General features: G+C 61.0%; 50 protein-coding genes and 1 pseudogene (1 of these 51 running past the window's edge). 16 read left to right on the forward strand and 35 right to left on the reverse strand.

What is annotated here, in order from left to right:
- The 6 genes from AC3WP7_RS26255 to rplU all read right to left on the reverse strand — a co-directional run.
- On the reverse strand, positions 1-176 hold the start of the coding sequence (locus AC3WP7_RS26255) for a glutathione peroxidase (RefSeq protein WP_071489177.1). Its footprint begins 307 nt before the window's first position; only the first 176 of its 483 coding nucleotides appear in the window; the start codon lies at positions 174-176; its stop codon lies off the left edge, out of view.
- 101 nt (positions 177-277) lie between these two features.
- Positions 278-742 (reverse strand): CreA family protein, encoded by a 465-nt coding sequence (locus tag AC3WP7_RS26260; protein ID WP_015885841.1) that lies wholly within the window; start codon positions 740-742, stop codon positions 278-280.
- Positions 743-757: 15 nt separating this feature from the next.
- Entirely contained in the window at positions 758-1,876 is a 1,119-nt protein-coding gene (gene proB / locus AC3WP7_RS26265) for a glutamate 5-kinase (protein ID WP_003176047.1), read from the reverse strand.
- Positions 1,877-1,987: 111 nt separating this feature from the next.
- Positions 1,988-3,211 (reverse strand): Obg family GTPase CgtA, encoded by a 1,224-nt coding sequence (cgtA, locus tag AC3WP7_RS26270; protein WP_010206489.1) that lies wholly within the window; start codon positions 3,209-3,211, stop codon positions 1,988-1,990.
- Between the two features lie 193 nt (positions 3,212-3,404).
- Entirely contained in the window at positions 3,405-3,662 is a 258-nt protein-coding gene (gene rpmA / locus AC3WP7_RS26275) for a 50S ribosomal protein L27 (protein ID WP_003176049.1), read from the reverse strand.
- A gap of 34 nt (positions 3,663-3,696) precedes the next feature.
- Entirely contained in the window at positions 3,697-4,011 is a 315-nt protein-coding gene (gene rplU, locus AC3WP7_RS26280) for a 50S ribosomal protein L21 (protein ID WP_007950961.1), read from the reverse strand.
- Positions 4,012-4,250: 239 nt separating this feature from the next.
- Between rplU and AC3WP7_RS26285 the strand changes: the two genes are divergently transcribed.
- From AC3WP7_RS26285 to AC3WP7_RS26295, 3 genes are all read left to right on the forward strand, one after another.
- Positions 4,251-5,219 carry a polyprenyl synthetase family protein gene (locus AC3WP7_RS26285; protein ID WP_058425717.1) on the forward strand — a complete coding sequence of 323 codons (969 nt, stop codon included), beginning with the start codon at positions 4,251-4,253 and terminating at the stop codon, positions 5,217-5,219.
- 114 nt (positions 5,220-5,333) lie between these two features.
- Positions 5,334-5,675: a zinc ribbon domain-containing protein YjdM gene (locus AC3WP7_RS26290; RefSeq protein WP_024077373.1), complete on the forward strand. Its 342-nt coding sequence runs from the start codon at positions 5,334-5,336 to the stop codon at positions 5,673-5,675.
- 161 nt (positions 5,676-5,836) lie between these two features.
- A complete protein-coding gene (locus AC3WP7_RS26295) occupies positions 5,837-6,094 on the forward strand; it encodes a PA4570 family protein (RefSeq protein WP_056858344.1) in 258 nt (85 codons plus the stop codon).
- Between the two features lie 60 nt (positions 6,095-6,154).
- Here the strand turns inward: AC3WP7_RS26295 and bamJ are convergent, their stop codons facing one another.
- Positions 6,155-6,772: a BamJ family beta-barrel-assembly machinery protein gene (bamJ, locus tag AC3WP7_RS26300; protein ID WP_003176055.1), complete on the reverse strand. Its 618-nt coding sequence runs from the start codon at positions 6,770-6,772 to the stop codon at positions 6,155-6,157.
- Between the two features lie 400 nt (positions 6,773-7,172).
- Here bamJ and AC3WP7_RS26305 point away from each other — a divergent pair.
- Both AC3WP7_RS26305 and AC3WP7_RS26310 read left to right on the forward strand, forming a co-directional pair.
- A pseudogene (locus tag AC3WP7_RS26305) lies at positions 7,173-8,102 on the forward strand (methyl-accepting chemotaxis protein); the annotation flags it as partial.
- The gene (locus AC3WP7_RS26310; RefSeq protein WP_370636473.1) at positions 8,094-8,957 is read left to right on the forward strand and encodes a methyl-accepting chemotaxis protein; all 864 of its coding nucleotides are present in this window, start codon (positions 8,094-8,096) and stop codon (positions 8,955-8,957) included. The pseudogene AC3WP7_RS26305 and the gene AC3WP7_RS26310, both read left to right, overlap by 9 nt.
- 326 nt (positions 8,958-9,283) lie before the next feature.
- Here AC3WP7_RS26310 and AC3WP7_RS26315 read toward each other — a convergent pair whose 3' ends face one another.
- Genes AC3WP7_RS26315 through AC3WP7_RS26330 form a run of 4 tightly spaced genes read right to left on the reverse strand, consistent with a single transcriptional unit; the run spans position 9,284 to position 13,369 of the window.
- Complete coding sequence (locus AC3WP7_RS26315; RefSeq protein WP_058425714.1) at positions 9,284-9,652, reverse strand: glyoxalase superfamily protein; 369 nt, start codon at positions 9,650-9,652, stop codon at positions 9,284-9,286.
- A 29-nt stretch (positions 9,653-9,681) separates the two neighbouring features.
- A complete protein-coding gene (locus tag AC3WP7_RS26320) occupies positions 9,682-11,145 on the reverse strand; it encodes an N-acyl-D-amino-acid deacylase family protein (RefSeq protein ID WP_102592555.1) in 1,464 nt (487 codons plus the stop codon).
- Position 11,146: 1 nt separating this feature from the next.
- Positions 11,147-12,007 (reverse strand): MurR/RpiR family transcriptional regulator, encoded by an 861-nt coding sequence (locus tag AC3WP7_RS26325; protein ID WP_071489172.1) that lies wholly within the window; start codon positions 12,005-12,007, stop codon positions 11,147-11,149.
- A 12-nt stretch (positions 12,008-12,019) separates the two neighbouring features.
- Complete coding sequence (locus AC3WP7_RS26330) at positions 12,020-13,369, reverse strand: GntT/GntP/DsdX family permease (RefSeq protein WP_256579956.1); 1,350 nt, start codon at positions 13,367-13,369, stop codon at positions 12,020-12,022.
- A 247-nt stretch (positions 13,370-13,616) separates the two neighbouring features.
- On the opposite strand from AC3WP7_RS26330, the gene AC3WP7_RS26335 reads away from it, so the two are divergent.
- Positions 13,617-13,997: a lysozyme inhibitor LprI family protein gene (locus AC3WP7_RS26335; protein ID WP_071489170.1), complete on the forward strand. Its 381-nt coding sequence runs from the start codon at positions 13,617-13,619 to the stop codon at positions 13,995-13,997.
- Positions 13,998-14,001: 4 nt separating this feature from the next.
- Here AC3WP7_RS26335 and AC3WP7_RS26340 read toward each other — a convergent pair whose 3' ends face one another.
- The 5 genes from AC3WP7_RS26340 to AC3WP7_RS26360 form a co-directional block, all read right to left on the reverse strand.
- Positions 14,002-15,447 carry a SulP family inorganic anion transporter gene (locus AC3WP7_RS26340; protein WP_093128265.1) on the reverse strand — a complete coding sequence of 482 codons (1,446 nt, stop codon included), beginning with the start codon at positions 15,445-15,447 and terminating at the stop codon, positions 14,002-14,004.
- A gap of 195 nt (positions 15,448-15,642) precedes the next feature.
- Positions 15,643-16,536: an NAD-dependent epimerase/dehydratase family protein gene (locus tag AC3WP7_RS26345; protein ID WP_102592553.1), complete on the reverse strand. Its 894-nt coding sequence runs from the start codon at positions 16,534-16,536 to the stop codon at positions 15,643-15,645.
- Between the two features lie 103 nt (positions 16,537-16,639).
- Complete coding sequence (locus AC3WP7_RS26350) at positions 16,640-17,536, reverse strand: LysR family transcriptional regulator (RefSeq protein ID WP_092249402.1); 897 nt, start codon at positions 17,534-17,536, stop codon at positions 16,640-16,642.
- A gap of 30 nt (positions 17,537-17,566) precedes the next feature.
- Entirely contained in the window at positions 17,567-18,157 is a 591-nt protein-coding gene (gene mdaB, locus AC3WP7_RS26355) for an NADPH:quinone oxidoreductase MdaB (RefSeq protein ID WP_071489166.1), read from the reverse strand.
- Between the two features lie 120 nt (positions 18,158-18,277).
- A complete protein-coding gene (locus AC3WP7_RS26360) occupies positions 18,278-19,042 on the reverse strand; it encodes a sulfite exporter TauE/SafE family protein (RefSeq protein WP_102592552.1) in 765 nt (254 codons plus the stop codon).
- Between the two features lie 82 nt (positions 19,043-19,124).
- On the opposite strand from AC3WP7_RS26360, the gene AC3WP7_RS26365 reads away from it, so the two are divergent.
- Entirely contained in the window at positions 19,125-20,015 is an 891-nt protein-coding gene (locus AC3WP7_RS26365) for a LysR family transcriptional regulator (RefSeq protein ID WP_093128257.1), read from the forward strand.
- On the opposite strand, the gene AC3WP7_RS26370 is transcribed toward AC3WP7_RS26365, so the two are convergent.
- The gene (locus tag AC3WP7_RS26370; RefSeq protein WP_102592551.1) at positions 19,961-21,367 is read right to left on the reverse strand and encodes an amino acid permease; all 1,407 of its coding nucleotides are present in this window, start codon (positions 21,365-21,367) and stop codon (positions 19,961-19,963) included. The genes AC3WP7_RS26365 and AC3WP7_RS26370 overlap by 55 nt on opposite strands.
- 105 nt (positions 21,368-21,472) lie before the next feature.
- Positions 21,473-22,723, reverse strand: coding sequence for a kynureninase (gene kynU / locus AC3WP7_RS26375; RefSeq protein WP_102592550.1), 1,251 nt, complete (start codon positions 22,721-22,723; stop codon positions 21,473-21,475).
- 144 nt (positions 22,724-22,867) lie between these two features.
- Between kynU and AC3WP7_RS26380 the strand changes: the two genes are divergently transcribed.
- Entirely contained in the window at positions 22,868-23,341 is a 474-nt protein-coding gene (locus AC3WP7_RS26380; RefSeq protein ID WP_003176072.1) for an Lrp/AsnC family transcriptional regulator, read from the forward strand.
- 122 nt (positions 23,342-23,463) lie between these two features.
- Here AC3WP7_RS26380 and catA read toward each other — a convergent pair whose 3' ends face one another.
- Genes catA through AC3WP7_RS26395 form a run of 3 tightly spaced genes read right to left on the reverse strand, consistent with a single transcriptional unit; the run spans position 23,464 to position 25,865 of the window.
- The gene (gene catA, locus AC3WP7_RS26385) at positions 23,464-24,393 is read right to left on the reverse strand and encodes a catechol 1,2-dioxygenase (RefSeq protein WP_102592549.1); all 930 of its coding nucleotides are present in this window, start codon (positions 24,391-24,393) and stop codon (positions 23,464-23,466) included.
- A gap of 41 nt (positions 24,394-24,434) precedes the next feature.
- Positions 24,435-24,725 (reverse strand): muconolactone Delta-isomerase, encoded by a 291-nt coding sequence (gene catC, locus AC3WP7_RS26390; RefSeq protein WP_071489159.1) that lies wholly within the window; start codon positions 24,723-24,725, stop codon positions 24,435-24,437.
- Positions 24,726-24,737: 12 nt separating this feature from the next.
- The gene (locus AC3WP7_RS26395) at positions 24,738-25,865 is read right to left on the reverse strand and encodes a muconate cycloisomerase family protein (protein ID WP_093513846.1); all 1,128 of its coding nucleotides are present in this window, start codon (positions 25,863-25,865) and stop codon (positions 24,738-24,740) included.
- 114 nt (positions 25,866-25,979) lie between these two features.
- Here AC3WP7_RS26395 and AC3WP7_RS26400 point away from each other — a divergent pair, with 114 nt between their 5' ends.
- Positions 25,980-26,855 carry a LysR family transcriptional regulator gene (locus AC3WP7_RS26400; protein WP_102592548.1) on the forward strand — a complete coding sequence of 292 codons (876 nt, stop codon included), beginning with the start codon at positions 25,980-25,982 and terminating at the stop codon, positions 26,853-26,855.
- Positions 26,856-26,987: 132 nt separating this feature from the next.
- Here the strand turns inward: AC3WP7_RS26400 and AC3WP7_RS26405 are convergent, their stop codons facing one another.
- Positions 26,988-27,968, reverse strand: coding sequence for an AraC family transcriptional regulator (locus AC3WP7_RS26405; RefSeq protein ID WP_071489157.1), 981 nt, complete (start codon positions 27,966-27,968; stop codon positions 26,988-26,990).
- Between the two features lie 312 nt (positions 27,969-28,280).
- On the opposite strand from AC3WP7_RS26405, the gene antA reads away from it, so the two are divergent.
- The 4 genes from antA (at position 28,281) to AC3WP7_RS26425 (ending at position 32,862) form a co-directional block, all read left to right on the forward strand.
- Positions 28,281-29,672 (forward strand): anthranilate 1,2-dioxygenase large subunit, encoded by a 1,392-nt coding sequence (gene antA, locus AC3WP7_RS26410; RefSeq protein ID WP_102592547.1) that lies wholly within the window; start codon positions 28,281-28,283, stop codon positions 29,670-29,672.
- Complete coding sequence (gene antB / locus AC3WP7_RS26415; protein WP_092249435.1) at positions 29,672-30,163, forward strand: anthranilate 1,2-dioxygenase small subunit; 492 nt, start codon at positions 29,672-29,674, stop codon at positions 30,161-30,163. The genes antA and antB overlap by 1 nt, the downstream gene beginning before the upstream one ends.
- A gap of 216 nt (positions 30,164-30,379) precedes the next feature.
- The gene (gene antC, locus AC3WP7_RS26420; RefSeq protein WP_102592546.1) at positions 30,380-31,387 is read left to right on the forward strand and encodes an anthranilate 1,2-dioxygenase electron transfer component AntC; all 1,008 of its coding nucleotides are present in this window, start codon (positions 30,380-30,382) and stop codon (positions 31,385-31,387) included.
- Between the two features lie 71 nt (positions 31,388-31,458).
- Complete coding sequence (locus AC3WP7_RS26425; protein WP_071489153.1) at positions 31,459-32,862, forward strand: amino acid permease; 1,404 nt, start codon at positions 31,459-31,461, stop codon at positions 32,860-32,862.
- Positions 32,863-32,959: 97 nt separating this feature from the next.
- Here AC3WP7_RS26425 and kynA read toward each other — a convergent pair whose 3' ends face one another.
- Both kynA and kynB read right to left on the reverse strand, forming a co-directional pair.
- Positions 32,960-33,817 (reverse strand): tryptophan 2,3-dioxygenase, encoded by an 858-nt coding sequence (gene kynA / locus AC3WP7_RS26430; protein ID WP_102592545.1) that lies wholly within the window; start codon positions 33,815-33,817, stop codon positions 32,960-32,962.
- Positions 33,814-34,464, reverse strand: a complete 651-nt coding sequence (kynB, locus tag AC3WP7_RS26435) for an arylformamidase (protein ID WP_093513843.1) — start codon at positions 34,462-34,464, stop codon at positions 33,814-33,816. Before kynB ends, kynA begins: the two co-directional genes overlap by 4 nt.
- 375 nt (positions 34,465-34,839) lie before the next feature.
- Here kynB and AC3WP7_RS26440 point away from each other — a divergent pair, with 375 nt between their 5' ends.
- Positions 34,840-35,184: a cupin domain-containing protein gene (locus tag AC3WP7_RS26440; protein WP_010206533.1), complete on the forward strand. Its 345-nt coding sequence runs from the start codon at positions 34,840-34,842 to the stop codon at positions 35,182-35,184.
- Positions 35,185-35,232: 48 nt separating this feature from the next.
- Here AC3WP7_RS26440 and mmsB read toward each other — a convergent pair whose 3' ends face one another.
- The gene (gene mmsB, locus AC3WP7_RS26445) at positions 35,233-36,120 is read right to left on the reverse strand and encodes a 3-hydroxyisobutyrate dehydrogenase (protein WP_102592544.1); all 888 of its coding nucleotides are present in this window, start codon (positions 36,118-36,120) and stop codon (positions 35,233-35,235) included.
- A 15-nt stretch (positions 36,121-36,135) separates the two neighbouring features.
- Entirely contained in the window at positions 36,136-37,653 is a 1,518-nt protein-coding gene (locus AC3WP7_RS26450) for a CoA-acylating methylmalonate-semialdehyde dehydrogenase (RefSeq protein WP_102592543.1), read from the reverse strand.
- Between the two features lie 129 nt (positions 37,654-37,782).
- Between AC3WP7_RS26450 and AC3WP7_RS26455 the strand changes: the two genes are divergently transcribed.
- Both AC3WP7_RS26455 and AC3WP7_RS26460 read left to right on the forward strand, forming a co-directional pair.
- Positions 37,783-38,730 (forward strand): LysR family transcriptional regulator, encoded by a 948-nt coding sequence (locus tag AC3WP7_RS26455; protein WP_092249456.1) that lies wholly within the window; start codon positions 37,783-37,785, stop codon positions 38,728-38,730.
- A gap of 316 nt (positions 38,731-39,046) precedes the next feature.
- Positions 39,047-39,337: a DUF3077 domain-containing protein gene (locus AC3WP7_RS26460; protein WP_025859400.1), complete on the forward strand. Its 291-nt coding sequence runs from the start codon at positions 39,047-39,049 to the stop codon at positions 39,335-39,337.
- A gap of 45 nt (positions 39,338-39,382) precedes the next feature.
- On the opposite strand, the gene AC3WP7_RS26465 is transcribed toward AC3WP7_RS26460, so the two are convergent.
- From AC3WP7_RS26465 to recC, 9 genes are all read right to left on the reverse strand, one after another.
- On the reverse strand, positions 39,383-40,330 hold the full coding sequence (locus tag AC3WP7_RS26465; protein ID WP_102592542.1) for a LysR substrate-binding domain-containing protein: 948 nt from the start codon (positions 40,328-40,330) through the stop codon (positions 39,383-39,385).
- Complete coding sequence (locus AC3WP7_RS26470; RefSeq protein WP_092249461.1) at positions 40,330-41,178, reverse strand: EamA family transporter; 849 nt, start codon at positions 41,176-41,178, stop codon at positions 40,330-40,332. The genes AC3WP7_RS26465 and AC3WP7_RS26470 overlap by 1 nt, the downstream gene beginning before the upstream one ends.
- Positions 41,179-41,548: 370 nt before the next feature.
- The gene (locus AC3WP7_RS26475) at positions 41,549-42,178 is read right to left on the reverse strand and encodes a TauD/TfdA family dioxygenase (RefSeq protein ID WP_256579955.1); all 630 of its coding nucleotides are present in this window, start codon (positions 42,176-42,178) and stop codon (positions 41,549-41,551) included.
- A 288-nt stretch (positions 42,179-42,466) separates the two neighbouring features.
- Positions 42,467-42,958, reverse strand: a complete 492-nt coding sequence (gene yfiB / locus AC3WP7_RS26480) for an outer membrane lipoprotein YfiB (RefSeq protein ID WP_172963344.1) — start codon at positions 42,956-42,958, stop codon at positions 42,467-42,469.
- Between the two features lie 4 nt (positions 42,959-42,962).
- On the reverse strand, positions 42,963-44,225 hold the full coding sequence (dgcN, locus tag AC3WP7_RS26485; protein ID WP_071489143.1) for a diguanylate cyclase DgcN/YfiN: 1,263 nt from the start codon (positions 44,223-44,225) through the stop codon (positions 42,963-42,965).
- Positions 44,222-44,797: a regulatory sequestration protein YfiR gene (yfiR, locus tag AC3WP7_RS26490; RefSeq protein WP_071489142.1), complete on the reverse strand. Its 576-nt coding sequence runs from the start codon at positions 44,795-44,797 to the stop codon at positions 44,222-44,224. The genes dgcN and yfiR overlap by 4 nt, the downstream gene beginning before the upstream one ends.
- Before the next feature lie 142 nt (positions 44,798-44,939).
- Positions 44,940-47,009: an exodeoxyribonuclease V subunit alpha gene (recD, locus tag AC3WP7_RS26495; RefSeq protein ID WP_102592541.1), complete on the reverse strand. Its 2,070-nt coding sequence runs from the start codon at positions 47,007-47,009 to the stop codon at positions 44,940-44,942.
- Positions 47,006-50,680 carry an exodeoxyribonuclease V subunit beta gene (gene recB / locus AC3WP7_RS26500; RefSeq protein WP_102592540.1) on the reverse strand — a complete coding sequence of 1,225 codons (3,675 nt, stop codon included), beginning with the start codon at positions 50,678-50,680 and terminating at the stop codon, positions 47,006-47,008. Before recB ends, recD begins: the two co-directional genes overlap by 4 nt.
- Positions 50,677-54,129, reverse strand: a complete 3,453-nt coding sequence (gene recC / locus AC3WP7_RS26505) for an exodeoxyribonuclease V subunit gamma (protein WP_102592539.1) — start codon at positions 54,127-54,129, stop codon at positions 50,677-50,679. The genes recB and recC overlap by 4 nt, the downstream gene beginning before the upstream one ends.
- Positions 54,130-54,289: the final 160 nt, after the last annotated feature.

Raw genomic sequence — 54,289 nt, forward strand, 5'->3', positions numbered from 1 at the left:
ACGGTAAACCCCTGGTCCTTGTATTGCTGGTAGAGGTTTTCCAGTGCCGCATATTGCGGGGTCAAACCACATTTGGAGGCCACGTTGACCACCAGCACCACTTGCCCCTTGAAGGGCGCCAGCGGCAGCTCTTGTCCGTCCAAAGCTTTGAGTTTCAGGTCGTGGAAAGCACTCATGACGAACTCCAGATATCCCATGTTCTTCACATTGCGGCGCTTCGAGATTACAGCCCGCAAGCCTGCAATCATAGACGCCGATTGCAAAACTCGCCTGCAGGTTACTGAGCGGTCGGCCAGGGCAAAATCGGAATCGCCGTCACGGCGTTCTGCGGGCTGCCTTCGATCAGGCGGTCGCTGTAGACCAGGTACACCAGAGTGTTGCGCTTCTTGTCGAGGAAGCGCACCACCTGCATGGTCTTGAACACCAGGGAAGTGCGCTCCTTGAACACTTCGTCGCCGTCCTTGAGCTCGCCCTTGAAGCGGATCGGCCCCACCTGGCGGCAGGCGATCGAGGCTTCGGCGCGATCTTCGGCCAGGCCCAGGCCGCCTTTCACGCCGCCGGTCTTGGCACGGGACAGGTAGCAGGTCACGCCGTCGACCTTGGGGTCGTCAAAGGCTTCGACGACGATCCGGTCGTTGGGCCCGACAAACTTGAACACCGTCGACACCTGGCCGATTTCCTCGGCCGAGGCCAGCAACGGCATGGCCAGCAGCAGGCCGAGCAATCCCTTCATGACACGCATGGTGTATTCCTTTGGTTAAACCAGGATCAGGTTATCGCGGTGAACCAGTTCCGGTTCGGCCATGTAACCCAAGAGTCCGACAATCGCATCGGAGGATTGTCCAATAATTTTCTGGGCTTCCAGCGCGCTGTAGTTGGCCAGGCCCCGGGCGATCTCGCGACCGTCCGGCGCGACGCACACCACCATCTCGCCACGGCGGAAGCTGCCCTGCACCAACTTGACGCCCACCGGCAGCAGGCTCTTGTTGCCTTGGGACAGCGCCGACACAGCGCCATCGTCCAGCACCAGGGTGCCACGGGTTTGCAGATGACCGGCCAGCCACTGTTTGCGCGCCGCGAGCATGCCGCGTTCCGGCGACAGCAGCGTCCCGATGCGCTCACCGGCCTTGAGGCGATCCAGCACACGTTCGATGCGCCCACCGACGATGATGGTGTGCGCACCGGAACGTGCCGCCAGGCGTGCAGCCCGCAGCTTGGTCTGCATGCCGCCACGGCCCAGGGCGCCGCCAACGCTGCCGGCCACGGCGTCCAGCGCCGGATCATCGGCACGGGCTTCGTAGATCAACTGGGCGTCGGGGTTGTTACGCGGGTCGGCGTCGAACATGCCGTCGCGGTCGGTGAGGATCACCAAAAGGTCGGCTTCCACCAGGTTGGCCACCAGGGCGGCCAGGGTGTCATTGTCGCCGAAGCGGATTTCGTCGGTGACCACCGTGTCGTTCTCGTTGATCACTGGGATGACCTTGAGCTCCACCAGCGCGCGCAGGGTGCTGCGGGCATTGAGGTAGCGCTTGCGGTCGGACAGGTCGTCGTGGGTCAGCAGGATCTGCGCCGTATGGCGACCGTGCTCGGCAAAGCTGGATTCCCAGGCTTGCACCAGGCCCATCTGGCCGATGGCGGCGGCGGCTTGCAGTTCGTGCATCGCGCTGGGTCGCGCGGTCCAGCCGAGGCGGCTCATCCCGGCGGCAACCGCCCCGGACGACACCAGCACCAACTCTACGCCGGCCTCATGCAAGGCCACCATCTGCTCGACCCAGACGCTCATGGCCGCGCGATCCAGCCCCTTGCCATCCGCCGTCAGCAACGCACTGCCGATCTTTACGACCCAGCGCTGCGCACCTGTCACTTTGCTCCGCATCATCTTCAACCTTAGATTGAGGGCTGCGCGACCCAGCGCGGCCCATAACGTTAAACCCGGATACTAAAACGCCGCTCTATAAGGAGCGGCGTTCAAGTTTATCGCAACGAATCAGTCGCGCACGTAAATGATTTCAGGACCGTCTTCATCATCCACGTCTTCTTCGTCCCAATCGTCGTCGCCGATGTCATGGACCGACTTCACGCCGCTGCGGCGCAGGGCACGCTGGTCGTCCAGAGCCTGCAGCTGAGCACGTGCCTCGTCTTCGATGCGCTGGTCGAGTTCGGCCAGCTCTGCCTTGAATACCGGGTCGGCCGCCAGGCGGTCGGCACGGTCTTCGAGATAACGCATGATGTCGCGAGTCAGGCGCTCGGTGCCTTCTTTGGCAATGGCCGAGATCACGTAGACCGGACCTTCCCACTCCAGGCGATCGACGATTTCCTTGACGCGCTCTTCGTGCTCTTCTTCGAGAATCTGGTCGCACTTGTTCAGCACCAGCCAACGATCACGCTCGGCCAGGGACGGGCTGAACTTGGTCAGTTCGCTGACGATCACTTCGGCGGCGTCCGGTGCACTGGTGTCATCCAGCGGCGCCATGTCCACGAGGTGCAACAGCAAACGGGTACGCGACAAGTGCTTGAGGAAGCGGATGCCCAGGCCTGCGCCATCGGAGGCACCTTCGATCAGACCGGGAATGTCGGCGATCACGAAGCTTTTCCAACGGTCGACGCTGACCACGCCCAGGTTCGGCACCAGAGTGGTGAACGGGTAGTCGGCGACTTTCGGCTTGGCGGCCGAGACCGAACGGATGAAGGTACTTTTACCGGCGTTCGGCAGGCCAAGCAGGCCCACGTCGGCGAGCACCTTCATTTCCAGCTTGAGGTCACGCTGCTCGCCCGGCTTGCCTGGCGTGGTCTGGCGCGGTGCACGGTTGGTACTGGACTTGAATCGGGTGTTACCCAGACCGTGCCAGCCGCCCTGCACTACCATCAGCTTCTGGCCAGCCTTGGTCAGGTCGCCAATCACTTCCTGGGTCGCAGAGTCGATGATCGTGGTGCCGACCGGTACGCGCAGTACCAGGTCTTCGCCTTTTTTACCGGTGCAGTCGGTGCTGCCGCCGTTGGAGCCACGCTCGGCATCGAAGTGCCGGGTGTAACGGTAGTCGACCAGGGTGTTGAGGTTTTCGTCGGCCATCATGTAGATGGAACCGCCGTCACCGCCGTCACCGCCGTTGGGGCCACCATTTTCGATGAATTTTTCGCGACGGAAACTCATGCAACCGTTACCGCCGTCGCCTGCTTTTACTCGGATGGAAACTTCATCAACGAACTTCATAACAAAACGCCTCTCGCCGCTTGGACGAGCTTAAGAAACCAAGACATAAGACTCTTGCAAAAATGAGCGCAGCGACCTCAACCAGCGACCGCAAAACCAGCGCTTGAGCTCATTACAAACAGCTTTGCAAGAGACTCACCCCACAAACGAAAAAGCCCCGTCGCAAGACAGGGCTTTTCCAGCGATCTCGCAATTAAGCTGCGACAACGCTCACGTAACGGCGGTTGAACGCGCCTTTTACTTCAAACTTGATCACGCCTTCGATTTTCGCGAAGAGGGTGTGATCTTTACCCATGCCTACACCGTAACCGGCGTGGAATTGGGTGCCGCGCTGACGCACGATGATGTTGCCCGGAATGATTTTCTGGCCGCCATACATCTTAACGCCAAGGCGTTTGGCTTCTGAGTCGCGACCGTTACGGGTACTACCACCAGCTTTTTTGTGTGCCATGAGTCAATTCTCCTAGTGAGGAATTAGGCTGAAATTAAGCCTGAATACCGGTGATTTTGATCTCGGTGTACCACTGGCGGTGGCCCATACGCTTCATGTGGTGCTTACGACGACGGAACTTGATGATGCGGACTTTATCGTGACGACCTTGGGAGATCACTTCAGCCACAACGGTAGCGCCAGCAACAACTGGAGCGCCGATGTTCACGTCATCGCCATTGGCGACCAACAGAACGCGATCAAAAGTAACGGATTCGCCGGTAGCGACTTCCAGTTTTTCGATCTTCAGGTATTCACCTGGGGCGACTTTGTATTGCTTGCCACCAGTAACAATTACTGCGTACGACATGGTATTTCTCCGATAATCCTGCTCACCCAGCGCTTTATAAGAAGAGGTATTGGCTGGCATGGCTGCATGGGATGGACGTCCCGAATGCAATTGCGTAAGGCAGGTGCTGCCCAGGAAGTTCAGGGTGCGCGATTGTACGCAAGGTAAAGGGGTGTTGCAAGTGGCCGTCCATCGCGCCTTGACACCCGGGGGCCTGGGTCCTAGCATGCCGCGCAACCCTTCTGGAGCGACTGTCGCTGATGCAACCCCAAGCTTTCTACCGCGCGGTCGCGGACGATTTTAGCGCCGTCGACGGCATCATCAAGAAGCAGCTGACTTCTAAAGTGCCGCTGGTCTCCAAAATTGGCGACTATATTACGTCGGCGGGCGGTAAGCGCCTGCGTCCTTTATTAGTGTTGCTGTGCGGCAAGGCCCTGGGCCGTGAAGGCGATGACCTGCGCCTGCTGGCAGCCACCATCGAGTTCCTGCACACCGCCACCCTGCTGCATGACGACGTGGTCGACATGTCCGGCATGCGCCGTGGCCGTGAGACCGCCAATGCCATGTGGGGCAACGCCCCCAGCGTATTGGTGGGCGACTTCCTGTACTCGCGCTCGTTCGAAATGATGGTTGAACTCGGCTCGATGCCGGTGATGAAGATTCTTTCACAGGCCACACGCATCATCGCCGAAGGCGAAGTGTTGCAACTGTCGAAGGTCCGCGACGCGAGCACCACCGAAGAAACCTACATGGAAGTGATTCGCGGCAAGACCGCGATGCTCTTCGAAGCCTCCACCCACAGCGCCGCAGCCTTGTGCAACGCCACCGCCGAACAGGCCGAAGCGCTGCGCACCTTTGGCGATCACCTGGGCGTGGCGTTCCAATTGGTGGACGACCTGCTCGACTACCGTGGCGACGCCGAAACCCTGGGCAAGAACGTCGGTGATGACCTGGCCGAGGGCAAGCCGACCCTGCCACTGATCTACACCATGCGCGAAGGCACGCCGGAACAGGCCGCCCTGGTGCGCAAGGCGATCCAGAAAGGCGGGATCGAAGATCTGGAAGCCATCCGCGCCGCTGTCGAAGCGTCGGGTTCCCTGGACTACACCGCGCAGCTGGCGCGTGATTTCGTGGCCCGAGCCATTCAGTGCCTGGAAGCCCTGCCAGCCAGCGAATACCGGGACGCCCTGGTTGAACTGAGTGAGTTTGCGGTCGCCCGTACCCATTGATGCGGGCCCATGTGGGAGGCGCTCCTCCCACATTTAGATTTCATACAACCTGTAAGACCACAAATCCCTATATAATGTGCGACTTTTAGCCATCCTGACTTTCAAGGAGCTTTAGTGAGCACGTTGCCACCCTGCCCGAAATGCAATTCCGAATACACCTACGAAGATGGCGCCCAGCTGATCTGCCCGGAATGCGCCCATGAGTGGTCCGCCACTGGCGAGGCCGAAGCGGCCGGCGATGAAACCGTGAAGAAAGACTCTGTAGGCAACGTCCTGCAGGACGGCGACACCATCACCGTGATCAAGGACCTCAAGGTCAAGGGCACCTCCCTGGTAGTCAAGGTCGGTACCAAGGTCAAGAACATCCGCCTGTGTGACGGCGACCACGATATCGACTGCAAGATCGACGGCATCGGCCCGATGAAGCTCAAGTCCGAGTTCGTGCGTAAAGTCTGAACCCGCTGTATCCATCCCGCGCCCGCCGCGGGATGGCGTTTCGCCCTCTGCGTTGACCTCTCGCAATATCCACACAGAAAAACCCGGAAATCGCCAATAGGCACTTGCTATTCTACGAATAAGAATTATTCTCATTGAAACCCATCAAGGAGATGCGACCCATGACTTATTTGATAGATGCCTGGCTGGACCGCCCACACCCTTACCTGCGGATCCTGCATCGGGAAACCGGTGAAGTCTGTGCGGTACTGGAAGAAGAAGCGTTGAGTGAACTGCAGGATCAGGGCGACCTGGACGTCAATGGCCTGAGTTCCAGTGAACCTGGGGTGTTGAAGGAGGTGGTGCGCAATCTGTTTCTGTTCTGCTATGCCCGAGCGTTGCGCCCGGCCACGGAGCTCAATGGCAAGTTCCATCCATGAGCACAACCGCAAAACACTGTGGGGACGAGCAGGCTCGCTCCCACAGGTAATCAGCAGGCCTTACAGAACGTCGAGCAGCTCGACGTCGAACACCAGAACGCTGTGCGGCGGGATGCTGCCAACGCCTTGAGCGCCGTAAGCCAGTTCGCTCGGCACGTACAGACGCCATTTGCTGCCGGCATTCATCAGTTGCAGGGCTTCGGTCCAGCCGGCGATCACGCCGCCCACCGGGAATTCTGCAGGCTGGCCGCGCTCGTAGGAACTGTCGAACACAGTGCCGTCGATCAGGGTGCCGTGGTAGTGAGTACGCACTTGGTCTTCACGGGTCGGCTTGGCGCCATCACCGGCGGTCAGCACTTCGAATTGCAGACCGGAAGCCAGGGTGGTGATGCCATCACGCTTGGCGTTTTCAGCCAGGAACGCCAGGCCGGCACCCGCCGCAGCTTCAGCCTTGGCAGCGGCTTCGGCCTGCATGATTTCGCGGATCACCTTGAAGCTGGCAGCCATTTGCTCCTGGTCAACACGGCTTGGCTTGCCGGCGAAAGCGTCGGTCAGGCCGGCCAGGATCGCATCCAGGCTTACGCCCGGTGGCGGGTTGTCGCGCAGTTGGTCGCCCAACTGACGGCCGATACCGTAGCTGACGCGGGTTTCGTCGGTGGACAGATTAACTTCGGACATGAAGAGGCTCCGCTGTAGGGCGACACAGTTTCCTGCGCCATCCAAAACTAAAAGGGCCCGCAGACTAGCATAAAACCGGCATGCACGATGAACCCCGCGCCTCATGCCTGCGGGCTTGCGTTGGTCGGTCAGGGGGGGTTACCCATTGATGCACGAATAAAAAGTTTCAGATTCCAACTCGTCCGCCGATACAGCCCTACACATCTTGGCTGGCTCAAACAACAACACCGCCCAGCAGACAGACATCACTTTTGCGGAGCATTCGATGAACAGCTGGTTCGGTAACATCAGCGTCAACCTCAAACTCGGCCTGGGCTTCGGCCTGGTGCTGGTCCTCACCTCGATCCTGGCCCTCACCGGCTGGACCAGCCTGGGCGGCCTGATCGACCGCAGCAACTGGATGAGCGACATCACCCAGCTCAACGCGTCCCTGACCAAGCTGCGCATCGTGCGCCTGCAATACATGCTCGCCAACGGCGACGAGGCCGTGGCCCAGAACGTACAGACCAACCTGGATGCCTTTGCTGCCCAGCAACAGAAACTGCTCGACAGCTTCAAGAGCCCGGAAAACCTCAAGCTGCTCAACGAGCAGAAAGCGATCATCACCGCTTACCAACAGTCGCTGACCAAAATGCGCGAGGCCTACCGTAACGGCAATGCCTCTCGCCAGGTGATGGGCGACAAAGCCGACATCGCCAACGCCCAGATCAATGCGCTGGAGAGCAGCGTCAAGCAAATGCCTGACAGTGCGGAGCACCTGGCCCAGTTCCAGGCCGTGGCCGACGCCAAGCTGCAATTCCAATTGGCGCGTTACGAAGTGCGCGGTTACACCGGCAACGTCAACCCGGACACCGAAGCCCGTGCCGCCGCACAGATTGAAAAAACCATCGCCGGCTTGAAAGACCTCAGCGCCGCTTTCGGTAGCAGCCAACAGAACGCACTGACCTCGCTGGAAACCGCTCTGGGCGCCTACCGCACTGCCGTGCAGAACTACAAGGCGGCCAATGCCAACATCGTCACCGCCCGGGCCGAAATGACCACCCAAGGCGCCGATATCGTGACCATCAGCGACAAGCTGTACGACATTCAGCTGAACCGTCGCGACGCCGAAAGCGCCCAGGCCCGCAGCCTGCAATTGATCAGCACCTTGCTGGCCCTGCTGGTCGGCGTGATTGCCGCGCTGGTTATCACGCGCCAGATCACGCGCCCGATCCAGGAAACCCTGGCAGTGGTGGAACGTATCGCTTCCGGCGACCTGAGCCACAATATCCAGATTACCCGTCGCGATGAGCTGGGCGTGCTGCAACAAGGCATCCAGCGCATGGGCACCACCCTGCGCGAATTGATCAGCGGCATCCGCGACGGCGTGACCCAGATCGCCAGCGCCGCCGAAGAGCTGTCGGCCGTGACCGAGCAGACCAGCGCTGGCGTGAACAGCCAGAAAATCGAGACCGACCAGGTTGCCACGGCGATGCACGAAATGACCGCCACCGTGCAGGAAGTCGCGCGTAACGCCGAACAAGCCTCCCTCGCCGCTGCCGACGCCGATGGTCAAGCCCGTGCCGGCGACAAGGTGGTCGCCGAGGCCATCGCCCAGATCGAACGCCTGGCCGCCGAAGTCGCGCGCTCCACCGACGCCATGACCCACCTGCAGCAAGAGAGCAACAAGATCGGCAGTGTGATGGACGTGATCAAGGCCGTGGCCGAGCAAACCAACCTGCTGGCCCTCAACGCGGCGATCGAAGCAGCGCGTGCCGGTGAAGCCGGGCGTGGTTTTGCCGTGGTGGCCGATGAAGTACGTGGCCTGGCCCAGCGCACGCAAAAATCCACCGAAGAAATCGAAGGCCTGGTCGCCGGTTTGCAGAACGGCACCCAGCAAGTGGCCAATGTGATGAACAACAGCCGCAGCCTCACCGACAGCAGTGTCGAGCTGACCCGCAAGGCGGGTGTGTCGCTGGAAAACATCACCCGTACGGTGTCGAATATCCAGTCGATGAACCAGCAGATCGCCGCCGCCGCCGAGCAGCAAAGCGCCGTGGCTGAAGAGATCAGCCGTAGCATCGTGAATGTGCGTGATGTGTCGGAGCAGACCGCTACGGCGAGTGACGAGACGGCCAAGTCGAGTGTGGAACTGGCGCGGTTGGGCAGCCAGTTGCAGCAGATGGTCAGCCACTTCCGGGTTTAAGAACCGCAGTCCCTGTGGCGAGGGAGCTTGCTCCCGTTGGGGCGCGAAGCGGCCCTGATCAAGTTGATGCAGATTTGAAGTTGAGAGCGCAGTGAATGCTTGGGGCTGCTACGCAGCCCAACGGGAGCAAGCTCCCTCGCCACAGGCAAACCTAGACATACTCGGCCCTCCGTGAGTTGGGCCTTACCTCCAGCACACTTACCGGAACACGTGAGCCTTCGGACGCGAGTCGGTTGCGTCCTTTGAGAGAGCAACCCCAGCCACTAACTGGTGTTGCAAAAAAACCGCCCTACCAAGGCGGTTTTTTATTGCCCGCGATTTACCCCTCAGCCCTCGCCTTCCTCAACAAACACCAGCCGATTCCCAAACGGATCCTTGATGCTCATCTCCCGCGATCCCCAAGGCGTTTCCTCAACCCCTGGCTTGGCATACCGGTAATCCTTGCCAACCAACTGCTGCTGATACGCGTCCACCCCTTGTGCCTGAATCCGCACCGCCGCGCCCGGCGACGCATCGCCATGGTGCTCAGTCAAATGCAACACGCATTCACCCAGCGATACCTGCAGGTACAACGGAAAATTCGCCTCGAAACGATGCTGCCAATCCACCTTGAACCCCAAAAAGTCCACGTAGAACTCCAACGCCTTGGCCTCGTCGAAAATCCGCAGGATGGGGGTGACTTTTCCTAAGTGCATGGCAATCGCTCCGTTCATAAGAGCGCCCACTATAGAGACGAAAATCCCCGACGCAAATCCCCACTGCGCGCCAGGAAACGACCCGGCCGCTGACCGTTCGCCTGCCCGTCGCTATAGCTCAATACACCGTTGACCCACACCCCATCAATGCCTTCCGCCGCCCGCTGCGGTTGCTTGAAGTCTGCCACATCGCGCACGCGCAACGGGTCGAACAGCACCAGGTCGGCCCAGTGCCCTTCGCGGATTTCACCGCGCTCGGCCAAACCAAATCGCGCCGCCGACAAGCCGGTCATTTTGTGCACGGCGGTGTGCAACGGGAACAACCCGACATCCCGGCTGAAATGCCCCAGCACCCTTGGAAATGCGCCCCACAAACGCGGATGCGGGAACGGATCTTCCGGCAGCCCATCCGAACCGACCATCGACAGCGGATGCGCCAGGATGCGTCGCACATCCGCTTCATCCATTCCGTAATACACCGCCCCCGCCGGTTGCAGGCGACGCGCTGCGTCCATCAGCGAAACATCCCATTCAGCGGCGATATCCTGCAGGTCGCGCCCGCCCATCTCCGGGTAAGGCGTCGACCAGGTGATGGTGATGCGAAACGCGTCAGTCACCTGCTTGAGATCCAGGGTCGAAGAACTCGCGGCATAGGGATAACAATCACAGCCTACCGGGTGGGTTTTCGCCGCCCGCTCCAGCGATGCCAACAGTTGCGGACTACGCCCCCAATTCCCGGCGCCGGCACATTTGAGATGGGAAATGATCACCGGGGCCTGGGCATGCCGACCGATCAAAAACGCCTCATCCATCGCCTCCAGCACCGGCTCGAATTCACTGCGCAAATGGGTGGTGTACACCGCGCCAAAAGCCGTCAGTGCTTCACTGAGTTGCAGCACCTCATCGGTCTCGGCACTGAACGCGCTGGCGTAGGCCAGGCCTGTGGATAACCCCAAGGCGCCAACTTCGAGGCTCTCTTGCAGTTGCATGCGCATGGCAGCGATTTCATCCGCTGAAGCGCTGCGATGCAGGTCTTGCATATGATTGCTGCGCAGTGCCGTGTGACCGATCAATGCGGCAACGTTGACCGCCGGGTGAGCCTGTTCGACCGCCGCTCGATAGTCACTGAAACGCGGGTACACAAACGCCGAAGCGCTGCCCAGCAGGTTCATCGGATCGGGCGGATCACCGCGCAACGTCACCGGCGACGCGCTGATGCCACAGTTACCGACGATCACCGTCGTTACACCCTGGCTAAGCTTGGGCAGCATCTGCGGATGGCGGATCACCACCGTGTCATCGTGGGTGTGCACGTCGATAAAACCCGGCGCCAGCACACGGCCCGCAGCTTCGACTTCATGTTCGGCCACAGCCGTCGACAAATCGCCAATCGCCTCGATACGCCCGTCACGCACCCCCACATCGGCCACATAGCCTGGGGTGTTGCTGCCATCGATGATCAATGCCTGGCGTATCAGCGTGTCGTACTTCATATCAGTCTCCAAGCGGCAGGCTGTCAGGGCCGCCGCGATAATCGTCCAGGGCCAGCTTGATCCGGCGCAGGCGTTCCTGGTTGTCGTCCGGCGAGACCAGGGCCAGCTCGGTGGCGAGCAGGTCGATGGTCAGCAGCATGCCGTAGCGGGCGGCGGTGGGCTTATAGATAAAACTGGTTTCGGCCGGCTGCAGCGGCAGCAGCACATCGGCCAATTGGGCCAAGGGCGAGTCGGCCAGGGTGATGGCGACGATGCGCGCGTCGTAATTGCGCGCCAGCTCCACCACGTCCAGCAGTTCGGGGGTGAGGCCAGTCAAGGAACACACAATCAACGCATGCTCAGGCCCCAGTGTCGCCGCCGTGACCCGCATCATCACCGGGTCATGGCAGGCCGCAATCGGATAGCCCAGGCGCACCAGGCGCACCTGCAACTCATCGCTGCACAGGCTCGACGGCCCGCCCATGCCAAACGCATGGATCATCCGCGCCTTGCCCAGCAGGCTCACCGCATCGACGAAACTGGCCTGATTGAAACCGGAGAGATGCTGACGCAACGTCGCCTCGATATCCCCCAGGATCTGCCGATGAAACGCCGACTGCTCCGGCAACCCCGCCGGGTCGAGGAAGCGACTGCCGACGCCGCTGGCCTGGGCCAACTGGAGGCGCAAGTCACGTAAATCCCGGCACCCCACACTGCGCGCAAACCGCGACAAGGTGGCCGTGCTGACCTCGGCCCGTTGCGACAATGCTTCCAGGCTGGCCGATGCGGCAAACCCCACGTCATCGAGCATCAGCTTGGCGATACGCCCTTCGCCGGCGCTGAAGGCGTCCTGGCGGGCGCGGATCTGGTAGAGGATGTCCATGGGCTCTCCGGGTTACAAGATGCAGGACAGACCATAGGTCAGACCGAAGGCGACCAGGGAAATCAAAGTCTCCAACACGGTCCAGGTCTTGAAGGTCTGGATCACCGTCATATTGAAGTATTCCTTGATCAGCCAGAAGCCGCCGTCGTTAACATGGGAAAAGATCACCGAACCCGCACCGGTGGCCAGCACCAGTAGTTCAGGGTGTGGATAACCCAGGCCCAGGGCGACCGGCGCTACAACACCGGATGCGGTGGTCATGGCGACGGTGGCCGAGCCCGTGGCAATTCGCATCAGCGCGGCGAACAGCCAACCCATCACCAACGGCGACAGGTGAAAGGCATGGGCCAGGCCGAGAATTTCGTGGGTCACACCTGCGTCCACCAGGATGCGGTTCAACCCGCCGCCCGCGCCCACCAGCAAGGTGATGCTGGCGGTCGGCGCCAGGCATTCATTGGTGAACTTGAGGATCGATTCGCGGTTGAAGCCCTGTGCGATACCCAAGGTCCAGAAGCTCACCAACGTCGCCAGCAGCAGCGCGATCACCGAGTTGCCGATGAACAGCAGGAACTGATTGAAACCGGTGCCCGGTGTGGAAATCACGTTGGCCCAGCCACCGATCATCATCAACACCACTGGCAACAGGATAGTGCCCATGGTCAGGGTAAAGCTGGGCAAGCGGGTACGCGGTTCACGCTCGATGAACTGGCGCTCCAGCGGATTTTCCGCCGGCAGGTGAATACGCGGCACGATGAATTTGGCGAAGACGGGCCCTGCGATGATTGCCGTCGGGATACCGATCAGGATGGCGTAGAGCACGGTCTGCCCCACCGACGCGTTATACGCCAGCACCGCCATCATCGCCGCCGGGTGCGGCGGCACCAGGGCATGCACCACCGACAGGCCGGCGACCATCGGCAAACCCACCATCAGGATGGACACGCCCACCCGCCGCGCCACGGTAAAGGCAATCGGCACCAGCAACACAAAACCCACCTCGAAAAACAGCGGCAGCCCCACTAGGAAGGCGATGCACACCATGGCCCAGCGCGCGTTGCGCTCGCCAAAACGGCTGATCAGTGTGCACGCCACCTGCTCGGCACCGCCGGACTCGGCCATCATCTTGCCGAGCATGGTGCCCAGCGCCACCACCAGGGCGATATGCCCCAGGGTCTTGCCGACGCCCGCTTCGTAGGACCCCATGATGGTGTCCGCCGGCATCCCGGCCATCAGCGCCAGGCCGATGGACACCAGGGTGATGACGATAAACGGGTTGAGTCGGTAACGTGCAATCAGCACGATCAAAGCAATGATGGCGATGGCAGCGTATGCCAACAGCCCGAAGCCCGGTGATGCGGCCATGCGGTACTCCTCGGAAAGGGTCACGTCGAATTGGTTGTGAAACTCATAAATCATTACCGAGGAGTATTTTCAATTTTTATGAAAATAACTTTCGCCCACAGATAAGCGCTGTCGCGTTGGGATATGCCCGACAGGGGTGAATGAAAATTCGAGGGGTGTTCTTACATGAAGATCAGAGGATGCCGGAAACTCGAACGCTGCCGTTGAGTCATAGAATGCGCAACCCTTCATGACCAGGAAACCGACCATGATTCGCACATCCCTCGCCGCCGGCGCCCTGCTCCTCGCCCTCAGCGGCACCGCTTCTGCCGCCGACAACCCAGCGCTGAAGAAGTGCATGGACAGCGCCAACACGACCGCCGACATGGTCACGTGCAATACCAAGGAAGCCAAGGTGCAGGACACCCGCCTGAACCGCGCCTACAAGACCGCCCTCGCCGCTCAGGAAGGCCCGCGCAAGCAGCAACTGCAAGACGTGCAACGCCTGTGGATAAAGTACCGTGACGCCAATTGCGCCTTCGCCGGTTCCGCCACCGGCGGCACCATCGACCAGGTCAACGGTTCCGGCTGCATACTCGACATGACCCAGACCCGTGCCCAGGAGCTGGAAGACCTGGTCGGGCCTTGATCACTTACTCATGATGGACCCGCGCACGCTTGAGCAGCTTCTTGCAACGCTCCGACAGATGCAGCACCCGCAGGTGCTTGCCAGCCTTGCTGTAACGCTCGCGCAGGGTCATGAGCGCGGCAATCGCTGAGTAATCGACAAAGCTCAGGTGACGGCAATCCAGCGTCACCTGGGCCGGGTCGTTGGCCGGGTCGAATTGATTCAAAAACGGCGTGGTCGAGGCGAAAAACAAGGTGCCGTGCAGGCGGTAGAGCTTGCTGCCATCGGCCTCCAGATACTCATCGGCATACAGCTCCCGCGCTTGCTGCCAGGCGAAATTCAACGCCGCAATCACGATCCCGCACAGCACGGCGGTAGCCAGATCGGTGAACACCGTGATCACCGTCACTGCAAGAATCACCAGCACGTCATTGAACGGCACCTTGTTGATCACCCGCAGCGAGGCCCAGGCAAAGGTCTGCTGGGACACCACGAACATCACGCCCACCAGCGCCGCCAGCGGAATGCGCTCGATGAACGGCGACAGGAACAGGATGAACAGCAGGATCATCACCCCGGCAAACACCCCGGACAAACGCCCGCGCCCACCGGAGCTGAGGTTGATCACGGTCTGCCCGATCATCGCGCAGCCGCCCATGCCGCCGAACAGACCGGAGACCATGTTGGCCGCGCCGAGGGCCACGCTTTCACGGTCGGGGTAGCCACGGGTCTCGGTGATTTCGTCGGTGAGGTTCAGCGTCAGCAGGGTTTCCAGCAGGCCGACCATCGCCATCAGGAACGCGTACGGCGCGATGATGCCGAGGGTGTCCAGTGTCCACGGAATCTGCGGCAGCGCGAAAGTCGGCAGGCCGCCGGCGATATGCGCCATGTCGCCGAGGGTGCGGGTAGGCAGGCCGAGCAGGTATACCGCCAGCCCCACGCCGAGGATCGCCACCAACGCAGGCGGCACGGCGCGGGTGATGCGCGGCAGCAGGTAGACGATGGCCATGGTCACCAGCACCAGGCCGGTCATCACGTACAGCGGCGTGCCGCTGAGCCAGGTTTCACCGTTTTTGAAATGCTCCAACTGCGCCAGGGCAATGATGATCGCCAGGCCGTTGACGAAGCCGAGCATCACCGGGTGCGGCACCATGCGCACCAGCTTGCCCAGGCGCAGCACGCCGAACGCGACCATGATCAGCCCGCCCAGTACCACCGTGGCCAGCAGATACTCCACACCGTGTTGCACCACCAGGGCGACGATCACCACCGCCATCGAGCCGGCCGCACCGGACACCATGCCTGGCCGGCCGCCGAACAACGCGGTGAGGGTGCAGATGATGAAAGCGCCGTAGAGCCCCATCAACGGGTTGAGGTGGGCCACCAGGGCAAAGGCGATGCATTCGGGCAGCAACGCAAAAGACGTGGTGAGGCCGGCCAGGGCATCGGCGCGCAGACGGGTGAGGTTCATGGAGTACCAGGGTAATGCGGGGGATAAGGCGGGGAATGGTACGGAATTGAGGGAGATGGGGCTAGTCTCGGAGACCGAGTCGTGCCAATCGGGGGCAAGCCCCCTCCCACAGTTGACCGAGTTCCAACTGTGGAGTGCAGTCTAGTGTGGGAGGGGGCTTGCCCCCGATAGCAACACCTGGAGATCACGTGAACATCACACCATTGCGTTGCGAATCCACTCCACCACCGACGTACGCTTCGGCGCCCAGCCCAGCAGTTCACGCACATGCTTGCCACGCACCCGGCTATTGGAGCCCAGGCCATAGTTGGCCATTTCATAGCCCCACTCGGCTTCAGCCTCGGCCAATGGCCAATCCTGCGGTTTGCCCAGGTCCAGCGCTTCGGCAATGGCAGTGGTCATGTCGATAAACGCGGCCTCGCCACTTTCCACGAAGTAGAAGGTACCGGGCACATTCTTGGTCAGCGCCAACAGGTACAGCGCCACCACGTCTTCAATGTGCACGTTGGACCAGATGTTCTGCCCGCTACCCACATGGCGTACTACACCACTCTTGCGTGCCTGCTTGAGCAGACGCGGTAGTTGCACGCTGTCGCGCTTCACGCCCAGGCTGTGGCCGTAGATCAAGGTGTTGCAGATCACCGCCGAGTTCACGCCGTCTTTGGCAGCCGCCAGAACCAGGTTGTCGATGGCCACACGAGCCGCCTTGTCGACCGTCGGTTCCGGCAGGTTGTCTTCGAAGTAGATGACATCGCTGGCCTTGCCGCCCGATGCATCCCCGACAATGCTCGAACCACTGGTGTGCAGGAACGGCTTGTTCGAGCCCTTCAACGCCGCGAGCAGGGTTTCCACGGCGGCACGGTGGTCGCTGCTGGCGGCGTTGATCACCGCGTCGGCCTTTTGCGCTTGCTCGGTCAATACAGCCGCGTCATCCAGGGTGCCGATCATTGGGTTGATGCCCAGCGCGGTCATCTCGGCCGCCTGCTCGGCGCTGCGCACCAGGCCGGTAACGGTGTGGCCGGCCTTGACCAGGCCGGTGGCAATGGAACCGCCGATAAAACCTGCTGCGCCGGTAATGAATACATTCATGGAGGACTCTCCTGACTGGGTAAGTGATGAACCCAGTATCAAGCACTCATCCCTGACGAATAAGCCTCCACGGCCCAATTCACTCTTGCGCGCAGGTCACGAATCAGCAGGCATACCGCGCCAGCTTGGCCTGGATAAAGTCCAGGAAACATTGGATACGCAATGCCAGCTGCGAGTTACGGTAGAACACTGCGTGGATCGGCTGGCGATAACCGCTGTTGAACGCCTCCAGCACCGGCACCAGGCGCCCGGCCTCGATATCGTCGATGGTCATGAAGTTCGACAGGCAACAGATGCCCTGCCCTTCCAGCGCCAACTGGCGCACGGTTTCGCCGCTGGACGCCGCCACGCCGGGCTGGATCAGCCAGCGATCGCCCTCCACATGGCGCAGCGGCCAGTGGTTGAGGGTTTCGGTCTGGGTGAACCCCAACAGCGTGTGATCGGCCAGCTCGGCCACCGTGGTGGGCACGCCGTATTGCTTGAGGTAGTCGGGGCTGGCGAGGATATGCAGCGGCGTACAGCCAAGAGACCGCGCATGCAGGGTGGAGTCGGCCAGGACGCCGATACGGATGGCGATGTCGGTGCTCTGCTCCAGCAGGTCGATGATCAAGTCATCGCTGTTCAGCTCCAGCTGGATGTCCGGGTAGAGGCCGCGAAATTCGGCGATGTAGGGCACGATCCCATGCAGCATGAACGGCACGGCAGCGTTGATGCGCAGGCGCCCCGCCGGTTTCTGCTGGCGTGATGACAGGCGCTCCTCCAACTCTTCCATCTGCGCCAGGATCACCTTGGCCTGCTCGAAGAAGTACTTGCCCTCTTCGGTGAGGTCCATGCGTCGTGTGGTGCGGTTGATCAGCGTGGTGTCAAGCTTGGCTTCCAGGCGCGACAAGGTGCGGCTGACAGCCGAGGGCGTCTGCCCGACTTGCTCGGCGGCGGCGGAAATCGAACCGCATTCAATCACGCTGACGAAGATCTGCAGCTCATCGGACCGGGCTTTCACAGGCGCTCCTCGTTATCGGTTCAGCGCAGCTTACACCGAGAAATTGAACACCTGCGCCAGATGCTGCTCGTAGCGCGCTACATCAGCGTCGATGGCCGGGCGTTTCATCACGTCCACGCACAGGAACGTCGGCAGGCCGGTCATGCCGAGGAACTCGTTGGCCTTGTGGAACGGGAAGTACACCGCGTCCACACCCTTGGCTTCGAAGAAGTCGGTCGGGTCATCGAAGGCTTGCTGCGGCGCGTTCCAGGTCAGCGAGAGCATGTACTGCTTGCCGTGGATCAGGCCACCGCTGCCGTACTTCTGCGAGGCATCGGAACGGGTGCGACCGTCGCTGGCGTACAGGCTGCCGTGGCCTTCGGTGAAGACTTCGTCGATGTACTTCTTGACGATCCACGGCGCGCCCATCCACCAGCCGGGCATTTGGTAGATGATCACATCGGCCCAGAGGAATTTGGCCACTTCTTCGGCCACGTCGTAGCCTTCGTCGATGTGGGTGACCTTGACGTCGATGCCCGCACGGTCCAACGCCGCCACGGCGGTGTCATGCAGGGTGGTGTTGTAGCGGCCATCGGAGTGGGCGAATTTCTTGCCGCCGTTGAGCAGGAGGACTTTTTTCATGGGAGGGTATCCAGAGGGGTTAACAATGTCTGCCGGCAGGCTATCGACATCGGCCGCTCGGAATAAGCGGTGGTGCGGCAAAATACATTTGACCAAAAGGCACGAATTACCCGCGCATTGTTAACCGCTGATCAGCAGATGGGCGCCCAGCAACGCCATGCCGATGAAAAATACGCGCTTGAACAACACCGCACTGATGCGCTGACGCACCGCCTGGCCCAACCACATGCCCAGCAGCGCCGGCACCAATGCCAACAATGAAGCATTGATCTCCCCACCTCCGAGCGTGCCGTGCCACGCCATGCCGGCAGCGAGCGCCAGGGTCGACACGGTGAAGGACAGCCCCAGCGCCTGCACCAACTGATTGCGGTCCAAGCCCAGGGCTTGCAGATAGGGCACGGCGGGGATCACAAACACACCGGTCGACGAGGTGATGATGCCGGTGATAACACCACACAAAGGGCCCAACCAGCGTTCGGTTCGAGGCTTCACCTTGAAGGCGGGCAGGAACAGCCCGCTCACTGCATACGCTAGCAACGCCCCGCCCAACGCATGGCCTACCCATCGCCCTCCACTCAGGCCCAGCCACAGCGTGCCAAACCCGGTACCGAGAAAGATCAGCAGCAGCATCGGCCACAAGCGCCTGAGCAACGCACTCAAATGACCGCCGAACGCCAGTTGCCACAGGTTGGTGATCGTCGATGGGATGATCAGCAACGCTGCAGCCTGCGCCGGTAACATAGCCAGACCGAGCAAGCCCATGGAGACTGTCGGCAAGCCCAGGCCAATCACACCCTTGACGGTGCCGGCAAGCATGAAGGTGCCGATCACCAGCAGTGTCGGGGCTGGGCCGATATCTTGGTAAAACGCGAGGAATGTATTCATGGGGTGATAGTGCGGTTTTTCGATGAGGTCGAAAATTCGCCATATACTGAGGCAGACTCTTGTTTTGCCAGAGGCTGGCGCCATGCACTTTGACCTGATAGACCTGCGCCTTTACCTGCATATCTTCGACACAGGCAATATCACCGCTGGAGCAGCCCGCAGCCACTTGTCCCTCGCGGCGGCCAGCGCCCGCATCCGAGCGATGGAGGCTTCGCTGGGCATCGAGTTTCTTGAACGTGGCCGCCGTGGCGTTACCCCAACGCCCGCAGGCAAGGCCCTGGCCCGCCACGCCCGCCTGTTGCTGCAACAGGCCGAGCATCTGCGCCAGGACCTCGCGGAATACGCCAACGGCATCAAGGGCCAGGTGCGCCTGCTGTGCAACACCACCGCCCTCAGCGAATACCTGCCGGAGTTGCTGGCGGACTTTTTGCGTGAACACCCCAACCTCGACATCGACTTGCAGGAGCTGCCAAGCCTGCGCATCACCCAGGCCTTGCGCCAGGGCACAGCGGACCTCGGGATCATTTCCGACGCGGTAGACACCCACGGCCTGCAGACCCTGCCCTTTCGCGATGACCCGCTGGTGCTGATCACTCCGCAGGATCATCCGTTCACCGCAGGGAGCTTTATCGATAGCCTGCAACACGACTTTGTGGGCCTTGCCTCCCACAGCGCGTTGACGGTTTACCTCGAAGAACAGGCATTGCACGCGGGTTTTCGCCTGCAAACACGCATCCGCGCCGAGGGGTTTGATGGGGTGATCCGCATGGTCGCGCGCGGCGCCGGCCTGGGTATCGTGCCCCAGGCGGCACTGGAGCGCTGGCCGCTGGAATCCAGCTTCAAGGTCCACCCTCTGCAAGAAGAGTGGGCCTGCCGGAAGCTGCTGTTATGCGCGCGCTCGTTCGAACTCCTGCCCGGTTACGCCAAGGCCTTGTTCGACGCCTTGGCCCTGCCCTTGCGGAAAAACCCGTAATACACCGCCGACAAGATCAGCAGGAACGGCACGCCAAACACCAGCGTCATCTTGAACGCCTCGGTGAAATACGTGGTGATCATCACCGCGCCCATCAGCACCAGGCCCAGCAAGGTGCTGTAGGGAAACAAGCGCAGTTGGAACGACAGCGTCGGCCCACCGTGGCGCTGGCGGTAGCGACGGAAGAACAGATGCGTAAGGAAGATCATGAACCAGGTGAAGATCGCGCCGAACATCGAGATCGCCATCATCAAGGTGAACGAGCTTTGCGGGTATATCACGTTGAGCAACGTCGCCAGGGCGATGCCCGAACTGGACAGCAGCAACGCATTCAGCGGAATGCCGCTCTTGCTCAAGGCGCCCATGGCCTTGGGCGCAAAGCCGGCACGGGACAGGCTGAACATCATGCGGGTGGTGATGTAGAGCTGGCTGTTCATGGCCGACAACGCTGCGATCAAAATCACGAAATTCATCACCCCGGTGGCGCCGGGAATGCCGATGGTCTGCATTACCGTGACGAAGGGGCTCTGGGTCTGCCCGGCCTGGTTCCACGGCACGATGGCCAGCATCAGCGCCAGGGTCAGCAGGTAAAACACCACCAGGCGCACGATGGTCGCACGGAAGGCTTTCTTCACCGCCTGTTCCGGGTCGGCCGCTTCACCGGCGGCCACGGCGATCATCTCCACGCTCAGGTAGCTGAAGATCGACACGATCACGGCGATCCACATGCCACTCAGGCCATGGGGAAAAAAGCCGTCGTGGGCCATGTAGTTCTGCACGCCGTACTCCGGGTTGCCGGAGCCGAACACGACGTACACGGCGAGGAGGATGAAGCCGACGATGGCGCTGATCTTGATCGTCGAGAACCAGTATTCGAAGTTGCCGAAGGTCTTCACGCTGATGGCGTTGAGCAGGATCAGCACACTGGAAAACGATACGATCCACACCCATTCCGGCACGTTGGCGAACCAGTACTTCATGTACATCGCGACCGCCGTAACCTCCGCACCCACCGCCAGCACAATCGCCGCCCAGTAGGCGTAGCGCACCAGGAAACCGGCCAGCGGGCTGATGTAGAACTCGGCATAAGCGCCGAACGAGCCCGAGGTGGAATGCGCCACCGTCATCTCCGCCAGGCAGCCCATCAATAACAAGGTGATCAACGCGCCGATGGCATAGCTCACCAGCACACTGGGCCCGGCATACCCAATGGCATAGGCACTGCCCATGAACAGCCCGGTGCCAATGGCGCCGCCGATGGCGATCATGCTCATCTGGCCGGAAGTGAGCTGGCGCCGCAGGCCCAGTTCGCGGTGGGTGATCTCGGCAAAGCCGGTGTCTGGCGTGGTCATGTGGTGTGCCCCATTATTATTGTGATTGCACTATTTATTAACTGTTGTCACAAATTCCCTGTGGGAGGGGGCAAGCCCCCTCCCACATCTTTATCTGCGTTGTGGTCAGGTCACGCTGTTGCGGACTTTGAATTGCGGTTGGTCCCAGGTGCGGTTGTCGAGGATTTCGCCCAGGATTTCCACAGCGTCAAACACCTCGGTAAAGCTTGTGTACAACGGCGTAAACCCAAAGCGCATGATGCGCGGCTCGCGGTAGTCGCCGATCACGCCACGGGCGATCAAGGCCTGGATCACCGCGTAGCCTTCGGGGTGTTCAAAGCTCACATGACTGCCGCGCCGGGCGTGTTCACGCGGGGTGATCAGCACCAGTTCATGAGCAGCGCAACGTGCTTCGACCAGTGCGATAAACAGATCGGTCAACGCCAGGGACTTGCTGCGCAGACTCGCCATATCGGTCTGGGCGAAAATCTCCAGCCCGCATTCCACCATCGCCAGCGAGGTGATCGGTTGGGTGCCGCACAGGTAACGCGCGATACCCGCACTCGGCGCGTAGTTCGATTCCATGGCGAACTGCCGGGTGTGGCCGAACCAGCCCGACAACGGCTGGCGCACCACATCCACCAACGCCGGGTTGACCCACACAAACGCCTGGGAGCCCGGGCCGCCGTTGAGGTACTTGTAGGTGCAGCCAATCGCATAATCGGCACCGGCCTGATGCAGGTCGATGGGCACCGCGCCCGCCGAGTGCGCCAGGTCCCAGATACTCAGCGCGCCGCACTCGTGGCTCAGGGCGGTCAGCGCCTGCATGTCGTACATGTAGCCGGTCTTGTAGTTGACGTGGGTGAGCATCACCACCGCCACGTCCTGGTCGATAGCCTGGGGCAATTCGTCCGGACTGTTCACCAGGCGCAGGCCATAGCCCTGTTGCAGCAGCTCGGCCAGGCCCTCGGCGATATACAGGTCGGTCGGAAAGTTGCTCGCCTCGCTGACGATCACCTTGCGGTGCGGTTGGCGTTGACGCTGCACGGTCAACGCGGCGCTGAGCACCTTGAACAGGTTGATCGAGGTGGTATCGGTGATCACCACTTCACCGTCGCCCGCGCCGATCAACGGCGCCAGGCGGTTACCCAGGCGCTGGGACAGGTCCGCCCAGCCGGCGCTGTTCCAACTACGGATCAGGCCATTACCCCATTCTTCGGCAATCACTGCCTGGGCTCGTGCCAACGCCGTCACCGGGCGTGCGCCGAGGGAGTTGCCGTCGAGATAGATCACGCCCTCCGGCAACGCAAACTGGCGGCGCAGTGGCGCCAGCGGATCTTGTTCGTCGAGGGCTAGGCAGTGGCTTCGCGTGGTCATGGGCTGTCCTGGTTTTTATAGGTAAGAATGGACCAAATAATGAACGAACTTTTAGAGAATTTTCGTGCAAAGTGGCGGGCAACAGGCTAATTAAGCTGTAGGAAATTCGAATTTAACCCCCAAACACGCGGATTTATTCTAACCATGATTCTCGACGCCACCGACCTGCGCCTCCTGCATTTCCTGCAGCAGGATGGCCGCATCAGCAACCAGGAACTGGCCGAAAAAGTCGCGCTGTCGCCGTCCGCGTGCCTGCGCCGTCTGCGCCTGCTGGAGAGCGAGGGCATCATCAGCGGTTACCGTGCGGTGCTGAATGCGGAGCAGTTGGGGATTGAGCTGGAGGCCATCGTGCACCTGTCGTTGCGCCAGGATGTGGAGGATTGGCACGAGACGTTCATCAAGAAGGTGCAGGGCTGGCCAGAGGTCGCCAGCGCCTACGTGATCACCGGCGCCAGCAACTATGTGCTGCGGGTGCAGGCGCGCAACCTCAAGCACTTTTCGGACTTTATCGTGAACCATCTGAACCGCACGGCGGGGGTGATGGATATCCGTTCGGAGATTGTGTTGCAGAAGATCAAGGATCGGGATGAGGTGCTGGACTTGGTGGTACGCAAATAACCACGCCACCACAATACCCTGTGGGAGGGTGCTTGCCCCCGATAGCAATGGTTCAGCCAATTAATATATTGGCTTCACCGCCGCCATCGGGGGCAAGCCCCCTCCCACATTTTGAATCGCGTTTAATCTTCCAGAGCGCGGACTCGTTGCATGCGTTTCTGCTCCACCGGCGCATCCGCTACCTGCAACGCAAAGTCAAAATCAATCTGCGCAAACCGCCCCTCCACGCCAAACTCCCGCGCCAGTTGCGGGTCATCACTGAAGCGAATCTCGGCGATCAACTCATCCCGCGTCGCATAGGCAAAGTCGTCATGCAGGTACGGGTCATCCGACAGGTTGATCTGCGTGGTCAGGTGCCGGTGCCCCGGCGCCGAAATAAAGAAGTGGATATGCGCCGGCCGCTGCCCGTGGCGCCCGAGCTGATCCAGCAGTTGCTGGGTCGGCCCGGTCGGTGGGCAACCGTAGCCCGACGGCACGATACTGCGGAACCGGTAGTTGCCCTGGGCATCGGTCTCGATGCGTCGGCGCAGGTTGAACTCCGATTGCGTCGGGTCGAACCACGAGTAAGTACCGCCCGTATTGGCCTGCCACACGTCCACAATCGCCCCGGCCAGCGGTTTGCCGTTGGTATCGCGCACCTGCCCGCGCATGAACAGCGGCACCGCATCGTCCTTGCCATCATCCAGCCGCGCCTCGTACTTGCTCAACGGCGCCCCGGCCACATACAGCGGGCCTTCAATGGTGCGCGGCGTGCCGCCGGATTTGCCGGCTTCCTCGTCGGCAGCGTCCATCAGCAAGTCCAGGTAATGCTCAAGGCCCAGCCCGGCGGCGAGCAATCCGGCTTCCTGGTGCTTGCCCAGCTCGTTGAGGTAGTTGACCGCCTTCCAGAACTCTTCCGGGGTCACTTCCAGGTCTTCGATGATGTTCACGGTGTCGCGCAGGATCCGGTAGATCAGCGCCTTGGTGCGCGGGTTGCCAGCGTCGTTGAGGTTGCCGCTGGCTTCTTCGAGAAACTGTTGGGCATGGGCAGTCTGGGACAGTCGGATGGACATGGTGCATTCCTCATCTTGTAGTTATTGGTCTGGAAACCGGCCTAGCGGTCGTCGTCATGGATCGACGACGGGTGCCGGCACAGGGCGTTCACTTCGATGGCCATATAGGGGAACAGCGGCAGTTGCATCAGCAGGTCATGCAGCGCCTGCACGCTGTCGACATCGAACACGCTGTAGTTGGCGTAGTGCCCGGCGATGCGCCACAGGTGGCGCCATTTGCCTTCCTGTTGCAGGCGCTGCGCCAGGGCCTTTTCATCGGCCTTGAGGCGGGCTGCGCGCTCGGGGTTCATGTCGAGCGGCAGGTTCACAGTCATTTTTACGTGGAACAACATGGCAGGCGCCTCTTAGTGTTTGTCACGACGCAAGAACGCCAGGCGCTCTTCATCGATGGCCAGGCCCAGGCCCGGTGCGGTGGAGATATGCAGCTGGAAGTCGCGGTACACCGGCGGCTCGGTGAGGATGTCTTCGGTAAGCAGCAACGGGCCGAACAGCTCGGTGCCCCACGCCAGTTTGTTCAGCGTAAGGAAGGCATGCGCCGACGCCAGGGTGCCGATGCCGCCTTCGAGCATGGTGCCGCCGTACAGGCCGATACCCGCCGCTTCGGCAATCGCGGCGGTGCGCAGCACGGCACGTGGGCCGCCGTTCTTGGCGATCTTGAGGGCGAACACCGACGCCGCGCCTTCGCGGGCCAGGTTGAACGCGTCCTCGACGCACTCGATGGATTCATCCGCCATGATCGGCGCCGGGCTCGACAGGTTGAGCCGTGCCATGCCGCCACGGTTATTGCGCGAGATGGGCTGTTCGATCAGGTCGATGCCGTTGTCGCCGAGCACCTGGCACGCCCGCAGTGCCACCGCTTCGTCCCAGGCCTGGTTGACGTCGACGCGCACGCTGGCGCGGTCGCCCAGGGCCTTTTTGATCGCGATCACATGGGCCAGGTCCTGGCTGACCTCACCGGCGCCGATCTTCAACTTGAAGAGGCGGTGGCGGCGCAGGTCGAGCATCTTTTCGGCCTCGGCAATGTCCTGCTCGGTGTTGCCGCTGGCCAGGGTCCAGGCCACCGGCAGCGCGTCGCGCACACGCCCGCCGAGCAGTTCGCTGACCGGCAGGTGCAGGCGTTTGCCGAGAGCGTCGAGCAAGGCGCTTTCGATACCGGACTTGGCAAAGGTGTTGCCACGGATGCTGCGCTCCAGGCGCAACATGGCAGCGTTGATATTACTGGCGTCCTGGCCGATCAGCAGCGGCGCGAAGTGGCGGTCGATGTTGACCTTGATGCTGTCGGGGCTTTCATTGCCATAGCTCAAGCCGCCAATGGTAGTGGCTTCGCCGATGCCTTCGATACCGTCGGCGCAGCGCAGGCGGATGATCACCAGGGTCTGGTTTTGCAGGGTGTGCATCGCCAGCTTGTGCGGGCGAATGGTGGGGAGGTCGACGATGATCGTGTCGATCGACTCGATGGCGCAAATCGGCATGGCTATACCCGTTGGGTTCTTTATAGGTTTTAGCCGATTCTGTGCCGTATTTTTCAAGGCTTCCAATATAGAATGGGTCTCGCACAATACCCTGAAGGTATGAAAGGAGCCGTCATGGAACTGCGTCACCTGCGCTACTTCCAGGTGCTGGGAGAGACCCTCAACTTCACCCGCGCCGCCGAACGCCTGCACATCGCCCAGCCGCCATTGAGTCGGCAGATCCAGCAATTGGAGGATGAACTGGGCGTCATTTTGCTTGAACGTGGCCGACCGCTGCGGCTGACCGAGGCCGGGCGGTTTTTTTATGAACACGCCAACGTGCTGCTGGAGCAATTGAACAAGGTCTGTGACAACACCCGGCGTATCGGCCAGGGCGAGAAGACATGGCTGGGCATCGGTTTTGCGCCGTCGACCCTGTACGGCGTGCTGCCCGAATTGATCCGCCGATTGCGTACCCATGAGGCGCTGGAGCTGGAGTTGGGGCTGTCGGAGATGACCACTTTGCAGCAGGTCGAAGCGCTCAAGGCCGGGCGCATCGACGTGGGGTTCGGGCGGATTCGCATCGATGACCCGGCCATCGTCCAGCGCGTGCTGGTGGAGGACCGGCTGGTCGCCGTGCTGCCTGCCGGTCACCCGTTGCTCGATGCGCCCGCCACCCTCGCCCAACTGGCCGCCGAACCTTTTGTGCTCTACCCCGGCAACCCACGCCCCAGCTACGCCGACCATGTGATCGCGCTGTTCGACGCCCATGGCTTGAGCCTCAAGGTGGCGCAGTGGACCAACGAGTTGCAGACCGCCATTGGCCTGGTCGGCGCCGGCATGGGCGTGACGCTGGTGCCCGCCTCGGTGCAGGTGCTGCACCGCGCGGACATCGGCTATACACCCGTTGTGGAGGCCACGGCGACGTCGCCGATCATCCTCAGCCGACGGGTGAGTGACCAGTCGCCAGGGCTCAGTCATTGCCTGCAACTGGTGGAAGAGCTCATCTGATTTATCCCAAACACTACAAACCCCTGTGGGAGCTGGCTTGCCTGCGATAGCGGTGGGTCAGCTGGCACATCAGCTGACTGACACATCACTATCGCAGGCAAGCCAGCTCCCACATTTGGATCTTCATTGTATTCAAAGGCTGCGCAGGCGCTTGCGCTGCAGGGTTTGGCTAGGGGACTCGTCGAACAATTTTCGATACTCCGCCGAAAACCGCCCCAGGTGGGTAAAGCCCCAGCCCAGGGCGATCTCAGAGATGGTACGGGTAGAGCCGTGTTCAAGGATTTCCTGGCGCACGACGCCCAGCCGGTATTTCTTCAAATAGGCCATCGGCGACAGCGCAAAGTATTTGCGAAAGGCATCGAACAGCTTGAACCGCGACACCCCCGCAGCGGCCTCCAGGTCCTCCAGGTGCACCGCTTCCCGAGCGTTGTCATGGATGTACTGCCGCGCACGGATCAGATAATGCGGCAGTTTCACGCCCAGGACATCGCGCAGTTCTTCGGAGTAGTTGTTCGGCTGGGCCAGGATCAGGCCCTTGATCAGCGAGCTTTCCAGGTCGCGGGTAAAAGCGGCCTGCTCGTATAACTCGCTGCCATGCTCAAGCTCGGCGATGAAGTAGCGCGCCATGCGCCACCACGACGCCGAAGCGCCGTCCACTGCGTCCATCACCGACTCAAAGCGCAGCGGCGCCTCAATCGGCCGTTGCAGCAAACCTTCCAGCGATTCACTCATCGCCGCCCGCGTGATCACCACCTGCAACTTTCGGCAATCGCCGGAGATCGCCAGCACCTGATGCTCATTGGGCGAGATGATCACGCCCTGGTCGCGGTTGGAACTCAGGCGCTCACCGTTCTTGCTCAACTCCTGTTCGCCCACCAGCGGCAGGCTCAGGCTGTAGCTGCTGAAATGCTCGGCGTCTTCGATGTCGATGGTCACGTCGGTGCCGTACTCGATCACCCCCAGGGTGGTGGCGCGGGACTTGAACACGTTGGCGCTGTGGTGAAAGCGCAGGCGCTCCGGCGTATTGGTGGCCAGGCGATGGGGCCCGCAAATGCCCGACATCCAGCTGCGGGCGCCTTCCAGGTCGAAGCGTTGAATCGTTTGGCTGCTCATCAGGGTGCACCCACGGCGGTTAGGCTGTTGCGCGCTCTGGCGGCGCGTCGTTGTTGTTCGACAGCAATTAATGCGCCACGCCGGCGCAATGGCCAGCGGGTGGATAGCAAGGGTCGACTAAGTGGATAAGACCCCGGCTTTTGCGACCACTGCCCTGCAAGACAGTAGCGCATCCCGTCACCGCTGCGCACCGGGTTGGGTATTTGCTGCCCAATTATCCGGCGCAGGTTCCCCCACTAAGCGGATAGCCCGCGTCCTGCCGCGCTGCCTCTAATAAACCACCGATCAGCCCCTATCAAAAAGGTGCCTCCCATGAGTGGTGCAAGAAGCGTCGAGCAGTGGAAAACGTTTATCGAAGGTTGCCTGGACTTTCGCCCGGTGGATGAAGTATTCCGCATCGCCCGCGACATGTTCACCGAGCCGGAACTGTTCGATCTGGAGATGGAACTGATCTTCGAAAAGAACTGGATCTACGCCTGCCACGAAAGCGAACTGGCCAACAACCACGACTTCGTGACCCTGCGCGCCGGGCGCCAGCCGATGATCATCACCCGCGATGGCGAAGGCCGCCTCAATGCGTTGATCAACGCCTGCCAGCACCGCGGCACCACGCTGACGCGGGTCGGCAAAGGCAACCAATCCACGTTCACCTGCCCGTTCCATGCCTGGTGCTACAAGAGCGATGGCCGGCTGGTGAAGGTCAAGGCGCCGGGGGAATACCCGGACGGTTTCGACAAGGCCACGCGCGGCCTGAAAAAGGCGCGCATCGAGAGCTACAAGGGCTTTGTGTTTATCAGCCTGGACGTAAATGGCAGCGACAGCCTGGAGGATTTCCTCGGCGACGCCAAAGTGTTCTTCGACATGATGGTCGCGCAGTCCGCCACCGGCGAACTGGAAGTACTGCCGGGCAAATCCGCCTACACCTACGACGGCAACTGGAAGCTGCAGAACGAAAACGGCCTGGACGGTTATCACGTCAGCACCGTGCACTACAACTACGTGGCCACCGTGCAGCATCGCCAGCAGGTGAACACCGAGAACGGCACAGGGGCCGGCAGCACCCTGGACTACAGCAAACTCGGCGCCGGCGACGCCAATACCGATGACGGCTGGTTCGCCTTCCACAATGGCCACAGTGTGCTGTTCAGCGACATGCCCAACCCCAGCGTGCGCTCCGGCTACGCCACCATCATGCCGCGCCTGGTGCGGGAGCACGGCCAGCAGAAGGCCGAGTGGATGATGCACCGCCTGCGCAACCTGAATATCTACCCGAGCCTGTTCTTCCTCGACCAGATCAGCTCGCAGCTGCGCATCATCCGCCCGGTGGCGTGGAACAAGACCGAGATCATCAGCCAATGCCTGGGGGTGAAGGGCGAGTCCGACGCCGATCGCGAGAACCGCATCCGCCAGTTCGAAGACTTCTTCAACGTGTCGGGCATGGGCACGCCGGATGACCTGGTGGAGTTCCGCGAAGCCCAGCGCGGGTTCCAAGGCCGGCTTGAACGCTGGAGCGACATCTCACGCGGCAGCCACCGCTGGGCAACCGGGCCTACGCCGAACAGCGAAGCCATCGGCATCCAGCCGGCCATGACCGGCACAGAACTCACCCATGAAGGCCTCTACGTGAACCAGCACCGCAACTGGCAGCAGTTCCTGCTCAACGGCCTCGATCAACAAGCGCTGAAACTGCGGGAGGTGAAATGATGAATGCCCCATTGCAGTACCGCATCGAACAGTTCTTCTACCGCAAGTCCGAGCTGTGCGACGCCCAGGACTGGGACGCCTATGTGCAGTTGTTCGACCCGCAGAGTGAGTTCCACTTGCCGCAGTGGGACTCGGAACACGTCTACACCCGCGACCCCAAGCGCGAAATGTCGCTGATCTACTACGCGAACCGTTCGGGCCTGGAAGACCGCGTGTTCCGTTTGCGCACCGGCAAGGCGGCGTCGGCCACACCGATGCCGCGCACGCTGCACATGATCAACAACGTGCGCGTTGCCGAGCAGGCGGATGGCACGCTGGAGGTGCGACTGAATTGGCACACGCTGTTCTATCGCCTGGCCACGTCGGAGCAGTTTTACGGCCACGCCACCTATACCCTCAAACCGGAAGGCGACAGCTGGTTGATCACCCGCAAGCATGCGCTGCTGCTCAACGACACCATTAACTCGGTGCTGGATTTCTATCACCTCTGACCACGGCTAAATCACCGAGATGCTGTTGTGGTGAGAGTGCTTGTTGTGGCGAGCGGGCTTGCCCCGCGTTGGGCTGCGTAGCGGCCCCTCTGGAAGACACCGGGTTATCAGCTGGAAAAATGCGGTGGTCTTATTGGGGCCGCTTCGCAGCCCAACGCGGGGCAAGCCCGCTCGCCACAAGTTATGCGCACGTTATAAATATGCGGAGAGCAACACATGAATCACAAAGTGGCCTTCAGTTTTGCCGACGGCAAGACGCTGTTCTTCCCCGTCGGCGCCAATGAAATCCTGCTGGATGCAGCACTACGCAACGGCATCAAGATCCCGCTGGATTGCCGTGAAGGCGTGTGCGGCACTTGCCAGGGCCGTTGCGAATCCGGCGAGTACAGCCAGGATTATGTCGACGAAGAGGCCCTGTCCAACCTCGACCTGCAACAGCGCAAGATGCTCAGTTGCCAGACGCGGGTGAAGTCCGATGCGACGTTCTACTTCGACTTTGATTCGAGCCTGTGCAATGCGCCGGGGCCGGTTCAGGTCAAGGGCATCGTGAGCGCGGTGGAGCAGGTGTCGGCCAGCACGGCGATCCTGCAGGTGCAGTTGGATCAGGCACTGGATTTCCTGCCGGGCCAATATGCACGCCTGTCGGTGCCTGGCACGGACAGTTGGCGCTCGTATTCCTTCGCCAACCTTCCGGGCAATCAATTGCAATTCCTGGTGCGCCTGCTGCCGGATGGGGTGATGAGCAACTACCTGCGCGAGCGTTGCCAGGTGGGTGATGAACTGGTGATGGAAGCACCCCTCGGCGCTTTCTACCTGCGGCACGTCTGCAAACCCTTGGTGCTGGTGGCGGGCGGCACCGGGTTATCGGCGTTGCTGGGCATGCTCGATGAACTGGCCGCCAACGGCTGCGACCAGCCCGTGCACCTGTACTACGGCGTACGTGGCGCAGAAGACTTGTGCGAAGCGGCGCGCATCCAGGCCTACGCCGCGAAAATCCCGGACTTTCGCTACACCGAAGTGCTCAGCGCGCCCTCGGACGAATGGCCCGGCAAGCGCGGTTACCTCACCGAGCATTTCGACCTGGCCGAATGGCGGGACAGATCGGCGGATATGTACCTGTGCGGCCCCCCTCCAATGGTCGAATCCGTCCAACAATGGCTGGCGGATCAGGCACTTGATGGCGTTCAGCTGTATTACGAAAAGTTCACGCAGAGTAATATCTGACCCTCAGCACTTCTGAGGGGTAGATGCGGCGTGCACTCCACCCTGAGAAAAACAAGTAGAAGGGAATGTTAATGGCGGATGACATGGTTAACCCGGTGGGCCTCAAGCGTGGCCTGAAGAACCGGCACATTCAGTTGATCGCCTTGGGAGGGGCGATCGGCACGGGGTTGTTCCTCGGCTCGGCCGGGGTACTCAAGTCGGCGGGGCCGTCGATGATCCTGGGCTACGCGATTGCCGGTTTTATCGCATTCCTGATCATGCGCCAGCTTGGCGAGATGATCGTCGAAGAGCCGGTGGCCGGTTCCTTCAGCCACTTCGCTCACAAATACTGGGGCGGCTACGCAGGCTTCCTGGCCGGCTGGAACTACTGGGTACTCTACGTGCTGGTGGGCATGGCCGAACTGACGGCGGTGGGCAAGTACATCCAGTTCTGGTGGCCGCAGATCCCGACCTGGGTCAGCGCGCTGGTGTTCTTCGTGGCGGTGAACCTGATCAACACCCTCAACGTGAAGTTCTTCGGTGAAGCCGAGTTCTGGTTCGCGATCATCAAGGTGGTGGCGATTGTCGGCATGATCGTGCTCGGTTGCTACCTGCTGTTCAGCGGCACCGGCGGCCCGCAGGCGTCGGTGAGCAACCTGTGGAGCCACGGCGGGTTCTTCCCCAATGGCGGCATGGGGCTGTTGATGTCCATGGCGTTCATCATGTTCTCCTTCGGTGGCCTGGAGTTGGTGGGCATCACCGCCGCCGAAGCCAGCGAACCGCGCAAGGTCATCCCGAAAGCGATCAACCAGGTGGTGTACCGCATCCTGATTTTCTACGTCGGCGCATTGACCGTGCTGTTGTCGCTCTACCCATGGGACCAACTGCTGCAAACCCTCGGCGCGTCGGGCGATGCCTACAGCGGCAGCCCATTCGTGCAGATCTTCTCGCTGATCGGTAACGACACCGCCGCCCACATTCTCAACTTCGTGGTGCTGACCGCGGCGCTGTCGGTGTACAACAGCGGCGTGTACTGCAACAGCCGCATGCTGTTCGGCCTGGCCGAGCAAGGCGATGCGCCCAAGTCGCTGATGAAGCTGAACAAGCAAGGCGTGCCGATCCGCGCCCTGGCGATTTCGGCCCTGGTGACGATGCTGTGCGTGGTGGTCAACTACGTCGCACCGAAGAGCGCCCTGGAGTTGCTGTTCGCGCTGGTGGTTGCCTCGCTGATGATCAACTGGGCGCTGATCAGCATCACCCACATCAAGTTCCGCAAGGCCATGGGCGAACAGGGCCTGACGCCGTCGTTCAAGACCTTCTGGTTCCCGTTCAGCAACTACCTGTGCCTGGCGTTCATGGTGATGATCATCAGCGTGATGCTGGCGATTCCAGGCATCAGCGAGTCGGTGTATGCGATGCCGGTGTGGGTGGGGATTATCTACATTGCCTATCGGCTGCGGGTTCGCAGAAGTCACGCGATAGTCAACGCGCAGTGATGCCTGTGGGAGGGGGCTTGCCCCCGATAGCGGTCTATCAGTACCCGATGTACTGACTGACACTGCCATCGGGGGCAAGCCCCCTCCCACATTTTGTTTACAGCGTGGAACGTACTCGCCACAGTTCTGGGAACAGCACGGTATCGAGCATCTTGCGCAAATACCCCACACCTTCCGTGCCACCCGTGCCCGGCTGGAAGCCGATAATCCGCTCCACCGTCGTCACATGGCGGAAACGCCACTGACGGAACGAATCCTCCAGGTCGATAAACTTCTCGGCCAACTGATACAAATCCCAGTAACGCTTCGGGTCGCGGTACACCTCACGCCACGCCGCCTCCACGGACTCATCGTGAACCGTCGCCGCCGTCGGGTCGCACTCGGCCCGCTTTGGATCAATCGCCAGGCCCGCCTTGATCATCAGGTTGATCGCCTCGTCATACAGCGACGGCGTGGCAATTGCCACTTTCAACTCGTTCAACAGTTCCGGCCGATGGGCATGGGGCCGCAACAGCGCCGCGCTTTTATTGCCGAGGATAAATTCGATCTCGCGGTACTGGAATGACTGGAACCCCGACGACTGCCCCAGGAACGGGCGGATCGCTTTGTATTCCGACGGCGTCATTGTCGCCAGCACGGCCCAGGCGTGCACCAGCTGATCGAAGATCCGCGACACCCGCGCCAGCATCTTGAACGCCGGTGGCAGCTCGCCCAGGCGTACATGTTCGCGGGCGGCCTTGAGTTCGTGGAGCATCAGCTTCATCCACAGCTCCGAGGTCTGGTGCTGGATGATAAAGAGCATTTCGTTGTGGTCCGGCGACAGCGGGTGCTGGGCGCTGAGGACTTTGCCCAGGTCCAGGTAATCGCCGTAGCTCATAGACTCGGAAAAATTCAGTTCGGCGTTATGCCATTCTTCGGGCGGCTGATAGTCAACAGAGAAGGGACATTGGCTCATCGCGTGGGCTCCTTGAGCGGGCGGAGAATGGCGCGGACAGGGCTCGCGTCGAGGTTGGCAAAGCGCAGCGGCAGGGCGATCAGTTCGTAATCGCCCTCGGGGACGTCATCGAGCACGATGCCTTCGAGAATCGCCATGCCATGGCGCGCCACGGCGTTGTGGGAATCCATGGTCTTGGACTGCTGCGGGTCCAGCGAGGGCGTATCGATGCCGATCAAGCGCACTCCGAGGCTGGCGAGCAGCTCGATGGTATGCGGGGCGATGGCGGTGAAATTCGAATCCCATTCGGTCAGCGGCGCTTGTGGATAAGTACGCAGTAACACGCGCTCCGGCAAGTTATCCACACGGCCTTGAAGTTGGTGCGGCTGTATAAGCGCACCGCTGTCCAGGCAATGCAGCACGCGGCAAGGCCCCATGTACACATCCAACGACACCTCACCAATGGCCACGCCGTCCGCGCTGTAATGCAGCGGCGCATCCACGTGGGCGCCGGTGTGCGGCGACAAGGTAATGCGTCCGACATTCACTGGACACTCCGGGCCCAACTGCCACACGCGCTCTTCCTGGAACGGCGTATCCCCCGGCCAGGTCGGGGTCGCCGTACTCAAGGGCGGGCTGATATCCCACCACGTTTTTATTGGGTTCATTTCAAGGCTCTCGGCGGTTACTGGGGTGAATGATACGAGGGCCGGCTGCGAATTTTCTTGCGAATTCTGGCGTGAAGCGGGAAATCTTTCGCACTTACTGCGAAGAACGGACGAGAAATCGCACAAATATATCGTCCGGATGCGTCACCGTGCCCTGTGGGAGCCGGGCTTGCCCGCGATGACGGTGGCACTGCTTGCATCTTCATAGCCTGACACTCCGCTATCGCGGGCAAGCCCGGCTCCCACAGGGGTTCGCGGTAATTTCCGGATCATCACACCGCTGCGCTTCTGGGCATCCCGATGTCGAGTTCAGACCACTGACGCAACGCCCTAGGCCTTAGGGTGCATCCTTCCATTCCCTTCCTCGGAGTCATCATGTCCAAGCCCATCACCGTACTGCGCGACACTCATCCCCTGCCGGTCCTGGACGCGTGCAAATGGGAAAAACTCGAAGGCGACCCGCACACCGTCAACCTCAACGCCTACACCAGCGAAGACGGCAGCAAGATCATGGGCACCTGGATCTGCACCCCGGGCAAGTGGTACGTGGACTACGTGAAGTGGGAATACTGCCACTTCCAGGAAGGCTACTGCATCATCACGCCGGAAGGCCTGGAGCCGATTCACTTGCGAGCTGGGGATATCTTCGTGGTGGAACCGGGGATGAAGGGGACGTGGGAAGTGGTCGAGACGGTGCGTAAATATTTTGTGTTTGCTTGAGCCGCAAAAACCCGGGAGCCCACTATTAGCAGGCTCCCGGAACCGCCCCTACTTGGGCTTGCGATAGCTATTGATGATCGCCGAGAAGTCCTTGCCCCCTTCCCCACGCTGGCTCATCGATTGGTACAACTGCTGGGCCACAGCGCCCAGAATCACGGGTTGCTTGGCCTGACGTGCAGCCTCAGTAGCCAGGCCCAGGTCCTTGAGCATCAGGTCAGCACCAAACCCACCGGTATAACCACGGGACGACGGCGCGGTTTCAATCACACCCGGCCACGGGTTGTAGGTATCGGAACTCCAGCAACGTCCGGTTGAGCTGTTGATGATGCCGGCCAGCACCTGGGTGTCGATGCCCAACGCGTCGCCCAGCGCCATGGCTTCGCTGACGCCGACCATGCTGATCCCCAACAACAAGTTGTTGCAGATCTTGGCGATTTGCCCCGTGCCCACCTCACCGCAGTGCACGATGTTGCGGCCCATCTGCGCCAGAACCGGTTGCAGGGTGGCGAACAGTTCCGGGGTGGCGCCGACCATGAAGGTCAGCGTCCCGGCTGCGGCGCCGCCCGTGCCGCCGGAGACCGGGGCGTCGGCTACGGCCACACCTTGTTCGGCCGCCACAGCCGCTACGTCGCGGATGGTCTGCGGGTCAATGGTGCTGCAATCCACCGCCGGTACGCCTTTGCCGATGCCGGCAAGTACACCGTCTTCATTCAGCCAGACGCTGCGCACATGGGCGGCGGCGGGCAGCATGGTGATCACCAGCTCAGCGCCGGTGGCCGCATCACGCGGCGAATCGCTGATGGTGCCACCCAGCTCGGCCAGTTCCTTGAGCACCGCCTGGTTCAGGTCAAACAGGTTCAGCGCGTGGCCGGCGTTGATCAGGTTGCGGGCCATGGGGGCGCCCATGTTGCCCAAGCCGATAAATGCAATCTTCATGGTCGTCTCCCGGAATCAGCGCAGGTTGATGGTGGTGTTGACGCCATCGTTGACCGAGTCGTCGTCGAACCAGCGGCTGGTGACGGTCTTGGTCTGGGTGTAGAACTGCACCACTTGCTTGCCATATGGGCCGAGGTCGCCAAGCTTGGAACCACGGGAACCGGTGAAGCTGAAGAACGGCACCGGCACCGGGATCGGGATGTTGATGCCGACCTGGCCTACATCGATTTCGCTCTGGAACTTGCGCGCCGCCGCGCCGCTCTGGGTGAACAGGCCAGTGCCGTTGCCGAACGGGTTGGCGTTGACCAGGGCGATGGCCTCATCGAGGGTCGCCACTTCCAGCACCACCAGCACCGGGCCGAAGATTTCCTGGGTATAGATCTGCATGTCGGTGGTCACGCCCGAGAACAGCGTCGGGCCGACAAAGTTGCCTTGCTCGAAGCCCGGCACCTTGATGTCGCGACCGTCCAGCTCCAGCTTGGCGCCTTCTTTCACGCCGCTTTCGATCAGCTCCAGAATGCGTGCCTTGGCACGCTTGGAAATCACCGGGCCGACATCGGTGCCGGCTTCGCTCCCCGCATTGACCTTGAGCTTTTGCGCCAGCGCTTTCAGGTCCGGCAGCCATTGCTTGGACGCGCCCACCAGCAGCACCACCGAGGTCGCCATGCAACGCTGACCCGCCGCACCGAAACCGGCGCCGACCAGGGCATTGAGGGTGTGTTCACGGTTGGCATCCGGCAGCACCACGGCGTGGTTCTTGGCGCCCATCATCGACTGCACGCGCTTGCCATGTTTGCCGGCCAAGTCGTAGACGTGAGTGCCCACGGCGGTCGAGCCCACGAAGGACACAGCCTTGATGTCTTTGTGGGTGCACAGTGCATCCACCACGTCCTTGCCGCCGTGCACCACGTTGAGCACGCCAGCCGGCACGCCAGCTTCCAGCGCCAGCTCGACGAGCAGCATGGTCGACAGCGGGTCCTGCTCGGAGGGCTTGAGGACGAAGGTGTTACCGCAGGCAATGGCCATCGGGAACATCCACAGCGGGATCATCGCCGGGAAGTTGAACGGGGTGATACCGGCGCACACGCCGATGGGTTGGCGCAGGGTGTAGGTGTCGACGCCACCAGCGACGTTTTCAGCAAACTCGCCCATTTGCAGGGTGCCGATGGAGCAGGCGTGTTCCACCACTTCCAGGCCACGGAAAATATCGCCTTCGGCATCGGCAATGGTCTTGCCCTGCTCGTTGCTGAGGACCACGGCGATGCGCTTGGAATGTTCGCGGATCAAGGCTTGCAGCTTGAGCATGATGCGCATGCGCGCGCCGATCGGCGTCAGCTTCCAGGTCTGGAAGGCGCGGTGGGCAGCATCGATGGCAGCGTTGACTTCATCGGCAGTTGCGAACGGGACTTTGGCCAGCACCTCTTGGGTGGCCGGGTTGACGATGTCTTGCCACTCGGTGGTCTTGGACTCGACCCACTCGCCGTTGATCAGCAACTTGACCTGTTGCACGGAAATATCGGCAGATGCGTTCATGTGGTCTCCAATCTTATATTTATGCAGAGACAAGGCGCGTAACCGCCTTGGGAAATGAGGCGTTCGGACTGTTTTTGGAGTATAGATGTGCAAATCTCTAATAAGAACGCACATAAAAGCCGGACCAATATGCAAAAAAACATCACGTCCCTGGGCTCCCTGAACTGGGATGACCTGAAGTTTTTCCTCGAAGTGGCCCGCACCCGCAAGGCCAGCGTGGCCGCCAAGCGCCTGGCGGTGGACTACACCACCGTGTCGCGGCGCATCAGTTCGCTGGAAGTGTCCCTCGGCACCCTGCTGTTCGAAAAATCCCGGACCAACGGCTTCGTACTCACCAGCGAGGGCCAGCGTTTGCTGGGCTATGCCGAGTCCATCGAAAGCACCCTGCACATGGCCTGCGAACAAGTCTCCGGCTCCGGCGTGGCGTTGTCCGGCCACGTGCGCATGGGCTGCACCGAAGGGTTCGGCAGCTTCTTCGTCACCCCGCAACTGAGTCACTTCATCGACACCTACCCGGCCATCTCGGTAGACATCCTGCCCCTGCCGCACTTCATCAGCCTGTCCAAACGCGAAGCCGACATCGTCATCGCCCTGGAACGCCCGGAACACGGGCCGTATGTGTGCTGCAAACTGTGCGACTACAAATTGCAGCTGTACGCGACCCAGGAATACCTCGATCAACACCCGCCGATCCGCAAACCAGTGGACTTGGCCGAGCATCCGTTTATCAGCTATGTGGATGACTTGGCGTTCAGCTCGGAGCTGCTGTACCTGGCAAACGTAGTGCCCGGCGCCAGCGCCAGTTTGCGCAGCACCAGTGTGATCGCGCAGTACGTCGCGGCGCAGCAAGGGCGGTCGATGGCGATACTGCCGTGTTTTTTGGCGGCGCAGGATCCACGGTTGTTACCGGTGCTGGGGGAGCAGATTTCCATCACTCGCCAGTTCTGGATGTATTGCCGGGAGGATCTGAGGAAGTTGAAGCGGATTACGTTGTTGTGGGACTACATCAGGGAGGTGACGGAGCAGAATCAGGGGCTGTTGATGGGGGAGACCAGGGAGATCAGGTTCGCGGATTAAAGGGCCATCAACGACGATTCGCTTTAATTTGCAGGACGTTTCCTAGAGACTCTCTACCCCCATTGCGCCTTACCGTTTGGGTCACTAGCCTCCTGACTTCGCTGCTCATCAGCGATCGGGTTTAGCGACCCGAACCCGGACACAGCCTCCAACGTCAAGCGCTTCATGCTTGTCGTTGTCGTGTTATGGCGGCTGTGCGTAGGAGACCTTCGGGTCTGCCGGGTCCTGGGTCCGGTTCGCTAACCTGCGTACAGCTGCCACCCTTTCATGTTTAGCGACATGAGTGGGTGGCTCCCTAAACTCCCAGGTATGGATCATGACTAAAATCGTCCCCGATCCACCGCTCTCCTCCATCACCACCCTCGGCGTCGTCACCTTCGGCGACTACGGCGAAAACGAAAAACCCCTGTTCCGCGTCAACGCCGGCATGCCCATTGAGGAAGCGCTGGAGCACGCCTCCACCCTGCTGTTCTACTCCAAGAAACTCGCGATGGAAGCCGCCATGGATGTACGCGGCGAGCAATACGCGTGGGCCGCGCATTACCTGTGTGAGATGGGCAAAGCCGTGGTCGATGACCTCACGCAAGCGATGACACCGGGCCGTTAAGCGAACACCGCTCGAATGCGGGAGGAGCCCTGCTCCTCCCAACATTTAAACGGCGGTAGTCCCGGCTATTTGTGGATACCGAGCCCGAACTTCGCGCAGGAACTCACCCGCACGGTTTTTGAGCCATTCAATCAGACGCGCAATATCCGGCTCTGACTGCCGCCCATTTCGACAAATGATGTAGTAGGCCGCTGGGGACATCATCACGGGGCTTTTCAACGCAACCAATGCACCGTTTTCCAATTGGTCATACACCAACGCAGTCCTGCCCAGCGCAATCCCTGCGCCCTTTACCGCCAGACTGATCGCCAGGCTCGAATCCGGAAAGCGCGGCCCATGGTGATAAGGCGGCGTCGGCAGGCCCTGAAACGCAAACCAGCTTTCCCACCCCGGACACACCTGATCGTCCACCCTATGAATCAGCGGGTATTGGGCGACATCCTCCGGCGCAATATCCCCCTTCGGCCTTAGAAATTCCGGCGAGCAAACGGGGAACACCGCGTCACGCATCAGCAGTTCAACATGATGATCCGGGTAATCGCCATACCCCATCACCACCGCGACATCGTATTGATGCGCTTCCAGACTGGTGCTGTTGATGTCGGCGCTGGTCAACACCAGGTCAAGGTTGAACGAAGCCTCAGTGTGAGAGCCGTGCATCCTGGGGATCAGCCATGTCGAACAGAGCGAGGACGTGCATGAGAGGTACAGCGGACGGGACTTTGCGGGGTTGAGTGAATGCAAGACCCCATCCAGCGCCTTGAAAAATCCGTCGGTGACCGGCAACAAAGCCTGCCCTGCGGACGTCAGCTTGACGCCGCGCGAATGCCGCTCAAACAACTGCACGCCCCACCATTCCTCCAGGCCTGCAATTTGATGGCTGATGGCGCTGGCGGTGAGGTTAAGCTGCGACGCCGCACGCGCAAAGCTACCGGATTGCGCAGCGCTGACGAACGCTTGAAGCATCGGAGTGGGAGGCGGACGCTGGGCCATCAGGTGCTCACTTTGATCAAGATGATCCCGCAAACAATGACGAATGCCGACAGCATCCGTCGCCAACCGAACTGTTCGTGAAAGAACAGCGCGGCAACAATGGCGCCGATAATAACACTGGTTTCCCGCAGCGCTGAGACCTTGGCCACCGCGTCCAGCGACAACGCAAACAACACCAATCCGTATGACGCCAGGTAAAAAACACCGCCCAACAGGCCGACTCGCCAATGCCCACGTATCGCTCGCATCAAGGCCAAACGCTCCCTGGAAAACGCCAGCACCGGGATCGGAATGCTCTGGAATACCGTCAGGTAGATGATGTATTGCAACACCGTTTCACTGGCTCTCACGCCTTTGGCGTCCACCACCGTGTAAGCCGCGATAAACGCCCCGGCACACACCGCCATCAGAATCGGCTTGAGCATCTGCGCCGTCATCCTGCGCACAAAGGTCAGGCTGATAATGCCTACACAAATCAACACCACACCCGCCAGCGCCTCGCGTGACAACTGCTCATGCAACAGAAAGTAGGAAAATAACGCGACCAGTACCGGCGGTATCCCACGCATCACCGGGTACACCTGCCCGAAATCTCCCGTTTCGTAGGCTTTGATCAGAAATAGCCGATAGACCGTATTGAGTCCCACGGAGACGAGGATGTAGCCCCACACCTCCAGGCTCGGCACGCTGACAAACGGCAACGCCAAAAGGCATATCACCAGGGCGGTGCCATCCACCATGGCCAAGGTCATGAAGCGACTGCTACCGGCGCGGACGACAGCGTTCCAGGTGGCGTGCATGAAGGCTGAGATCAAGACCAGCGTGATCGCGATATCGGAGTTGTCCATGGGGCTCGGCTTATGGCGGATAGTAGAGGATGTACGCTATGGGCATCGAGGTGTCATTGTTTACGCAACCACATCCTTAGCATGTAGCGATTTAGATCGCTCAAAGACTCAGCATCATCTATCGCACAACGTGGCGTATTCCTGTCAATGAAGTGCGTGCGAGTATGAAGAAACTTATTATCGGCCGAAATAAGTACCTGCCCTGGTTCCAGCAACACTCGATGCTGAACGGATGACTGATCGAGAACAGTATCCAGAAAGTCCAGCGCTTGACATTGAGCCACCGTTAACGGTACTCGCACCTTGATGTGGGCGGATTCAATGTAGACCCGAAAGTATCTGATCAGTGGAATGCCTTCATTGGAAAAACTCAGAATGGGCGCCTTGAAAGCTGCTCTTCATCTGACATACCGCGGTTTTCAAAAAAGAAGTTGCATTTAAGCTCTTCCAATATTTCCGGAAACGCCATCAGCTCCGCATATACCGCGCTTGCATCAATCAGGATGCTCTCGCCGCCCAAAAGCGCTGGCTGTCCGCAAGCCAGGATCAAGTAATCGATAGGTAGCGGATCGCTCACTCCATCGTTGTGTACGTACGCACCTTGACGGGTTTGATGGTATCTAGCCCCCTCCTCAATACTCTTACCGCCTCTGTCATAAACCTCAATCACCTTGTGACCCAGATGATTCTGTACCATGGGTACGCCGAGTAGCGAACCAAATGTCCATATCAGTGATTTAAAGGTTTCAAGTTTCTCGACCTTAAAACCATCAAGAATCAAGACATGGCATTCATGGTCGATCATGGTTCGGATTCTATCTAGCTCCTCACTCAAGACGGATGATTGTAGAGAATTGATGTAGGCAGCCTTGGTATCGAATCGAGCCCCCTGACTTTCAGATGCTAGCAACTCTCTTGCGCTCAAAAGTTCATCGAAGGCAAATCTTGAAAGTCTAACTTTGGAAACTGCTTGCCGGAAATCACTGACGTTTATGTTCATCGCAATCCTTTACGGTGGTTAGTTGGAGCGTTCATTTAACTAAGCCCACCATTTGCGAAAAAGCGAAACCTCGTCAGCCTAGCCATCAAAATTCGTCATGGCAGAGCTTTCCTACGTAGAAGTTACTTAGCAAACGCTGTTTCATGCACACCGCCAAACCAACTGTGGGAGCTGGCTTGCCGGCGATAGCGGTGTCTCAGTACCGGATGTACTGACTGACACACTGCCATCGCTGGCAAGCCAGCTCCCACAGTTGATTGGGTTTCAAGTTGAGATGGGGGTAGTGACTCAGTCCGCAATCACCACAATCGACACCCGCCGATTCTCCGTACGCCCTGCCGCCGTATCGTTGGACGCCACCGGCTCGCTGCTGCCCAACCCGCGCAGCTGGATATTTTCTTCTTTCATGCCCACGCCGGTCAGCACCGTCGCCACGCTTTTCGCCCGGCGCAGGGACAGTTGCTGGTTGTAGGTTTCCTTGCCCGACGCATCGGTGTGGCCATCAACGCGCACGCGCTCGATGCCGACACCCAGCAAGGCCTTGCCGATGCGTTGGACGATGTCGGTGCTGGGTTGGTTGAGCGTCTCGACGTCGCTGCCAAACAGCACTTTACCGGACAGGCCGAAGGCCCAGCCTTCGTCGGTCAGTTCGAAGCCTTGCTGCTTGAGGACCGCGACTTGTGCCGGGGTGAGGCCTTTGGGTGGAGCGGTCTGGCAGCCGCCAAGGGCGAGCAGGGCCACCAGCAAGGTGATAAACATGAAACGCGCGGTCGTGAACAAGGGGTCAACTCCTGTGTTGAACGTTGACGACGGAATTCTCCGACTCCGCCGTTTGCTGGCCGCCCGAGGACAAACGCTTGGCCTGGTACATCGCCGCGTCGGCGGCATTGAGCAAGGTGCCGGGTGTGGCGCCATGATCAGGGTAGATGGCGATACCGATACTGAGTGAGGTCAACACCTGGGTGTTGCCGGGCACCGGAATCGGCAGGTCCATGCTGGCGATGATTTTGTCGGCGATGCGCTCGGCGTCTTCCACCTTGTGCAGCGGCGCCAGCAGGATGGCGAACTCGTCACCGCCCAGGCGCGCGACCAGGTCATCCTCACGCAGTTGCGCACGCACGCGCTCGGCCACCGCTACGAGAACGGCATCGCCGGCGGCGTGGCCAAAGCTGTCGTTGATCTCTTTGAAACGGTCGCTGTCGAGGTAGAGCACCGCCAGTTGTTCCTTGGCCTTGGCCGCACTGCGCAGGGCACGGATCAGACGGCCTTCGAAGTACGCACGGTTAGGCAGGCCGGTGAGGCTGTCGTGATTGGCCTGGTGGGCGAGGGATTCGTTTTCGCTTTGCAGATGGTTTTGCCAGGCTTCCATCTCGCCGAGCAAAGCGTTGAAGTCGCTGCCCAGGCTGTCCAACTCGGCGATTCGCGCCGGCGGCACACGGCGATCGAAGTCGCGTTCGCTGCGGGCGGCGTGGGCCACGGCGGCGAGGCTTTGCAGTGGGCCGGTGATACCGCGCAATAAGCGTCGCGCCAGGTGCAGAGCGATCCACGCGCTGAGCGCGGTACAGATGAGGATCCCGGCCAGGCCACTGAGCAGGAAACGCAGCAGGCTACCGCCGTGACCGGTGAGGTGAGTGCTGCCGATGACTCGCCCTTGGTGGAGGATAGGCTGGCTGATGGGTTGTTCGAGCAGGGTGTGCGCCAGCTCCAGTTCAACTCGCGAGAGCATGCCGGTATCCGGACGTATCCACTGCGCCAGCAACTTGCCATTGGCGTCGAAGACTTCGGCCTGGGCCACTTCTTCGGTGGAGGCGATCAGGCTGAGCGCTTCAGTGGCTGCCGCGCTGTCGTTGAACACCACTGCCGCTTCCACGGTGTAGTTGATGGAGCGCGCGATCAGGTGCAGGTTGTGTTCGGCATACACCCGCAGCGCCAGCACACCCAGCAGGGTCAGCGAGATGCTGGCCAGGGTCACCGCCACCAGAGCCAGGATCAGGTGCCCCCTGCCGATGACCGAGCGCAGGGTAGGTCGCACTTTGGTGACAGTCATGGCGCAGGCGCTCGCCGACGGGACAACTGCAGCACGCTGGGGTGAATGCGCACGCCGCTGCGCGCCACGGAGTCGAGGTTGACCTCGAAGGACACTTGCTCATCACTCACCCGCAGGCAGAACAGGCTGCCCACGGTGCACTGGTCGCCGCCTTCGCTGATGCTCAGCACCGGGTGACCGATCAACGAGGTAAACAACTGGCTACGCTCATCGGCACTCAGTTTGCCGATGTACACCGCATCGCACGCGTTGACGATATCGGGATGGTTGGCCAGCAGGCGCTGCACCACCACCGGACGACCGGTGGCCTGGGTGGTGCCTTTGATCAGGTCGTCGGTGTATTGGGTCGGGCCGACGACGCACAGGCGCAATTGCGCAGGCTCGACCGGCCAGCGCGCATAACTGAGGATACCGAGTACCACCTGAGTGACCGCTTGGGCGCGCTGGGCGGCAAGATCAGCGGGGTCGGGAGCCTGGGCGAAGGCGCGCGGCGCGAGTACGCACAGCAACGCCACCAGCAGCATGCGTCTCCAGCTCAAACTGCGCTCTGTGGGCGAGACAGCCACGTTCATGCAGCGATTCTCTCAGGTGTTTTTTAGATGATGCCGCAACGATAGCACAGCGGCGCAAAACCCCGCGAAGAGTAGGTCTTCACGGGGGCCGCTATTTTTCCAGAAAAATCAGTCGACTGAATCAGAAAAATGGCATGACCTGTCAGTCAGTTTTTTCCGGTTCGTGGCCCAATTCCAGCATCAGCCCACTCAAGCGCTTGACCTTGCGCCTGACCGCCTCTTCAAACACACCACCTCGGGGCTCGATCAGGCTGAACCAGCGCTTGGCCCGCGTGATGCCGGTATAGATCAATTCTTTGGTGAGCACGGGGTTCAACGCATCCGGCAGAATCAATGCGGTGTGGGTGAACTCGGAGCCCTGGGATTTGTGCACGGTCATGGCGTAAACAGTTTCCACATCATTCAGACGGCTAGGCAGCACAAATCGCACACCGCCCTGGCCATCGTTGCGTGGGAAGGCCACGCGCAACACCTGGGGGCCGCCGTCGCTTTCGGGCAATTTGAGGGCGATGCCGATATCGCCGTTCATCAGACCAAGACCGTAATCGTTGCGGGTCATCAGCACCGGGCGGCCTTCGTACCATTGCTCGTCGCCTTCGATCAAACGTACCTTGCGCAGGGCAGCAGTGATGCGCAGGTTCAGGCCTTCCACGCCCCAGGGGCCTTTGCGTACCGCGCAGAGCAGTTGGAACGCATCGAAGGCCTGCAGCAGTTGTTGCGCCCAGTGGGTCCAGGCGTCGCTTTCCCGTGGGGTATCAAGTGACGGGCGGGCGCTGTGCAGCAGGTTGAGGTAATAGCGATAACCGTGGGCGCCATCACCCTGCCCGTCCAGCACCAGACGCTCCAGGGCGTGGTCGTGCTCGCCCTTCAGGCTGACGCAGAACAGATCATCGTGACTGCGCGCCGCCAGCAGCTTGCGCGCCTCTTCGGCATTTTGCTGGTTGACCCAACGCGCCAGTTGACCGATGCCACTGCCCTCGCCGAAACGCCGCGAGTAACGCAGCATCACCACTTGTTGGGCCAATGGGTGGCTGGCGTCGAGGTCTTCCTGCAGGCCGCTGGCACTGAGGTCTTCGCCGCTGACCGCTTGCAACCATTGGCGGGTCTCGGTGCTGTAGAAGCCGGCTTCGGCGTCGCGACACAAGTCACCGAGCACTGCACCCGCCTCTACCGACGCGAGTTGGTCCTTGTCGCCCAGCAGCACCAGGCGTGCATGGGGCGGCAAGGCGTCGAGTAGGTTGGCCATCATTTCCAGGTCGATCATCGAGGCTTCGTCCACGACCAACACATCCAGGGGCAATGGGTTGCCAATGTGATGCCGGAAGTGCCGCGTGCCCGGGCGACTGCCCAGCAGGCGGTGGACAGTGGTGACCTGGGTCGGGATTTTTTCCTTCACGTTGTCCGGCACTTTCAGCGACAGCACTTGCTGGCTGATGGACTCGGTGAGGCGTGCGGCAGCCTTGCCGGTCGGTGCGGCCAGGCGAATGCGCAACGGACTGCCGGCTTCCACGGCGGGCGCCTGTAACAGCGCGAGCAGGCGCACCACGGTGGTGGTCTTGCCAGTGCCAGGGCCGCCGGTGACGATGCTGAATGCGCCGCGAGTGGCCAAGGCACAGGCGAGTTTTTGCCAGTCGATCACGCCGTCGGGCGGCGGTTGGTCAAACAAACGACTCAGGCGCTGCGGCAGATCGGCGGCGACGTTTTCCTGGGTGGCGAGCCTTAGACGCAAGGCGGTATCGATGCGCCGCTCGTAGGTCCAGTAGCGGCGCAGATACAGGCGTTTGCCGGATAGGACCAACGGACGGCTTTGGGCGGACTCGCTGCCATCGATGGCCAGGGCGACCAGATGGCTGGCGGCGAGCGCGTGGCACCAGTGGGCGCCGTCGAGGCCGTCGAGCAACTGCGATGGCAGCAGCATGGCGCCGGTTTGCAGGTCGCCTTCAGGCGGCAGCGAAAGGGCGAAATCGGGCGCCTTGAGGGTTTCGAACAAATCGAGGCAGACGTGACCATGACCCAATTGATGGCTGGTCAGCGCGGCGGCCAGCAGCACCAGCGGGTCAGCCTGTGGATCGAGCTCGTGCAGGAAGCCGACGAAGGCTTTGTCCAGGGCACGCAACCAGCCACGCTCCACCCAACGCGCCAGCAATTGCACCAGGTCGGCGGCGCGGCTGAGAGGGGTCAGCTCCTCCAGCGGTAATGGCGACAGGCTCATAACAACACTCCTTGTTCCCAGGCGGGCTCAACCCTGGGCGGGATCGGCTTGCCCTGGAACAGCAGGTCCAGGCCTTCGATCAGCTCTCGTGGCGGCCGGGTGAAATACGCCCCCTGGCTCGCGGACTGCGTACCACGCAGGAAAATGTACAGCGCACCGCCGATATGGCGGTCGTAGTCGTAGTCCGGCAGGCGCGCCTTGAGTTGGCGGTGCAGGGCCAGCAGGTAAAGTACGTATTGCAGGTCGTACCGATGCTCGAGGATCGACTGTTCCATGGCGTCCGGGGTGTAGGCCGAATCGTCGGGGCCAAGCCAGTTGGATTTGTAATCGGCGACGTAATAGTGTCCGTCGTGTTCGAAGGTCAAATCGATAAAGCCCTTGAACATGCCGTTGAGCAGCACCGGTTCGGCGGCGACGCGGGAGACGCCGTTATGGGTGTATTGGCACACCAGTTTGTCGAGGGCGAGTACGTCGACTTTGTGGCTGGCGAACCAGAACTCCATTTCAATCTGGTACTGCTGCAACCGGCTGAGGGAAACGTGACCGTTTTCCACCGGCAATGGTGTTTGCAGCAGGTGGCCGAGCCAACTGCCGAGGGTGGTGATCCAGCCCTCCCAGTTGCGCCGATTGCAGCGGGCGCCCACGGCTTTTTCGATCGCCTCGGGTGTGACGTTGAAGCCCTCCTCCCCGGCCCACTCCAGCAGCCCGTGGAGAAAGGTCCCGGGGTTGGGCCCACGTGGGAAGCGGTGAATGTCACCGCCGGACGCCGCCACTTCGCGGGGTGCGTCGGGGTCGAGGCGTTCGTCATCGAACAGCTTTTGGGCCTGTGGGCTCTCCGGCGCTTCGAGCGTGGCAGCGCTCATGCTGTCGCCGATGCGCAAGGCGCTGTAGGAGGCAATCCACCAGTTTTCCGCCGCCTTGCGCTTGGGCAGCAGGGGCGCGCGCAGCGTGGCTTGGTTGCGCGGTGGGTGGAAGAGGATGTCTTGCGCTTCGGGCACTTGGGCGTAGTTGATTGCCGTGCAACCTTCTTGAAGGTCCAAGAGCCAGCGCGCCAAACCGGCGGACTCTCCCAGCGATGCGCCTGCGCCAAGCAAATAGCCCAGTGCCGAAAGGTGCAGTACGGAGCTGTTGCTGTTGCCGCGCTTGAGATCGGCAACGCCCAGCCAACACGCATGTTTGGCGCGGGTCAGGGCGACGTAGAACAGGCGCAGGTCTTCGGCGAGGCGCTCGTTGTCGGCCTGGGCGATCAGCTCGGGCGTTGGGCGCAGGCTGACCTGGGATTTGCCGTGTTCATCGTGGTAGTGCAGCGGCAAGCGGCTGCCGTCCACCGGTTTGGCCGAGCAGATGAACGGCAGGAAAACCAGGTCGTATTCCAGGCCTTTGGATTTGTGGATGGTCACGACCTTGACCAGTTGCTCATCACTTTCCAGGCGCAGGATCTGTTCTTCACCCGCCTGGCCCGAGAGCGCCAGGTGTTCGGCCAGGTGGCGGATCAGCGCTTGTTCGCCGTCCAGTTCCGAGGCCGCTTGTTGCAGCAGTTCGCTGAGGTGCAGCAGGTTGGTCAGCACACGCTCGCCATCACTGCGCGCGATCAGGGTTTGCGGCAGTTTGAAGTCGTGCAGCAGGCGCCGCAGCATCGGCAGCACGCCTTGGGTGCGCCAGATTGCGCGGTAACCACGGAACTGCATGACGCGGCTTTCCCACGCGAGTTCGTCCTGGTTCAGACGCTCCAGTTCCGGTAAAGACAGGTTCAGGGTGACGCAGGCCAAGGCGGCACGCAGAGGGCGCTCCACGTCCGGCTCGGCGCAGGCCTTGAGCCAGGCCAGCAGGTCGTGGGCTTCCTGGGCGGCGAACACCGAGTCCTTGTCGGACAGGTAAACGCTGCGCACACCACGGGCGGCCAATTCGGTGCGTACCGCCTGGGCTTCCTTGCCGTCGCGCACCAGGATGGCAATATCTGACGGCAGCACGCCTTTGAAGCTCGCGTCCGGTTGCAGGAAACCGGCCCTGCCCTGCTGGCCGCCGTTGAGCAATTCAACAATGTGCGTGGCACAGGCCGCCGCCAGCTGCTGACGATACAGCACGTTGGAAATCGGCTGGTCGGTGGGCAAGTGCCAGAGGTTCAATGCCGGCAACGTTTGCCCATCGACCTGCAAGTGTTCCTTGCGGCCTTGGGACAGCACCGAGTGGAACGGTACGGGGTTTTTGCCATCCGGCTCGCGGAACAGGAACGCACCCCGGCCCGTTTCCGCACGCTGGAACACATGGTTCACCGCCTCGACCATCGCATGGCTGGAGCGGAAGTTGGTACCCAAGGTGTGATGGCGGCCGGTGGTGGACTGGCGGGCGCGCAAGTAGGTGTAGATGTCGGCGCCACGGAAGGCGTAGATCGCCTGCTTGGGGTCGCCGATCAGGAACAGGCCGCTGTCGAGGTGGTTTTCTTCAATGCGGTAGATGCTGTCGAAGATGCTGTATTGCACCGGGTCGGTGTCCTGGAACTCGTCGATCAACGCCACCGGGAACTGCTCGCGGATCACGCTCGCCAGACGCTCGCCTCCCTCGGATTGCAGGGCGGCATTGAGGCGGATGAGCATGTCGTCGAAACCCATTTCGGCGCGTCGACGCTTTTCCTCTTCGAAGCGTTTGCCGACCCAACCGGCCGCGTGTTGCAACACGGCGGCGTCGGGCGTCGGCAAGGCATCCAGGGCAGCCTTGAGGCCGGCCATGGCATCGATACCGGGATGCTGCGGCGGCTCGCCCTTCCAGGCTTCGGCCATGCCGTCGGGTGTCAGGCGAGTGAAACCGGTGCCGATATCGAGTTGTTCGAGGGTGTCGTCAGCAGCCCACGCGCTGATCTTCTCGAACCAGGGCTCGAAGTAGCGGGCTTGCATCTTGCGGCCATCGACGGCCTTGGCCGCCACGGCTTGCAGGCAGATATCACGTAGCTCGGCGGCCCACTGCTGCCACGGTGCCTTGAGTTGCATCAGCGCTTCACGGCGTTCTTGGAGGCAGGCGTCGATCAGCTCGGCGGGCTCGCGGGTCTCTCCGACAGGCCGTTCGCTGCCGAACAGCGCACGGACTCGCGGCATCAACGCGGCAGGCCCGCCCCAGTTATTGCGCACCCAATTGAGCGCATCGTCATGCATCGGGTAGCAGAACAGCCGCCAGTAGTCGCGCAGCACCTCGCCGAGCAGATCGCTGTGGTCGGTTTCCAGAGTCTGGGTGAACAAGCTGCCACTGTCGAAGGCGTGCTCGCGCAGCATACGCTGGCACCAACTGTGGATGGTCGAAACGGCGGCTTCGTCCATCCATTGCGCAGCGATGTCCAGCCGGTTGGCGCAGGCCGGCCATTGGTCGGCGGGATATTCGTCACGCAGATCAGCGATAAGGGCGTCGGGCTGTTCAATTTCTGTGCGGAAAAAGCGTGCGGCTTCGGCCAGACGGATACGGATGCGTTCACGCAGCTCTTTGGTGGCGGCGTCGGTAAAGGTCACCACCAGGATTTGAGGCGGTAGCAGTTCGCGGCCAAAGCCAGACCCTTCACTACCGTGACCGAGGACAAGGCGCAGATAAAGGGCGGAGATAGTGAAGGTTTTGCCGGTGCCGGCGCTGGCTTCAATCAGCTGGCTGCCGTTGAGCGGGAAGGCCAGGGCCAAGGGTTTGTGGTTCATGCGCCGGCCTCCTCGCTTGTGAGTGATCGCCAGGGGGCGTTGAGCAGGGGGCGATAAAGGGTTTCGCACCAACCTTCGAATTCTTCGCTGGCAATAAGTGTGGCGTAGTCCGGGAATTGCCGGGTGAGCGCTGGGGTTTCGCGGCGCTCGCCTTCGTTATTGAGCCCGTCACCCTCGTAGGCTTTACCCGCGGCCACTTCGGCCTTGGCCGGGTCAGTTTGGCCGAGCCAGGCAAACGCGGTCTTGACGGCGATGGGCAACGGTTTGCTCATCCCGGTGTGCCAGGCGAGCAGCAAGTTGCAGAGAATTTCCTGGGCATTGGCTTGATCCAGCGGTGGCAGCAGCAGTGTGTCATCACTGGCCACCAAGCCGGTGCTTAACGGCAGACCGCAAGCGCAGGCAACCACGTGATTGACCCAGGGCCGAATCAGGCGATGCCACTTGCGGGTCTTGATCGAGCCGATGCTGTTGGGGATGGTGGTGACGCTGAGCAACCCACCATCACTGCGTCTATGCAGCCCGCTGATCCAGCCTTCCAACTGAATGCCGCGATGCTCAAAACTGATCGGTTCGGCGCCGGAGTGCGGGGTGGGCCAGAGGGCCAATAATTGTTGGTAGCGTCGCAGCAGATCGGGCAATGGCTCGATCAGTTCGTTGCGAAGGCACTCGCCGAAACCCACCATCGGCAACAGGCCACTGCTTTGCAGGCGCAAAGCCTGGACGTTCAACGCCTGGTCGAAGTGATCGGGTTCGGTGAGTGCTGCACTGAGCAGACTATCGCTCAGGCTGTAGCGTTGCAGTGCGTCGAGCACGAAGGGCTCTTCGTCGGCCAGCGGTACTTCGGCGGCCTCGAAGAATACTTTCAAGCGTTGGCTGAAGAAGTGTTTGACGGGGTTGCGCAGGAAGTCTTGTAGCTGGCCGAGGGTCAGGGGCTCGTCCTGTTGATGGGGCGCCAGGTCGTGTTCTGTCGGGGTGGTATCGGATGCTTCGTGGAGCAACTGCCATTCGCGCGCATAGCTGAACAGCGAATCGCCCTCATGGAAGTAGCGAGCGCTGAACGGTTGCAGCGGATGCTCCTGGGTCATGGCTTCGATCAGCGGCTCGTCACTGTCAGCGCAGTGCCAGCCACTGGCCAGATGGTCACGCAGTTGGCCGATTAACACCGAGGCCGGGCGATCGCTGTTGTCGCGGATGCTGCGGCCGACCCAACTGATATAGAGCTGGTCGCGGGCTGAAAGCAGCGCCTCGAGCAGCAAGTAGCGGTCGTCTTCGCGGCGTGAACGGTCGCCGGGGCGGTAGTCACTGCCCATCAGGTCGAAGTCCAACGGGGGCTGCGCGCGCGGGTAGTCACCATCGTTCATACCGAGCAGGCACACCAGCTTGAAAGGGATCGCACGCATAGGCATCAGGGTGCAGAAATTGACAGCCCCGGCGAGGAAGCGTTGGGACAGGCGCCCTTGGTCCAAACCCGCTAGCCAGGCTTCACGGACTACGGTGAGGGGTAAGTCGTCGTTAAGGCCGACGGACTCGCAGGTTTCCAGCCAGGTTTCTCTGAGTTGTTCTAGTTGGCCCAGCAGGTATTCGTCGTGTTCGCTACTCGGCAAGAAAAACAATTGCGTCAAGCGTTGCAGGCGTTCGCCCCACTCCTTCGCGGGAGCGGGTTGAGACAGGGCTTGGTGCGCATCGTTGAGTGCGTCGAGCACGGCGACCAGGGGGCCGATCAGGACAGCGTCGAGTCCACCGATTTCGTCATAGGGCTCGATACCGTCACACGCTGCACCTGTACCTACGGCGTAACCGAGCAACATGCGGCGCAGGCCGAAACGCCAACTGTTTTGTTCCAGCCCGGTTGGCAGGCCGAGGTCTGCACGTTGTTCGGCGTTGAGCCCCCAGCGGATGCCGGCGCCTTCTATCCAGCGGTGCAACGTGGGCAGGTCGCGCTCCTTGATGGCAAAGCGTTCGCGCAAGGCTGGAACATCAAGCAGATCTAGAATTTCGCTGACGGGAAAGCGGCTGTCGGGGAGTTTCAGCAGGTGTTCGACAGCGATCAGCAGAGGGTCGCGGCCGCGTTGGCCTTGGTCGGTCAGGGTGAAGGGGATGAAGCGTGGGTCATTGCGCTCGAGCTGCCCGAACACGGCGCGGATGTGCGGCGCATAGCTGTCGACGTCAGGGACCATGACAATAATATCCCGGGGGCGCAGCGTGGGGTCGGCGCTGAAGCGTTGGAGCAGTTGGTCGTGGAGGATTTCCACTTCGCGTTGGGCGCTGTGGGCGATGTGGAAGCGGATTGAGGTATCACGCTCCAGATCCACAGCGGGCCATAGTTCGCGGGTTTCATTGAGTGGGCGCAGTTCGAGGATATCGTCCTGGAGTTGATTGAGCAGTGTTGCCGGCTCGCTGTCGCTGAACAGGTCGATGCGGCCGTCGCGGAAAGCGGCGCGGTAGCTGTTGGGGTCGTCGTAGCTGTCCAGCAAGCTGATGTAGTCACGACCTTGCTTGCCCCAGGCCGCCAGTAACGGGTGGGCGTGCTGGTACAGGGTTTGTGGGTCGATGGTGACCGGCATGCCCGCTTTACGCGCCTGACGCTTGTATTCGTTACGCAGCAGGTCTTTGTCGGCGACGATGTCGGACCAATGGTGGCGGCAAGGGTTGTGCACACAGAGCAGGACTTGGCTGAAGCGCGCGAGGCCGGCGAGGGCCTCCAGCGCCTGGGCGGGCAACGAGGAGATGCCAAAAACGATGACGCGGGATGGCAGGCCCTCGGGCGCTTTTTCCAGTGTATTGATGCGCTCGATAAAACGTTGGTGAACGCCGGCGCGGCTTTCGGCCATGCCTTCTTCACCAACATCCAACAGCAGCGCGCGCCATAGTTCGGCTTGCCAGCAGTTGGCTGGGTTAAGGGGTTTGGATTCACCTCGACCGTTACGCAATTGGTGGCGGCCGGCGGCCCAATCTTCCAGCCAGTCGGCACGGTAGACCTGGTATTGGTCGAACAGGTCAGCCAGGCGCTCGGCGAGTTGGTAGCGTTTACGCAAGTCGGTGTCGTGGGTGAGAAAGCGCTGCAGCGGTTCGAAGTGCGGCTGATCGATAAGCTCCGGAAGCAGGCGCATCAGGCGCCAGGTCAGTGGGGCTTTATCGAGCAGGGATTTGGGCGGGATTTCGTCACGGCCCAGAACCATACGGTAGAGCTGCCACATGAAACTGCCAGGGAGCTGCACATCGATTGCCGCCGCGATGCCGCAACCGCCCATGTCGTCGTCTTCCGGGTCTTCGGCCAGAGCCAACTTGAGCCACTGGGCGATACCGTTGCTTTGTACCAGGGCGATTTCGTTTTCCAAGGGAGCCAAGGGGTACCGGCGCATCCAACTGACCACCAGGCTGCGAAGTTCGTCCAGGCGGTTGCCGTGAACCACCATGAATCCAGCACTGAGGGACGTCGCATCCGGCATAACGGCTTCCTTGGGAAAGGCAAAATCGAGGGTGCGACTTTAGCACTGTGGGCAGTTGTTGGCCGAATTGGGATGTTAGCTGTCTTTCCGACCGCCCAAAACAAAACCCCTGACTGCGTTAGCAATCAGGGGTTCTGGAATTTAATCTTGACGATGACCT

Source organism: Pseudomonas sp. FW305-3-2-15-C-LB1, assembly GCF_058787615.1.

Excerpts from the sequence above, each read along its gene's own strand:
- AC3WP7_RS26260 (WP_015885841.1), bottom strand. The coding sequence starts at position 742 with ATGCGTGTCATGAAGGGATTGCTCGGCCTGCTGCTGGCCATGCCGTTG.
- proB (WP_003176047.1), bottom strand. The coding sequence starts at position 1,876 with ATGCGGAGCAAAGTGACAGGTGCGCAGCGCTGGGTCGTAAAGATCGGC.
- cgtA (WP_010206489.1), bottom strand. The coding sequence starts at position 3,211 with ATGAAGTTCGTTGATGAAGTTTCCATCCGAGTAAAAGCAGGCGACGGC.
- rpmA (WP_003176049.1), bottom strand. The coding sequence starts at position 3,662 with ATGGCACACAAAAAAGCTGGTGGTAGTACCCGTAACGGTCGCGACTCA.
- rplU (WP_007950961.1), bottom strand. The coding sequence starts at position 4,011 with ATGTCGTACGCAGTAATTGTTACTGGTGGCAAGCAATACAAAGTCGCC.
- AC3WP7_RS26285 (WP_058425717.1), top strand. The coding sequence starts at position 4,251 with ATGCAACCCCAAGCTTTCTACCGCGCGGTCGCGGACGATTTTAGCGCC.
- AC3WP7_RS26295 (WP_056858344.1), top strand. The coding sequence starts at position 5,837 with ATGACTTATTTGATAGATGCCTGGCTGGACCGCCCACACCCTTACCTG.
- bamJ (WP_003176055.1), bottom strand. The coding sequence starts at position 6,772 with ATGTCCGAAGTTAATCTGTCCACCGACGAAACCCGCGTCAGCTACGGT.
- AC3WP7_RS26310 (WP_370636473.1), top strand. The coding sequence starts at position 8,094 with ATGGGCACCACCCTGCGCGAATTGATCAGCGGCATCCGCGACGGCGTG.
- AC3WP7_RS26315 (WP_058425714.1), bottom strand. The coding sequence starts at position 9,652 with ATGCACTTAGGAAAAGTCACCCCCATCCTGCGGATTTTCGACGAGGCC.
- AC3WP7_RS26320 (WP_102592555.1), bottom strand. The coding sequence starts at position 11,145 with ATGAAGTACGACACGCTGATACGCCAGGCATTGATCATCGATGGCAGC.
- AC3WP7_RS26325 (WP_071489172.1), bottom strand. The coding sequence starts at position 12,007 with ATGGACATCCTCTACCAGATCCGCGCCCGCCAGGACGCCTTCAGCGCC.
- AC3WP7_RS26330 (WP_256579956.1), bottom strand. The coding sequence starts at position 13,369 with ATGGCCGCATCACCGGGCTTCGGGCTGTTGGCATACGCTGCCATCGCC.
- AC3WP7_RS26335 (WP_071489170.1), top strand. The coding sequence starts at position 13,617 with ATGATTCGCACATCCCTCGCCGCCGGCGCCCTGCTCCTCGCCCTCAGC.
- AC3WP7_RS26340 (WP_093128265.1), bottom strand. The coding sequence starts at position 15,447 with ATGAACCTCACCCGTCTGCGCGCCGATGCCCTGGCCGGCCTCACCACG.
- AC3WP7_RS26345 (WP_102592553.1), bottom strand. The coding sequence starts at position 16,536 with ATGAATGTATTCATTACCGGCGCAGCAGGTTTTATCGGCGGTTCCATT.
- mdaB (WP_071489166.1), bottom strand. The coding sequence starts at position 18,157 with ATGAAAAAAGTCCTCCTGCTCAACGGCGGCAAGAAATTCGCCCACTCC.
- AC3WP7_RS26360 (WP_102592552.1), bottom strand. The coding sequence starts at position 19,042 with ATGAATACATTCCTCGCGTTTTACCAAGATATCGGCCCAGCCCCGACA.
- AC3WP7_RS26365 (WP_093128257.1), top strand. The coding sequence starts at position 19,125 with ATGCACTTTGACCTGATAGACCTGCGCCTTTACCTGCATATCTTCGAC.
- AC3WP7_RS26370 (WP_102592551.1), bottom strand. The coding sequence starts at position 21,367 with ATGACCACGCCAGACACCGGCTTTGCCGAGATCACCCACCGCGAACTG.
- kynU (WP_102592550.1), bottom strand. The coding sequence starts at position 22,723 with ATGACCACGCGAAGCCACTGCCTAGCCCTCGACGAACAAGATCCGCTG.
- AC3WP7_RS26380 (WP_003176072.1), top strand. The coding sequence starts at position 22,868 with ATGATTCTCGACGCCACCGACCTGCGCCTCCTGCATTTCCTGCAGCAG.
- catA (WP_102592549.1), bottom strand. The coding sequence starts at position 24,393 with ATGTCCATCCGACTGTCCCAGACTGCCCATGCCCAACAGTTTCTCGAA.
- catC (WP_071489159.1), bottom strand. The coding sequence starts at position 24,725 with ATGTTGTTCCACGTAAAAATGACTGTGAACCTGCCGCTCGACATGAAC.
- AC3WP7_RS26395 (WP_093513846.1), bottom strand. The coding sequence starts at position 25,865 with ATGCCGATTTGCGCCATCGAGTCGATCGACACGATCATCGTCGACCTC.
- AC3WP7_RS26400 (WP_102592548.1), top strand. The coding sequence starts at position 25,980 with ATGGAACTGCGTCACCTGCGCTACTTCCAGGTGCTGGGAGAGACCCTC.
- AC3WP7_RS26405 (WP_071489157.1), bottom strand. The coding sequence starts at position 27,968 with ATGAGCAGCCAAACGATTCAACGCTTCGACCTGGAAGGCGCCCGCAGC.
- antA (WP_102592547.1), top strand. The coding sequence starts at position 28,281 with ATGAGTGGTGCAAGAAGCGTCGAGCAGTGGAAAACGTTTATCGAAGGT.
- antB (WP_092249435.1), top strand. The coding sequence starts at position 29,672 with ATGAATGCCCCATTGCAGTACCGCATCGAACAGTTCTTCTACCGCAAG.
- antC (WP_102592546.1), top strand. The coding sequence starts at position 30,380 with ATGAATCACAAAGTGGCCTTCAGTTTTGCCGACGGCAAGACGCTGTTC.
- AC3WP7_RS26425 (WP_071489153.1), top strand. The coding sequence starts at position 31,459 with ATGGCGGATGACATGGTTAACCCGGTGGGCCTCAAGCGTGGCCTGAAG.
- kynA (WP_102592545.1), bottom strand. The coding sequence starts at position 33,817 with ATGAGCCAATGTCCCTTCTCTGTTGACTATCAGCCGCCCGAAGAATGG.
- kynB (WP_093513843.1), bottom strand. The coding sequence starts at position 34,464 with ATGAACCCAATAAAAACGTGGTGGGATATCAGCCCGCCCTTGAGTACG.
- AC3WP7_RS26440 (WP_010206533.1), top strand. The coding sequence starts at position 34,840 with ATGTCCAAGCCCATCACCGTACTGCGCGACACTCATCCCCTGCCGGTC.
- mmsB (WP_102592544.1), bottom strand. The coding sequence starts at position 36,120 with ATGAAGATTGCATTTATCGGCTTGGGCAACATGGGCGCCCCCATGGCC.
- AC3WP7_RS26450 (WP_102592543.1), bottom strand. The coding sequence starts at position 37,653 with ATGAACGCATCTGCCGATATTTCCGTGCAACAGGTCAAGTTGCTGATC.
- AC3WP7_RS26455 (WP_092249456.1), top strand. The coding sequence starts at position 37,783 with ATGCAAAAAAACATCACGTCCCTGGGCTCCCTGAACTGGGATGACCTG.
- AC3WP7_RS26460 (WP_025859400.1), top strand. The coding sequence starts at position 39,047 with ATGACTAAAATCGTCCCCGATCCACCGCTCTCCTCCATCACCACCCTC.
- AC3WP7_RS26465 (WP_102592542.1), bottom strand. The coding sequence starts at position 40,330 with ATGGCCCAGCGTCCGCCTCCCACTCCGATGCTTCAAGCGTTCGTCAGC.
- AC3WP7_RS26470 (WP_092249461.1), bottom strand. The coding sequence starts at position 41,178 with ATGGACAACTCCGATATCGCGATCACGCTGGTCTTGATCTCAGCCTTC.
- AC3WP7_RS26475 (WP_256579955.1), bottom strand. The coding sequence starts at position 42,178 with ATGAACATAAACGTCAGTGATTTCCGGCAAGCAGTTTCCAAAGTTAGA.
- dgcN (WP_071489143.1), bottom strand. The coding sequence starts at position 44,225 with ATGACTGTCACCAAAGTGCGACCTACCCTGCGCTCGGTCATCGGCAGG.
- yfiR (WP_071489142.1), bottom strand. The coding sequence starts at position 44,797 with ATGAACGTGGCTGTCTCGCCCACAGAGCGCAGTTTGAGCTGGAGACGC.
- recD (WP_102592541.1), bottom strand. The coding sequence starts at position 47,009 with ATGAGCCTGTCGCCATTACCGCTGGAGGAGCTGACCCCTCTCAGCCGC.
- recB (WP_102592540.1), bottom strand. The coding sequence starts at position 50,680 with ATGAACCACAAACCCTTGGCCCTGGCCTTCCCGCTCAACGGCAGCCAG.
- recC (WP_102592539.1), bottom strand. The coding sequence starts at position 54,129 with ATGCCGGATGCGACGTCCCTCAGTGCTGGATTCATGGTGGTTCACGGC.